The organism is Caldimonas tepidiphila, from assembly GCF_003569765.1.
GTDB lineage: Bacteria > Pseudomonadota > Gammaproteobacteria > Burkholderiales > Burkholderiaceae_C > Caldimonas > Caldimonas tepidiphila.
In genome coordinates this window covers 108671-158152 of sequence record NZ_QXMG01000005.1, presented here as the reverse complement: position 1 = coordinate 158152, position 49482 = coordinate 108671, and the positions used below count along the sequence as shown (strand labels likewise).

47 protein-coding genes and 1 tRNA gene (1 of these 48 running past the window's edge) are annotated in these 49482 nt (G+C 73.0%); 21 read left to right on the top strand and 27 right to left on the bottom strand.

Translation table 11 applies throughout. The features are described from left to right. From D3A59_RS09170 to D3A59_RS09160, 3 genes are all read left to right on the top strand, one after another. The coding region (locus D3A59_RS09170) for a NosD domain-containing protein (protein WP_272868063.1) at positions 1-1029 on the top strand (1029 nt) is incomplete at its 5' end. 278 nt (positions 1030-1307) lie between these two features. Further along, positions 1308-2234, top strand: coding sequence for a metallophosphoesterase (locus D3A59_RS09165; protein WP_119154601.1), 927 nt, complete (start codon positions 1308-1310; stop codon positions 2232-2234). 83 nt (positions 2235-2317) lie between these two features. After that, complete coding sequence (locus D3A59_RS09160) at positions 2318-2809, top strand: hypothetical protein (protein WP_157991461.1); 492 nt, start codon at positions 2318-2320, stop codon at positions 2807-2809. A gap of 73 nt (positions 2810-2882) precedes the next feature. Here D3A59_RS09160 and D3A59_RS25950 read toward each other — a convergent pair whose 3' ends face one another. The 6 genes from D3A59_RS25950 to D3A59_RS09135 all read right to left on the bottom strand — a co-directional run bounded on the left by D3A59_RS25950 (position 2883) and on the right by D3A59_RS09135 (position 8020). Further along, on the bottom strand, positions 2883-3614 hold the full coding sequence (locus D3A59_RS25950) for a phosphatidylserine decarboxylase (protein ID WP_205665148.1): 732 nt from the start codon (positions 3612-3614) through the stop codon (positions 2883-2885). Between the two features lie 24 nt (positions 3615-3638). After that, positions 3639-4148: a phophatidylserine decarboxylase associated domain-containing protein gene (locus D3A59_RS25945; RefSeq protein WP_205665147.1), complete on the bottom strand. Its 510-nt coding sequence runs from the start codon at positions 4146-4148 to the stop codon at positions 3639-3641. 37 nt (positions 4149-4185) lie between these two features. Next, positions 4186-5583 (bottom strand): agmatine deiminase family protein, encoded by a 1398-nt coding sequence (locus tag D3A59_RS09150; RefSeq protein ID WP_119154599.1) that lies wholly within the window; start codon positions 5581-5583, stop codon positions 4186-4188. Between the two features lie 326 nt (positions 5584-5909). Continuing rightward, positions 5910-6557 carry a LysE family translocator gene (locus tag D3A59_RS09145; RefSeq protein ID WP_119154598.1) on the bottom strand — a complete coding sequence of 216 codons (648 nt, stop codon included), beginning with the start codon at positions 6555-6557 and terminating at the stop codon, positions 5910-5912. 45 nt (positions 6558-6602) lie between these two features. Then, a complete protein-coding gene (locus D3A59_RS09140) occupies positions 6603-7373 on the bottom strand; it encodes a 2OG-Fe(II) oxygenase (protein WP_119154624.1) in 771 nt (256 codons plus the stop codon). A gap of 2 nt (positions 7374-7375) precedes the next feature. Continuing rightward, positions 7376-8020, bottom strand: coding sequence for an alanyl-tRNA editing protein (locus tag D3A59_RS09135; RefSeq protein WP_119154597.1), 645 nt, complete (start codon positions 8018-8020; stop codon positions 7376-7378). 152 nt (positions 8021-8172) lie between these two features. On the opposite strand from D3A59_RS09135, the gene D3A59_RS09130 reads away from it, so the two are divergent. The 3 genes from D3A59_RS09130 to D3A59_RS09120 all read left to right on the top strand — a co-directional run bounded on the left by D3A59_RS09130 (position 8173) and on the right by D3A59_RS09120 (position 10454). After that, on the top strand, positions 8173-9111 hold the full coding sequence (locus D3A59_RS09130; RefSeq protein ID WP_119154623.1) for a LysR family transcriptional regulator: 939 nt from the start codon (positions 8173-8175) through the stop codon (positions 9109-9111). 152 nt (positions 9112-9263) lie between these two features. Continuing rightward, positions 9264-9998: a GTP cyclohydrolase I gene (gene folE, locus D3A59_RS09125; protein WP_119154596.1), complete on the top strand. Its 735-nt coding sequence runs from the start codon at positions 9264-9266 to the stop codon at positions 9996-9998. Between the two features lie 30 nt (positions 9999-10028). Beyond that, complete coding sequence (locus D3A59_RS09120) at positions 10029-10454, top strand: BLUF domain-containing protein (protein WP_119154595.1); 426 nt, start codon at positions 10029-10031, stop codon at positions 10452-10454. Between the two features lie 4 nt (positions 10455-10458). On the opposite strand, the gene D3A59_RS09115 is transcribed toward D3A59_RS09120, so the two are convergent. From D3A59_RS09115 to D3A59_RS09100, 4 genes are all read right to left on the bottom strand, one after another. Next, complete coding sequence (locus tag D3A59_RS09115) at positions 10459-11598, bottom strand: ABC transporter permease (RefSeq protein WP_119154594.1); 1140 nt, start codon at positions 11596-11598, stop codon at positions 10459-10461. A gap of 4 nt (positions 11599-11602) precedes the next feature. After that, positions 11603-14458: a ribosome-associated ATPase/putative transporter RbbA gene (gene rbbA / locus D3A59_RS09110; RefSeq protein WP_119154593.1), complete on the bottom strand. Its 2856-nt coding sequence runs from the start codon at positions 14456-14458 to the stop codon at positions 11603-11605. Further along, the gene (locus D3A59_RS09105; RefSeq protein ID WP_119154592.1) at positions 14455-15585 is read right to left on the bottom strand and encodes an HlyD family secretion protein; all 1131 of its coding nucleotides are present in this window, start codon (positions 15583-15585) and stop codon (positions 14455-14457) included. Before D3A59_RS09105 ends, rbbA begins: the two co-directional genes overlap by 4 nt. A 121-nt stretch (positions 15586-15706) precedes the next feature. Next, positions 15707-16384 (bottom strand): alpha/beta hydrolase, encoded by a 678-nt coding sequence (locus tag D3A59_RS09100; RefSeq protein ID WP_119154591.1) that lies wholly within the window; start codon positions 16382-16384, stop codon positions 15707-15709. A 181-nt stretch (positions 16385-16565) separates the two neighbouring features. Here D3A59_RS09100 and D3A59_RS09095 point away from each other — a divergent pair, with 181 nt between their 5' ends. Next, entirely contained in the window at positions 16566-16910 is a 345-nt protein-coding gene (locus tag D3A59_RS09095; RefSeq protein ID WP_119154590.1) for a YkgJ family cysteine cluster protein, read from the top strand. A gap of 112 nt (positions 16911-17022) precedes the next feature. On the opposite strand, the gene D3A59_RS09090 is transcribed toward D3A59_RS09095, so the two are convergent. Continuing rightward, entirely contained in the window at positions 17023-17871 is an 849-nt protein-coding gene (locus D3A59_RS09090; RefSeq protein WP_170162328.1) for an isoaspartyl peptidase/L-asparaginase, read from the bottom strand. A gap of 179 nt (positions 17872-18050) precedes the next feature. Here D3A59_RS09090 and D3A59_RS09085 point away from each other — a divergent pair, with 179 nt between their 5' ends. The 3 genes from D3A59_RS09085 to D3A59_RS09075 all read left to right on the top strand — a co-directional run bounded on the left by D3A59_RS09085 (position 18051) and on the right by D3A59_RS09075 (position 21470). Continuing rightward, positions 18051-19010 carry an alpha/beta fold hydrolase gene (locus D3A59_RS09085; protein ID WP_157991460.1) on the top strand — a complete coding sequence of 320 codons (960 nt, stop codon included), beginning with the start codon at positions 18051-18053 and terminating at the stop codon, positions 19008-19010. Positions 19011-19078: 68 nt separating this feature from the next. Then, positions 19079-19915: a DUF429 domain-containing protein gene (locus tag D3A59_RS09080; protein WP_119154588.1), complete on the top strand. Its 837-nt coding sequence runs from the start codon at positions 19079-19081 to the stop codon at positions 19913-19915. Between the two features lie 52 nt (positions 19916-19967). Beyond that, positions 19968-21470: a potassium/proton antiporter gene (locus tag D3A59_RS09075; protein ID WP_119154587.1), complete on the top strand. Its 1503-nt coding sequence runs from the start codon at positions 19968-19970 to the stop codon at positions 21468-21470. A 45-nt stretch (positions 21471-21515) separates the two neighbouring features. Here D3A59_RS09075 and D3A59_RS09070 read toward each other — a convergent pair whose 3' ends face one another. Continuing rightward, the gene (locus D3A59_RS09070) at positions 21516-22157 is read right to left on the bottom strand and encodes an HAD hydrolase-like protein (RefSeq protein ID WP_119154586.1); all 642 of its coding nucleotides are present in this window, start codon (positions 22155-22157) and stop codon (positions 21516-21518) included. Positions 22158-22254: 97 nt separating this feature from the next. Between D3A59_RS09070 and D3A59_RS09065 the strand changes: the two genes are divergently transcribed. Both D3A59_RS09065 and D3A59_RS09060 read left to right on the top strand, forming a co-directional pair. Continuing rightward, positions 22255-22812 carry a dihydrofolate reductase family protein gene (locus D3A59_RS09065; protein WP_240636001.1) on the top strand — a complete coding sequence of 186 codons (558 nt, stop codon included), beginning with the start codon at positions 22255-22257 and terminating at the stop codon, positions 22810-22812. A 47-nt stretch (positions 22813-22859) separates the two neighbouring features. Next, entirely contained in the window at positions 22860-23867 is a 1008-nt protein-coding gene (locus tag D3A59_RS09060; protein ID WP_119154585.1) for a metal-dependent hydrolase, read from the top strand. A 60-nt stretch (positions 23868-23927) separates the two neighbouring features. Here D3A59_RS09060 and D3A59_RS09055 read toward each other — a convergent pair whose 3' ends face one another. Further along, positions 23928-24296, bottom strand: a complete 369-nt coding sequence (locus tag D3A59_RS09055) for a hypothetical protein (protein ID WP_119154584.1) — start codon at positions 24294-24296, stop codon at positions 23928-23930. 227 nt (positions 24297-24523) lie between these two features. Here D3A59_RS09055 and D3A59_RS09050 point away from each other — a divergent pair, with 227 nt between their 5' ends. Then, positions 24524-25093: a thermonuclease family protein gene (locus D3A59_RS09050; RefSeq protein WP_119154583.1), complete on the top strand. Its 570-nt coding sequence runs from the start codon at positions 24524-24526 to the stop codon at positions 25091-25093. A 25-nt stretch (positions 25094-25118) separates the two neighbouring features. Here D3A59_RS09050 and aroQ read toward each other — a convergent pair whose 3' ends face one another. The 3 genes from aroQ to D3A59_RS09035 all read right to left on the bottom strand — a co-directional run bounded on the left by aroQ (position 25119) and on the right by D3A59_RS09035 (position 27532). Continuing rightward, a complete protein-coding gene (gene aroQ, locus D3A59_RS09045; protein WP_119154582.1) occupies positions 25119-25559 on the bottom strand; it encodes a type II 3-dehydroquinate dehydratase in 441 nt (146 codons plus the stop codon). Positions 25560-25570: 11 nt separating this feature from the next. Next, positions 25571-26503 carry an arginase gene (gene rocF / locus D3A59_RS09040; RefSeq protein ID WP_119154581.1) on the bottom strand — a complete coding sequence of 311 codons (933 nt, stop codon included), beginning with the start codon at positions 26501-26503 and terminating at the stop codon, positions 25571-25573. A 117-nt stretch (positions 26504-26620) separates the two neighbouring features. After that, a complete protein-coding gene (locus D3A59_RS09035; protein ID WP_119154580.1) occupies positions 26621-27532 on the bottom strand; it encodes a TIGR00730 family Rossman fold protein in 912 nt (303 codons plus the stop codon). A 187-nt stretch (positions 27533-27719) separates the two neighbouring features. Here D3A59_RS09035 and D3A59_RS09030 point away from each other — a divergent pair, with 187 nt between their 5' ends. Continuing rightward, positions 27720-28664, top strand: a complete 945-nt coding sequence (locus D3A59_RS09030; RefSeq protein ID WP_419187241.1) for a hydroxyacid dehydrogenase — start codon at positions 27720-27722, stop codon at positions 28662-28664. A gap of 25 nt (positions 28665-28689) precedes the next feature. Here the strand turns inward: D3A59_RS09030 and D3A59_RS09025 are convergent, their stop codons facing one another. From D3A59_RS09025 to D3A59_RS09015, 3 genes are all read right to left on the bottom strand, one after another. Further along, on the bottom strand, positions 28690-29445 hold the full coding sequence (locus D3A59_RS09025; protein ID WP_119154579.1) for a HesA/MoeB/ThiF family protein: 756 nt from the start codon (positions 29443-29445) through the stop codon (positions 28690-28692). Between the two features lie 104 nt (positions 29446-29549). Then, positions 29550-30995: a S41 family peptidase gene (locus D3A59_RS09020; RefSeq protein ID WP_119154578.1), complete on the bottom strand. Its 1446-nt coding sequence runs from the start codon at positions 30993-30995 to the stop codon at positions 29550-29552. 151 nt (positions 30996-31146) lie between these two features. Further along, a complete protein-coding gene (locus D3A59_RS09015) occupies positions 31147-32241 on the bottom strand; it encodes an ABC transporter ATP-binding protein (RefSeq protein ID WP_119154577.1) in 1095 nt (364 codons plus the stop codon). 160 nt (positions 32242-32401) lie between these two features. Between D3A59_RS09015 and D3A59_RS09010 the strand changes: the two genes are divergently transcribed. From D3A59_RS09010 to D3A59_RS25310, 3 genes are all read left to right on the top strand, one after another. Beyond that, complete coding sequence (locus tag D3A59_RS09010; protein WP_119154576.1) at positions 32402-34003, top strand: ABC transporter permease; 1602 nt, start codon at positions 32402-32404, stop codon at positions 34001-34003. An 84-nt stretch (positions 34004-34087) separates the two neighbouring features. Further along, a complete protein-coding gene (locus D3A59_RS09005; RefSeq protein ID WP_119154575.1) occupies positions 34088-34459 on the top strand; it encodes a tlde1 domain-containing protein in 372 nt (123 codons plus the stop codon). Further along, positions 34456-34992, top strand: a complete 537-nt coding sequence (locus D3A59_RS25310) for a hypothetical protein (protein WP_157991459.1) — start codon at positions 34456-34458, stop codon at positions 34990-34992. The genes D3A59_RS09005 and D3A59_RS25310 overlap by 4 nt, the downstream gene beginning before the upstream one ends. Before the next feature lie 98 nt (positions 34993-35090). On the opposite strand, the gene D3A59_RS08995 is transcribed toward D3A59_RS25310, so the two are convergent. The 4 genes from D3A59_RS08995 to D3A59_RS08980 all read right to left on the bottom strand — a co-directional run bounded on the left by D3A59_RS08995 (position 35091) and on the right by D3A59_RS08980 (position 42679). Then, a tRNA-Arg gene (locus D3A59_RS08995) sits at positions 35091-35165 on the bottom strand. A 105-nt stretch (positions 35166-35270) separates the two neighbouring features. After that, positions 35271-39560: a translocation/assembly module TamB domain-containing protein gene (locus tag D3A59_RS08990; protein ID WP_119154573.1), complete on the bottom strand. Its 4290-nt coding sequence runs from the start codon at positions 39558-39560 to the stop codon at positions 35271-35273. A 9-nt stretch (positions 39561-39569) separates the two neighbouring features. After that, on the bottom strand, positions 39570-41498 hold the full coding sequence (locus D3A59_RS08985) for an autotransporter assembly complex protein TamA (RefSeq protein ID WP_119154572.1): 1929 nt from the start codon (positions 41496-41498) through the stop codon (positions 39570-39572). After that, a complete protein-coding gene (locus D3A59_RS08980; protein ID WP_119154571.1) occupies positions 41495-42679 on the bottom strand; it encodes a vWA domain-containing protein in 1185 nt (394 codons plus the stop codon). The genes D3A59_RS08985 and D3A59_RS08980 overlap by 4 nt, the downstream gene beginning before the upstream one ends. A gap of 244 nt (positions 42680-42923) precedes the next feature. Between D3A59_RS08980 and D3A59_RS08975 the strand changes: the two genes are divergently transcribed. After that, positions 42924-43427: a hypothetical protein gene (locus D3A59_RS08975; RefSeq protein WP_119154570.1), complete on the top strand. Its 504-nt coding sequence runs from the start codon at positions 42924-42926 to the stop codon at positions 43425-43427. 36 nt (positions 43428-43463) lie between these two features. Here D3A59_RS08975 and D3A59_RS08970 read toward each other — a convergent pair whose 3' ends face one another. After that, positions 43464-44306, bottom strand: coding sequence for an AAA family ATPase (locus D3A59_RS08970; RefSeq protein ID WP_119154569.1), 843 nt, complete (start codon positions 44304-44306; stop codon positions 43464-43466). A 105-nt stretch (positions 44307-44411) separates the two neighbouring features. Between D3A59_RS08970 and D3A59_RS08965 the strand changes: the two genes are divergently transcribed. After that, positions 44412-45098, top strand: coding sequence for a c-type cytochrome (locus D3A59_RS08965; protein WP_119154568.1), 687 nt, complete (start codon positions 44412-44414; stop codon positions 45096-45098). A 53-nt stretch (positions 45099-45151) separates the two neighbouring features. On the opposite strand, the gene cueR is transcribed toward D3A59_RS08965, so the two are convergent. Beyond that, a complete protein-coding gene (gene cueR, locus D3A59_RS08960; protein WP_119154619.1) occupies positions 45152-45589 on the bottom strand; it encodes a Cu(I)-responsive transcriptional regulator in 438 nt (145 codons plus the stop codon). Between the two features lie 8 nt (positions 45590-45597). Continuing rightward, complete coding sequence (locus D3A59_RS08955) at positions 45598-48033, bottom strand: heavy metal translocating P-type ATPase (RefSeq protein ID WP_119154567.1); 2436 nt, start codon at positions 48031-48033, stop codon at positions 45598-45600. A gap of 127 nt (positions 48034-48160) precedes the next feature. On the opposite strand from D3A59_RS08955, the gene D3A59_RS08950 reads away from it, so the two are divergent. Together D3A59_RS08950 and D3A59_RS08945 are read left to right on the top strand one after the other, a co-directional pair. Beyond that, positions 48161-48352, top strand: coding sequence for a heavy-metal-associated domain-containing protein (locus D3A59_RS08950; protein WP_119154566.1), 192 nt, complete (start codon positions 48161-48163; stop codon positions 48350-48352). Positions 48353-48425: 73 nt separating this feature from the next. Continuing rightward, positions 48426-49055, top strand: a complete 630-nt coding sequence (locus tag D3A59_RS08945) for a hypothetical protein (RefSeq protein ID WP_119154565.1) — start codon at positions 48426-48428, stop codon at positions 49053-49055. 30 nt (positions 49056-49085) lie between these two features. Here the strand turns inward: D3A59_RS08945 and D3A59_RS08940 are convergent, their stop codons facing one another. Further along, on the bottom strand, positions 49086-49482 hold the 3' portion of the coding sequence (locus D3A59_RS08940) for a DUF1841 family protein (protein WP_119154618.1). 35 nt of this gene lie beyond the right edge of the window; 397 of the gene's 432 nt are visible here — the last part of the coding sequence; its start codon lies beyond the right edge, outside the window; its stop codon occupies positions 49086-49088.

Sequence of the window (49482 nt, the reverse complement as noted above, 5' to 3'; positions counted from 1 at the left end):
AAGGGCGAGGTCAAGTTCAACGGCTCCAAGCACCTCTCGATCACGCGCAACACCATCCAGACCAGCCGCGACGGCATTCACTCGCGCCTGCGCTCGGAGAACGCCTACATCGCCGACAACACCATCACCGGCGCCACCGTCTGGGCGGCCTCCTCGCTCGGCGTGAGCGGCAACAACATCGGCGAGGGCATCCAGCTCACCGGCCCGGGCCACGTGGTGATGAACAACCGCGTCAAGGGCTTCCGCGACGCGATCTCGCTGATGGAGGGCAGCGAGGCGGTGGACCAGTTCAGCATCGACATCGTCAACAACGACGTGGAGATCGGGGCCGACGACGCGATCGAGGCCGACTACTGCTTCCACAACTGCCGCGTGATGCGCAACCGCATCGGCAACTCCTTCGTCGGGCTGTCCTCGCAGCCGAGCATGGGCGGGCCGACCTACTTCATCCGCAACACGCTCCACAACGTGCTGTACACGCCCTTCAAGCTGCACAACGGCAGCGTCGGCAACGTGATCCTGCACAACACGGTGGTGAAGAACGGCGACGCGCTGGGCATCTACTCCAGCGTGCCCTTCAGCCAGACGCTGATGCGCAACAACCTCTTCATCGGCGGTCCGGGCGCGGGCAGCTTCGGCGGCTACAGCACCGGCAGCGGCCGCGTGATCTCGGTCACCGCGCTCGAGGCGGCGAGCTTCAGCATGAACCACGACGCCTTCGGCTCGACCAGCGGCGGCTTCAGCGGCCGCCTCGGCGGCACCTCGTTCTCGAGCCTGTCCTCGATGCAGAGCACCACGACGGCGAAGAACTCGATCGCCGCCGGCCTCGACAGCTTCGCCGCCGCGGTTCCCTATCCCGACGCGCCGATGACGCAATACGCCCCGCAGGACCTGCGCCTGAAGCCGGGCTCGGCGCCGGAGAACAAGGCGGTGGGCATTCCCAACGTCAACGACGGCTTCACCGGCAGTGCGCCGGACATCGGCGCCCACGAGGTCGGCGCCGCGCTGCCGGTCTACGGTCCGCGCTGAGTCCCGCCCGCCGCCGCGCGCTGCGGCGGCACCGCGCGCATGTGCGGCACGCCCCGTTCCAAGCGCAGCGTTCGCGCCCGGGTCGGGGCGTGTTCCATTCCGCCCGGGAGGCCGGGCCCGGGCGGGCGTTTATCCTGCACGCCGGCAGCGCGCCGGCTTGGCAGGGCGCCTGCGGCCGGAGCAGGGCGTCGCGACGCCCCGTCCCGGCGACAGGGAGGCGGGTGCCGCGACGGGGCCGCCCGGGCTCCCGTGCCGCCACACGCCCCGCGAGGATCCCGATGCTGCTGCCCCACTACGACGCGCCCGATGCGATCTGGTTCGCGAAGCTCGCGATCTGGTGGGGCAGCTGGCTCGTGCCGCCGCTGCTCGCGCTGCTCGCGTGGCGCATCGCGACGCGCTGGCGGCGCTGGCGCCCGCTGCGCCGCGGCGGGGCGCTGCTGGGGCTGCTCGCCGGGCTGCTGTTCGTGCAGGCGCGCTTCGTCGAGCCGCACATGATCGTCGTGCGCGAGTCGGCGCTCGGCCTCGGCATCCCGGCGCGCATCGCACTGGTGGGCGACTTCCACCTCGGCCTCTACAAGGGGCCCGGCTTCCTCGATCGGGTGGTCGACCGGCTCAACGCGCTCGACGTGGACGCCGTGCTGATCGCCGGCGACTACACCGACGAGCCCGACCGCGCGCTGGCCGAGCTGATTGCGCCGCTGCGGCGGCTGAAGGCGCCGGCCTATTCGGTGCCCGGCAACCACGACACGCCGGGGCCGGGCAGGTCGCGCGGCACGCACTTCGCGCCGCTGCTGCGCGAGGAGCTGCTGCGGCTCGGCGTGCGCCCGGTCGAGGGCGAGGTGGTCGACGCCGGCGCCTTCCTGGTCGTCGGGCTCGGCGACCACTACGCGGGCAAGGACCAGCCCGTCGCGTCGCAGCAGCCGCAGCCCGGCCAGAAGCCGCGCCTCGTGCTCGTGCACAACCCGGATTCGGTGATGAAGCTGCCGAGCGGCTGGGCGCGCCTGGCACTGTCGGGCCACACGCACGGCGGGCAGCTGCGCGTGCCGGGCCTGTACCGGCGCCTCACGCCCACCAACCATGGCTTCGACCGCGGGCTGCACGACTTCGCGCCGCTGCCGACCTACGTCACCGCCGGGCTCGGCGAGACCGCGCTGCCGATGCGCTGGATGAATCCGCCGTCGATCGACGTGCTGGACCTGCACTGAGGCAGGGGCGATGCCGGCCGGCGCCCGGCCCGGGGCCGGGCTGCGGGACACTGGGGGCTCCCGCCCTGAGGGGAGAGCCGAGCATGAAAGCCTTTCTTGCCGCCAGTCGCCGACTCGTGCAGGCGCCCGGGCCCGGCGTGTGGGTCGGCGCGATCCGCGCCGCCTTCGACGCCGTCGCGGAGCCGGTGGCCGATGGCGTCGAGCGCCATCCGCCGCACTGGCTCGTCGCGCTGTGGGAGCCGCCGGAGGCCGGCGAGCTGCTGCTGCCGCGCTGGCCGGCGGTGGCCGCGATCGCGTCGCCGGACTCGCAGGCCGCGCTGCTGCAGCTCGTCTCGCACCTGCCCGCCGGCGCGCCGCTCTGGCTGTCGCTGCAGGAGCCGGACTGGGCGCTCATCGGCCGCATCGTGCTGCTGTCGGACCGCAACCTGCACCCGGTGCAGCGGCGCGAGCTGCAGCGCTTCGTCGACGGCCGCGAGGCCGCCGACCGCGAACGGATCCTGCGCGAGTACAGCGACCTCGATGCCGGCTTCGAGTTGCTGAAGCGGCGCCTGCTGCCTCCGCAGGCACCGGACTGAGACGCGCCTCCCGTTCCGCCGTTCTCGTGCTCGGCCTCGTCGTGCTCAGGCTGCTTTCCGGGGGCGCCACCCGCTACTTCTGGACCGTGGCGATACGGGCATTGACCGGGATGTTCCTGGCCTGCAGTCCCGGGGTCTGGCCGTGGAGGTCGAACTCCAGCCTCACACCCGGCCGGAACAGCAGGCAATGGGTCGAGCCGCCGAAGTGGAACATGCCCAGCTGCCCGCCCTTGGCGACGCGCTGCCCTTCCCGGACGGTGATCTCGCAGCTCGAGACCTCGGCCATGCCGACCGCCATGAAGCACATCAGGCCGATGGCCGGGTTGTCCGCCTCGATGAAGACGAGCGCCCGGGTGGCCACCTCCGTGATGTAGCCCTGCGAGTCGTTGGGACCCGCGGGGTCGAAGCCCTCCGCCAGCGTCTCGGAATAGTAGGTGCCGTCGAGCACGCGGGTCTTCACGACGCATCCGTCCACCGGGCTGTGCCAGCGGTGGTAGCTGAAGGCGCTGAGGAAGGCCTGATAGACCGTGCCCCCCACGAACAGCTCCGTCAGCGCGTCGTCGAGGAGCATGTGCGCCACCGAGTAGGGCTGGGCCTTGATCCAGAAGCGGTCTCGCCGCTGCACCGCGCTCGCGATCCTGTAGGGCGCCGACTCGCAGGCGTTGACGATGATCGCGTCGTCGCCGGGAGCCGCCACGGGGCGCCGTCCCTCGCGGAATCGGCGCGTGAAGAAGTCGTCCCAGGAGCGGAAGCCGTGATAGGGCTGGGTGGGGTCGCACTCGAAGTCGCGCTCGAAGTTCGGCATCGCCTCCAGCGCGTCCAGGCCGAACTAGCCCTGGTGAGGGTCGGCGTTGAGCACGTAGCGCGAGTCCGGCGAGGCGAGGAAGCGGCCCCATTCATTCAGGATCCTCTTCAGCGCCCGGTTGACCTCGGCATTCAGGAAGGCCGCGAAGCCGCTGGAGGTGCCCATCGCCCAGTCGAGGATGGCGTTGATCGGGAAGCCGACCAGGCCGGACTTGTTGAACTCGGGGGCCCGGTTCATCACGGCATTGACGAGCCGCAGCATCTGGCGAGGGTCGCGGACCTGCGGCTGCCCGGTCGGATCGCGATTGTAGGGAGGCTTGTGCGGGACCTGCGAGAACATCTGGTGGAAGAGCATGTGGATCTGCGGGTCCCGCTCGATGAGCTGCGCGAGCTCCTCGACGGCGGGATGGAGGGGCTCGGGCGCCTCGTCCAGTTCGTCGATGCGTGCCTGCAGCCAGCTCTGCAGGATGCGGTGGTCGGAGGGAAGCCAGTGGCCGACACGGAAGGGTGCGGCGGCTTCGATGGTCTGCGTCATTTCTCGTCTCCTCGGGTCATTCGGGAGGGGCGGCCGCTCAAGCCGCGGCGGCGCTGCCCGCCGCCGCGGGCTCGAGACTCGCGAGCCAGTTCTTCACGACCTCGCGCGGAATCTCGCGCGTGCGGCAGTGCATTGCATCGGTGCCCAGCCAGGGGAACTCCGGCTTGCCGGAGATGCCGACGATGAGGTGCTCCGGCAGCGCTTCCTGGTAGGCCCTGATCGCGGCCTGGTCGAATTGCTCGTAGCCCTTGCCGGCGAGCGGGACGTAGACGCGGTCGTTGAGCATCAGGCTGTTCGTGTAGGCGGCGCTCGTGGCCGGGTCGTCGGCGCCCGGGATGTAGACGTCCTGGCACAGCACGCGATACACCCTGAAGCCCTCTTCCCGGAAGGAACGGGCGATCGCGTCGAAGGCGGCGTTGATCTTCTCGTCCTGCGACGAGGCGATCAGCACCTTGTCCTCGGCGAGGAACTTCCCCCAGCAGTCGATGTGGCCGATGTAGGTGCCGGTCGGGTCCGCCAGGACGTGATAGCTGTGGATGCCCAGGAAGCGGTTCAGCTGGGCGAGGACGTACTCCATGCGCGCGTCGATGACGGCGCCGCTCGGGGTGCTCCCGCCGCAACCGTGCCCGAGCGGAATCTCGTTCTGGGTCGCCACGAGGTAGGAGGAGGCGATCGCGCCCTTGCCGTTCACCATGTAATTGCCCCCCACGTCGAGCAGGCCCAGGTAGTACCAGTCGTGGACCGCGATTTCCGGCAGCTTCCTGCCGCCCGGCCAGGCGGCACCGTTCCATTTCCTGATCGGGCCGTTCAGGAAGTCCGACAGCTTGACCGCAGCGTAGTCGTCGTTCGGCCGGAAGATGCCCAGCCCTTCGCGCGGATCGACGTTCTCCGCGCCCTCGACGAGCCCCACCGAGCCGCCACCGAGAGTGGTGTAGGTGTGCTTGGCGATTCCGAGACGGCCGGAGACGGTATTGCGGATCCACCAGGGGCCGTAGTCGCGCGTCCAGAAGGTGTCGGTGTCCCAGGGCACCAGGTGCAGCTTGGCGGGATCGAAATCGATGCGCAGCCGCTCGGCGCAGCGCTGCAGGTCCCGCACGATGGGTTCGCGCTGGTTGGGGTCCGCGCACAGCACGAAGACATGGACCGGGTCGGCGCTGTCGTTCTGCTGCATCCGCACGATCAGCTCGTCGGGAATGCCGAAGGCGCGCGGCCCGGTGGGGGCCTGCTGCGGCGTGCCCGTCCGGGCGGGGACCGTGCCCGGATAGGCGATCAGCACGCCCCCCATCGGCTCGAACTCGGCGATGGCGCGCACCGGGGACACCTGCCCGGTCCTGTAGATCCGGCTTTCCTGCGGCGGCTCGCAGCCGGTCCTGGCCCGGAAGTGCCGCGCCAGTTGCCGGGCGCTGGGACGACGTGACATCTTCTGCGCATTCATTCGGAGCTCTCCTCTCCATTGCTGGTCGCCGCGGATCGCGGCATCTCCTGTCCCGGGCCGGCACGCCGTGCGTCTGCGGGACCCGGCCCTCGTTGTCTGCGCCGCTGCACGGCGATCCGCCGCGGCGCAGCCCTGCACCGGGAAGGGACGGCTGGCGCGGGAGGGCGGCTTCGGGAGGCCGCCTCTGCGGGCGGCTTTTCCGGCTCCCTGCCTCCCTTCTTCTCTCTCCCTTCCTCCCCGGCTCTTCTTCTCTCCTTCTCCTCCCCGTCCTGTCACTTCCCGGTCTGCCGGGTTCGTCTCGTCGGCCGGGCCTGCCCGCGTGCCTGTCAATCGAGGATCGAAAGCAGCAGGCGGGCCGCGAACGCGAGCAGGATCAGCCCCATCGCGCGCTCGAACCAGTGCCCGAACTCGACGAAGCGCAGCCGGATCGCGCCGTGCGAGAAGAACAGCGCCACGAGGCAGAACCACAGCGCGTTCACGGTGCACATCCAGAAGCCGTAGAGGCTCTGCAGCGCCAGCGGCGTCTCCGGGTTCACCACCGCGGTGAAGATCGACAGGAAGAACAGCGTCGCCTTCGGGTTCGTGGCATTGGTCAGGAAACCGGTCAGGAAGGCCCTCGCGTTCGAGGGCGCTGCTGCCGCATCGCGCTGCAGCGTCTCCCCGGGCAGTGCGCTGTGACGCCGCGCGCGCAGCAGCTGCACAGCGAGATGGACCAGATAGGCGCCCCCCGCCAGGCGAGCCAGCGCCAGCAGCTGCTCGTTCGCATGCATCAGCGCGCCGATGCCGGCCAGCGTGTAGAGCACGTGGACCGAGATGCCGCTGCCGATGCCGAGCGCGGTGAAGATGCCGCTGCGCCGCCCGAAGCGCACGCTCTGCGACACCGTGACTGCGAAGTCGGGGCCCGGCGCCACCACGGCCAGGAAATGGATCGAGGCCAGCGCCAGGAATTCGCCGACATGACGCGACAGTTGCATGGGCGGTCCGGGTTCGGTGATCGGGTGGGGGCGGTGCGTGCGGCCTCAGCTCCAGCAGCTCAGCGGCATGTGGGGGCCGCGGTAGCCGACGAAGCACGACAGCGACACCCGCGGCCGGTCGCTGCCGGCGCGCACCGCGTGGATCTTGCGCGAGTTGAAGAGGATCAGATCGCCCGGCGCCGGCTCGATGACCAGGTCCGGCGCGCCGAGCGTGTCCGGCGCGATGCCGTAGCTGTCGCCGCGCAGGCGGTCGAAGTCGGCCGGCGGGATCTCCTCCATCCACAGCTCGATCTCGCCGCCGCGGCCCGGCATGTCGAGGTAGACGTTGCACGCCAGCTGCGCCCGCAGGCTGCGGGCCTCGAAGGAGCCGGGCGCGTCCTTCTCCAGGTAGTCGTGATGCGGCAGGAAGTAGACGCCGGGCTCGACCACGCGCGACAGGCCGACGAACATCTTCCTGCCGTGGAGCGAGGCCAGCAGCGCGCCGGCGGGCCAGGTCTCGTCGAGCTTGCAGCGCACGAGGTCGATCGGGCAGGGGTAGGGTAGGCAGGCGCGGCGGATGCGCTCGATGTTCGCGATCGCCTCCGCGAAGTAGCGCTCGAGCCGCTCGGGCCGGTTCTCGGCCTCGTAGAAGGCGTTGCCGATCCTGCCGATGCTCGGCGCGTTGATGTAGTGCGAGTAGCCGTCGGCGAGCAGCTTGCGGGCCAACTCCGTCGCGGTCTCGCGCGGGAGGAAGCCGCCGATCTGCAGCGCCTGGAGCCGTCCCTCGGCCAGCTGGCGCAGGTCCGCCTCGCAAAGGTGGTCGCTTCTCTTGTGCATGGTCAGGCCGCGGCGCACGCGGTGTAGCTGAGGGAGATCTCGCGTGCCTTGAGCCGGGCGGCGGTGATGCGGATGTCGGCGATGTCGGACAGCGCACGCACATGGGTGCCGCCGCAGGCGTAGCCGGGCAGGGCGCCGAACGAGACGATGCGCGCGCCGGCGGCATCGCGCGAGACGGTGCGGACCCCTCCTGCGGCCAGGTGCTCGCGCACGCGCTCCTGCAGCAGGCCCTGCCACTGCAGCGGCAGGCTGTCCGGAACCGAGAGGACGATGCGGCACTGCTGCGGCCAGTGCTGCGCCTTCAGCGCCTGCAGGCCGATTTCCTGCGCCGCATGGCCGATGAGGTGGCCGGCGGAGTGCAGCACGGAATGGAGCCGGCGGGTCGGTGCGTCGACGCGGATCGCGACGCGGCCCTCGGGCAGCGCGTGCTCCGCCACATGCAGCACCACGCCGCCGTCGAGGAGCACGTCGGCGACCTGCGCCGCGCCGATGCAGCCGGCGTCGGCGGGCTGGCCGCCGCCTTTCGGGTGGAACAGCGTGCGGTCCAGCACGATCTCGAACCGGTCCCCGCGCGGGCGGCAATGCAGCACCTCGGCCTCGCCCTGCAGCTCGTCGCTGTTCAAATACGTCAGTTCGGTCTGGAGCATCGAATCACCATCGGGCCTCGCCGGGTAATGCCTGCCGGCAAAGGAAAATCGCTGGCGTATTGTGGTGAGCGGGCCTGCGCGCAACAATGCGGCGCGGCGAAATTCACTTGTTCCCGATGAGAACGAAACCTCTGCATCTCTTGATGCCGGACATGGCCGTATTCGTGCGGGTGGTGGAACGCGGCAGCTTCTCGGGCGCCGCCCGCGACCTCGGCATGACGCCCTCGGCGGTGAGCCGGCAGGTGGCGCGGCTGGAGCGGGCGATGGGGGCGAGGCTGCTCGAGCGCACCACGCGGCAGCTGCGCCTGAGCGAATGCGGGGAGCAGGCCTTCTGCCGCTGTCGCGACATGGTGGCGGCCGCGCAGGCCGCCATGGACATGGCCCAGGTCTCGATGGAAAAACCCCAGGGGTTGATCCGCATCAGCATGCCGAAGGCTTTCGGCCGGCATATGGTGCAGCCGCTGGTGCCGTCTTTTCTGGCCCGGTATCCCGAAGTCCAGTTGCATGTATTGATCACCGATCAACAGGTGGATCCGGTCGGCGACAATTTCGATCTGGTGATCCGCATCACCGACAGCCCGGCGCAGACTCTCGCCGCGCGGCCGCTGATGCAGGTGCGGCAGATCCTGTGCGCGACGCCGGCCTATCTCGCCGAGCGCGGCACGCCGCGCGAGCCGATCGAGCTGGTGCAGCACGACTGCATCCACCTCGGCGAGCATCCCGGGGACAGCCTCTGGACCTTCCACCGCGGCGCGGAATCGGCGGAGGTGCCGATCCGCGGTCGCTACATCACCAACCACAGCGAGATGCGGCTCGACGGCGTGCTGCACCACCTCGGCATCGGCAGCGTGTCGCACTTCGTGGCGCGGCCCTTCCTGCAAAGCGGCCGCATCGTGCAGGTGCTGCCCGACTGGGAGCTGGAGGTGGCCTACCGCGGCATGGCCTGGGTGATGTACCCGCCGAAGCGGCAGCTGGCGCCGAAGTTCCGCGCCTTCATCGACCACCTCGTCGCTGGTCTGGCGCCGGAGCGCGGCGAGGGGAGCACGCCGCGGCCCGTCCTCGCGCAGCCCGGCGCGCCCGCACTGGCCTGAGGCGCGGCCGCAAGGCCTGCCATGAAACCTTTGCTCACGCCCGGGCGCCTGCAGGCGTCCCCGCGGCGGGACGGTCTCTCGGCACGGCGGGGCGCGGGCGCGGGCCGCCCTGCTAGCATCGGCCGCAAATTCTCCCCATTGAAGGTCGCCCGATGAGTCTTGTCCCCGTTCCCAAGGACACAGCGCCTGCGGCGAACACCGACGAAGGCGTGCCGGTGTCCGTCAAGATCCGCGAGCGCATCCAGGCCGCGCACAAGCGCTTCCACGCCAACGACAACATCGCCGACTTCATCGAGCCCGGCGAGCTCGAGCGGCTGCTCGACGAGGTCGAGGCGAAGATGAAGGGCGTGCTCGAGAGCCTGGTGATCGACACCGAGAGCGATCACAACACGCAGGACACGGCGCGCCGCGTCGCGAAGATGTACCTGATGGAGATCTTCCGCGGCCGCTACGTGCCGCAGCCGCCGGTCACCGAATTCCCGAACGCCGAGAACCTCAACGAGCTGATGATCGTCGGCCCGATCACGGTGCGCAGCGCCTGCTCGCACCACCTGTGCCCGATCATCGGCAAGCTCTGGGTCGGGCTGCTGCCCAACGAGCACTCGAACCTGATCGGCCTGTCGAAGTACGTGCGCCTCGCCGACTGGATCATGAGCCGCCCGCAGATCCAGGAGGAGGCGATCAGCCAGGTCGCCGACCTGCTGCAGGACAAGACGCGCCCCGACGGCCTTGCGCTCGTGATGGAGGCGGAGCACTTCTGCATGCACTGGCGCGGCGTGAAGGACATGGAGTCCAACATGATCAATTCCGTCATGCGCGGCTCCTTCCTGAAGGACCCGACGCTGCGGCGCGAATTCCTGTCGCTGATCGAGAAGCGCCGCGGCTGAACGGCGCCCCGCCCCGAAGGAGACTTCTCGATGATGATCCGCCTGCTCTACGCCAGCCGCGCCGCGCAGCCGCTGTCGCCCGAAGCGATCGACTCGATCCTCGCCCAGTCGCGCGCGCACAACCCGGCGCTCGGCATCACCGGCATCCTCTGCCACAGCGGCGACCTGTTCCTGCAGGTGCTCGAGGGCGGGCGCGAGGCGGTCAACGGGCTCTACAACGAGATCGTGCGCGACGAGCGCCACCTCGACGTGCAGTTGCTGCACTACGAGGAGATCACCGAGCGGCGCTTCGCCGGCTGGACCATGGGCCATGTCAACCTCGCCAAGGTCAACCCCTCGGTGCTGCTGAAGTACTCCGAGAAGCCGGTGCTCGACCCCTACTGCGTCTCGGGCCGGGTGTCGCTCGCGCTGCTCGAGGAGCTGATGGCGACGGCCCACATCATCGGGCGGGCGTGAGGCATCAGCCCTGCAGCGTGGCGACCGAGCGGCGGAAGCGCCGCAGCGCCGCGGCGAAGAAGACCGCGCCGATCACCGCGATCGCGAGCAGTTGCGGCCACACGATCGCCAGGCCCGCGCCGCGGTAGAGCACCGCCTGCGAGAAGGCGACGAAGTGCGTGGTCGGCGCCGCGAGCATCACGGTGCGCACGATCTCCGGCATGCTCTCGCGCGGCGTCGAGGCTCCGGACAGCATCTGCAGCGGCAGCAGCACGAGGATGATCAGCAGCCCGAGCTGCGGCATCGAGCGCGCGACGGTGCCCATGTAGATGCCCATCGAGGTGGTCGCGAACAGGTGCAGCGCGATGCCGAGCACGAAAAGCCACAGCGGCCCGGTGAGCGGCATCTCCAGCACCCCCTGCACGACGAAGCGCAGCGACAGCGTCGCCGCCACCAGCACCACCAGCCCCATCGACCAGATCTTGCCGAGCACGATCTCCACCGGCTGCACCGGCATCACCAGCAGGTGCTCGAGCGTGCCATGCTCGCGCTCGCGGATCAGCGCCGCGCCGGTGAGGATGATCGACAGCATCGTGATCTGGCCGACGAGCTCCATCAAGCCCATGAACCAGCGGTCGTTGAGCGTCGGATTGAAGCGCATGCGCAGCGACAACTCCACCGGCGGCGCCTCGGCGGCCCGCTCGCGCCGCGCGAACTCGGCGATCTCGCCCTGCACGATCGCCTGCACCGCGCCGGTGCCGGCGAAGGCCTGGCTCATCTGCTTCGCGTCGACGTTGAGCTGCAGCGCCGGCGCACGGCCCGCGAGCACGTCGCGCTGAAAGCCGGGCGGGATGTCGAGCACGAAGGTGTAGCGCCCGGCGTCCATGCCGGCGTCCATCTCGCCGAGCGTGATCAGTTCGGGCGGCTTGAAGGCCGGCGGGTAGAAGGCCGAGACGATACGCTGCGACAGCACCGACTGGTCCTCGTCGACCACCGCGACCGGCACGCGCTGCAGCCGCTCCGCATGCCCGCTCGCGGCGACGTAGACTGCACCGAAGAAGGCCCAGAGCACGAACACCAGCAGCAGCCGCTCGCGCCACAGGCTCGCCAGCTCCTTGAGGCCCAGGTGCCAGACGCGGCGCGTCGAGAACGGCGGCGTGCGCATCGCGTCAGCGGTCCTGCTTGCGCAGCAGCAGCGCGCTCGCGCCGATCAGCACCGGCGCGGCCAGCAGCAGCGGCACGAAGAAGTCCTGCAGCTCGGCGAAGCCGAGCGCTTTCGAGAAAGTGCCGCGGCTGATCGCGACGAAGGGCCCGGTCGGGTAGACCTGTCCCAACAGCGCGCCGAAGCCTTCGAGCGAGGACACCGGGTTGACGATGCCCGAGAACTGGATCGCCGGCAGCATCGTCGCCAGCGAGGTGCCGAAGATCGCCGCCATCTGGCTGCCGGTGAAGCTCGACATCAGCAGGCCGAGCGCGGTCGCGGCGTACACGTACAGCAGCGCGGCGAGCGCGAACGTCACGAGGCTGCCCTTGAAGGGCACGCCGAAGACGAACACCGCCATCAGCGTCATCAGCGCGAAGTTCACCATGCCGGCGACGACGTAGGGCAGCTGCTTGCCGAGCAGGAATTCGAGCCGCGTCACCGGTGTGACGTAGAGGTTGACGATCGAGCCGAGCTCCTTCTCGCGCACCACCGACAGCGCCGCGAGCATCGCCGGGATGAAGATCAGCAGGATCGGGATCACCGCCGGCACCATCGCGACGATGCTCCTCACCTCGGGGTTGTAGCGGTAGCGCAGCTCGACCTCGGCGAACGGCCGCGCCGCGCCGCCCGCCTCGGTGAGCCGCGCGGCGAGCCAGCCCGCGTGCAGCGCCTGCACGTAGCCGGCGATGCTCTCGGCGCGCTGCGGCATCGCGCCGTCGATCCACGCGCCGACCTCGACCGGACGCCCGCGCGCGAGCCCGGCGCCGAAGCCGGGCGGGATCTCGATCGCCACCGCGAGCTCGCCGCTGCGCAGCCGGCGGTCCATCTCGGCGTCGTCGCGCAGCGCCGGGCGCTCGACGAAGTAGGGCGAGCCCGCGATCTCGTCGGCGTAGCGGCGGCTCGCCGGCGTGCCGTCGTGGTCGAGCACCGCGAAGCGCAGGTCCTGCACGTCCATGCTGATGCCGTAGCCCATGATGACCATCAGCAGCACGGTGCCGACGAGCGACATCGTCAGCCGGACCGGGTCGCGCCGCAGCTCGAGCAGCTCGCGCCGCGCATAGCTCAGCAGGCGGCCGAGGCTCAGGCGCGGCGGCCGGGCCCGCGCGGCGGGTCGCTCGGGCGCCACCGCGTCACCCGCGGCGGTGGGCAGCGCCAGCGCGGCGGCAGCGGCAGCGGCCGGCAGCGCGAGGACCGGCTGGGGCAGCGCGGGCGCGGCCGCGGCCGGGGCGGAGGAGGACGCGTCGGCTTCCGCGGCTGCTTCCCGTGCCGGAGCCTCCGCCTCCTCCAGCCACGCGATGAAGGCCTCCTCGAGCGTCGCCGCGCCGCGCGCGCGCACCAGCGCCGCGGGCGCGTCGCTCACCAGCACGCGGCCGGCATGCATCAGCGAGATGCGGTCGCAACGCTCGGCCTCGTTCATGAAGTGCGTCGAGATGAAGATCGTCACGCCGTCGCGCCGCGACAGCTCGATCATCAGCGACCAGAAGCCGTCGCGCGCCACGGGATCGACCCCCGAGGTCGGCTCGTCGAGGATCAGCAGCTCCGGCCCGTGCACCACCGCGGCGGCGAGCTGCAGCCGCTGCCGCAGGCCCAGCGGCAGGCCCATCGGCAGCGCGCCGGCCGCCGTCTGCAGCCCGAAGCGCGCGAGCAGCTCGTCCACCCGCGTGGCGAGCGCCGCCGCCTCCATGCCGAACAGCCGCCCGTGCAGCTCGAGGTTCTGCCGCACCGTCAGCTCCGCGTAGAGCGAGAAGCCCTGGGACATGTAGCCGACGCGCCGCCGCACCGACAGGTCCTGCGCATCCACCGTCCGTCCGAACAGCCGCGCCTCGCCGCGGGTGGCCGGCAGCAGTCCGGTGAGCATCTTCATCGTCGTCGACTTGCCGCAGCCGTTGGAGCCGAGGAAGCCGAAGATCTCGCCGCGCGCGATACGGAAGCTCACGCCGTCCACGGCGGTGAAGTCGCCGAAGCGGCGCGTCAGCGCGCGCGCCTCGATCGCGAGCTCGCCGTCGTGCTCGGGCGGGCGCGGCGGCACGACGAGCGCGCGGTGGCCGTTGCGGCGCGCCTCGGGCAGCAGCGCGATGAAGGCCGCGTCGAGCGTGTCGCAGCCGGTGCGCTGCTTCAGCTCGTGCGGCGTGCCGGTGGCGAGCACGCGGCCCGCGTCCATCGCGACCAGCGTGTCGAAGCGCTCGGCCTCGTCCATGTAGGCGGTCGCCACCAGCACCGCCATGCCGGGGCGCCGCGCGCGGATGCGCCCGATCAGCTCCCAGAACTGGCGCCGCGACAGCGGGTCGACCCCGGTGATCGGCTCGTCGAGGATCAGCAGGTCCGGATCGTGGATCAGCGCGCAGCACAGCCCGAGCTTCTGCTTCATGCCGCCGGAGAGCTTGCCGGCCGGGCGGTCGGCGAAGGGCGCGAGGCCGGTCGCGGCGAGCAGCTCGTCGATGCGCGCCGCGCGCTCGGCCGCCGCGTGGCCGAACAGCCGCGCGAAGAAGTCAACGTTCTCGCGCACCGACAGCGTCGCGTAGAGGTTGCGGCCCAGCCCCTGCGGCATGTAGGCGATGCGCGGGCAGACCCGGGCGCGGTGGGCGGCGCGTGCCATGTCGCCGCCGAGCACCTCGACGCGGCCGGCCTGCACGCGCCGCGCGCCGGCGACGAGCGCGAGCAGCGTGGACTTGCCGACCCCGTCCGGCCCGACGAAGCCGGTGACGAGGCCGGCCTCGATGGCGAGGTCCACCGCGTCGAGCGCGAGCGTCTTCCCATAGCGGTGGCCGAGGCCCGACAGCCGCACCGCCGGGGCCCGTGGCGCCGGGGCGGCAGCGCTCACGGCTGTGCGGCCGACGCGCGTGGCGCGGGCGGGGAGGCGGGAGAGACGGTCCCGTCGGCGCGCGGCGCGGGCAGCGCGACCTGCAGATGCCGTGGCCACTCGACGTCGGCGATGCGCACGTAGGCCATGCCGGGCAGCCCGGTCTTGACCTGCTCGCGGTGGCGCGCGAGCAGCGCCGGGTCGATGCGCGCGCGCACCTTGAACACCATCTTCTGGCGCTCGGACTGCGTCTCGACGGTCTTCGGCGTGAACTGCGCGACGCTCGCGACGAAGTCGATGCGGGCCGGGATCACCAGCTCCGGCGCCGCGTCGAGCACCAGGCGCGCCTCCGAGCCGATCGCCACGCGCCCGGCCGCCGTCTCGGGCAGGTAGAAGCTCATCGTCACGTCGCTCAGGTCGACGAGCGACACGATGCGCGCGCCGCCGCCGACCACCTCGCCCTCGTTGACGAGCCGCAGCTGCACGCGCCCGGCGCGCGGCGCGACGAGCAGCGCGTCGGCGATCTCGGTCTGCAGCCGCTCGACGTTGGCGAGCGCCGCCTCGATCGCGGCGCCGCCCTCCTGCGCCTGCGCGCGCGCGGTGGCGATCGCGGCCTCGGCCTCCAGCACCTGCGAGCGCGCCGCGCTCAAGGCCGCCCGGGCGCCCTGCACGCGCGCCTGCGCCGCGTCGAGTTGCTGCGGTGCGATGAAGTTCCGCGCCACCAGGTCGGCCGTGCGCCGGAGCTCCTTCTCGGCCAGCGCCAGCTCGCTCTCGCGCTGTGCAGCGAGCGCGCGTGCGGTCTGCGCCGACTGCTCGCGCTGGCGCGCCAGCGCCGCGTCGGTGGCCTGCGCGCTGCGTGCCTGCCTCGCCTGCGCCTCGGCGCCGCGCAACTGCGCGGCCAGCGCGAGCGTGTCGATGCGCGCCACCTCCTCGCCCGCCTGCACGAAGTCGCCCTCGCGCACGCGCACCGCCTGCACCCGTCCGCCCGCCTTGGCCGCGATGTCGATCGTGGTCGCCTCCAGCCGCCCGTTGCCACCGGCGATGCCCGGCGGCAGCCCGTCCGGCGCCGCGCGCTGCCACGCCACGGCCAGCGCGGCGAGCCCCGCCGTCACTGCGGCCGCCGTCAGTGCCTTGCGCCAACTGATCATGGTTTTCCCTGATTCGTGTTCCACATGCAGTCTGCGGGGACGGGAAACCCTGGTTCTTGAGGCATATCAAGGCGATCGGGCGGACCGGCCGCGGCCGCGGCGTCTGTCCGAAGCCGCCGGCTCAGCCGTCCGCGGCGCCTCGCCCGGCAAGGTCGAGGATCCATTCCCCGAGGTCGCGGTCGATCTCGTCGCGGCACTGGTCCAGCCCGTGCCGGCAGCCCTCGTAGAGCAGCAGCCGGCGCGGCTCGCCGGCGCGCCGGTACAGGTCGCGCGAGCACAGGTCGGGCAGGATCTCGTCGTCGGTGCCGTGCATCAGCAGCAGCGGCCGCGGGCTGAGGTCCGCGACCGCATCGGCGCCGGCCGTCTGGCTGCTCAGCGCCGCCACGCCGATCACCGCCTCGCTGAGCGCCCCGGAGGCGATCACCACCGCGCCGCCGAAGGAGTGGCCGACCAGCACGACGCGCGACCTGCCGCGGGTGCCGAGGTAGCCGATGCCCATCAGCACGTCGAGCACGCAGGGCACCAGCTCGGCCGGGCGGCGGTAGTCCAGCCGCAGCGACGCGATGCCCTCGGGCGCGAGCCGCTTCGCCAGCCGCGTGTACAGCCCGCCGGCCGGCCCGCCCAGGCCGCCGCCGGCGCCGAACACCCACAGCACCGCGGCCTCGCCGGGCCCGCCCGCGTGGTAGCGGCAGTCGATCGTGCCGGCGTCGGTGTGCAGCCGCACCGCCTCGACGCCGTCCTCGTCGGGCGCGCTGCCGATCGAGCGCAGTTCCAGCGTGAAGTTGCCGTCCGCTGCCATCGCCGCCTCCCGTGCCGGATGAACCGCAGCACATGGGCGCGGCAAGCGCCGTGCCTCGTTCGGCTGTGCTGGCGTTCGCGCCCTGCTGCCGTGTCCGGCCCGGCGGCGGGCCGCCGCGGTCAGCCTCGCATCAGCCCGATCCGCTGAAATCCCGTTTCCCCGTCGTGATCTTCCCTCTGCGATGAGCGAGCGTCGTCCTGCCGTCCCCGCCAATCCCTGCCTAGACTGCGGCGCCTGCTGCGCCAGCTACCGCGTCTCCTTCTACTGGGCCGAGGCCGATGCCGCCGGCCTGCCCGAGCACCTGACCGAGCAGGTCAACCCCTGGTTCGGCTGCATGGCCGGCACGCAGCAGCCTTCGCCCCGCTGCGCGGCGCTGCGGGGCGCGATCGGCGGCGAGGTCGCCTGCAGCGTCTACGCGATGCGTCCCTCGCCGTGCCGCGAGCTCGAGGCGGGCGACGAGAAGTGCCGCAGGGCCCGCGCCCGCCACGGCCTCGCGCCGCTCGCCGCCCTTCCGGCCGCGGCCTGAGCGCGGGCCGGGCGCGGGCCGGGCGCGGGGCCGCGTCGCGCTCCCCCGGGCCCGAGCAGCGGCTTCTCGCCGCCGCCGAGGATCGGGAGAGGGCTGGCGCATGGGCGGGGGCTCAGTCTCCAGCGCCCTCGTCGTCGCACAGGACATGGAAGGGCATCTCGCGGTTGCTCGCCGCCGCGGCCTCGTGGCGCGTCACGCCGATCAGGCCGACGGCGCACGACGCGGGAAAGAGCGCGACGCCGCGCTCGAGCGCCTGCTGCAGCGGCATGCCGCGCTCGATCCATTCGTAGACGACGCGCGCGAGCAGCCGCGCGACGATCTGCTCTCCGACGCCGGTGGCCGCCACCGCGCCGTGCGGGCCGGCCCAGTAGCCGCAGCCGGGGATCGGCGTGTCGCCGACGCGGCCGACCATCGCCGGCGCCGAGCCGCCGGTGGAGGAGGCCACCGCGAACAGCCCGCGGCCGTCGAGCACGACCGCGCCGACGGTGTCGGTCTCGTGGCGCCCGGCCGGGGCCGGCTCGCCCGCAGCCCCGGGCGGGAGCGCGTCCGCCGCCGGCTCCAGGCGGTGCGGTCCGAAGCCCTGCGCGCGCGCGAAGTCGACCGCGCCGGGGCCGGCGAGCATCCAGTGCGGCGTCTCGACCACCTGCCGTGCCACGAGCACCGGGTTCCTCACGTCGCGCAGGCAGCAGACCGCGCCGAGGCGGCCCGACGAGTCCATCACCGAGGCGTCGGTCTCGATCGTCGCGCCGTCGCTGCGCAGCATGGCGCCGGTGCCGGCGTTGAAGCGCGGGTCGTCCTCCATCGCGACGACGGCGGCGACGGCCGCGGCGAGCGCGTCCTCGCCGGCCCGCAGCCGCTCGAGGCCGCGGCGCGCCGCGGCGCTGCAGCCGTCCTCGTTGTAGCGGTGGTTGCCGGCGCCGCCGTGGACCACGAGCACCGGTCGAATCCTTGCCATCCTCATGAAGTCCCCCCTCCTGCGGGTGAGGGTGGGACAGCAAGCGGGAGGCCGCAAGAGGGGGCGAACCCTGCCTGCCCGTGCCCGGGAACGCACCTTGCACCGCCACGCCTCACGGGGCGGCGGGCCGGGGAGGGCCGGCCCCCGGGGCGCCCCGTCGCGCGTCGACCACAGGAGAGATGTCCATGCACGCACCCCTTGCGCCGCAGCGCAGCGGCGGGCAGCCGCCCCGCATCGCGCGCGGCCGGCTGCTGCGCAACGCGCTGCTCGCCGCCGGCGCGATCCAGCTGATCCGCACCGCGCGGCGCGAACTTGCCGACTTCCGTGCCTGCGATGCGCAATTGCGCACCGAGTGGACCACCATCCCGAGCCCGGCCGGCTCCGGCGCGCTGCGGCTGCACGCGCGGCTGCGCGAGGACGCGCACGACGGCCTCAGGCCGGTGCTGCTGCTGCACGGCTGGGGCATCGGCAGCAGCTACCTGGTGCCGCTCGCGGCGCGCCTGGGCCGGCACGTGCGGGTCTACCTGCCCGACCAGCCGGGCCACGGATCGAGCGACCACGACCTGCGCCCGCTCGCCTTCCCGGAGCTCGCCGATGCGCTCGCCGCGTGGATGGACGCGCGCGGCCTGCGTGGCGCGATCCTCGTCGGCCACTCCACCGGCTGCCAGGTCGCCGCCGAGCTCGCGCTGCGCCGGCCCGAGCTCGCCGCGGGCCTGGTGCTGATCGGGCCGGCCGGCGACCCGGCGGCGCGCAGCGTGCCGAAGTGGCTGGCGCGCGCGCTCGCGGCCGTGGTGTTCGAGCGGCCCACCTGCGCCCTGTGGGCCGCGGTCGACTACCGGCGCGCCGGCGCACGCTTGCTCGCCGAGGAGATGCGGCAGATGGTCTCGCACCGCATCGAGGACCTGCTGCCGCGGCTGGGGCGGCCGGTGCGCGTGGTGCGCGGCTCCCGCGACCTGATCGTGCCGCAGCGCTGGGCGGCGCGCGTCGCGCGGCTCGCGGGCGCGCCGGCACCCACCGAGGTGCCGGGCTGGGGCCACGCGGTGCACTACGACGACCCCGACGCGGTCGCGCAGATCGTGTTCGAGCTCGCGCTGGAGATGGACGGCGCAGCGGCCGCGGGCGGGTCCGCGCGGGCGGGCGGCTGAGGGACCGCGCGCGGGCGGGGAGGGCGGCGCGCGCCACAATGCCGCTCCCCCCGCTGCAAGCCCTGCCGATGGACGCCGCCTCTCCGACCCCGCCCGAGCCGCTGCTGCTCGGCGTCGACTTCACCAGCCGGCCGACGCGCGCCAAGCCGGTCACGGTCGCGCTCGGCCGCCGCCACGGCGACGCGGTGCGCCTGGCCGAGCTGCGCGCGCTGCCGGCCGAGGCCGACTTCGCCGCGCTGCTGGCCACGCCCGGCCCCTGGGTCGGCGCCTTCGACTTCCCGTTCGGGCTGCCGCGCGAGCTGGTCGAGACGCTCGGCTGGCCGACCGAGTGGCCGGCGCTGATGCGGCACTACGCCGCGCTCGATCGCGCGCGGATCCGCGCGACCTTCGCCGCCTTCTGCGACGCGCGGCCGGCGGGCTCGAAGTTCGCGCACCGCGCCTGCGACGCGCCGGCGGGCTCCTCGCCGTCGATGAAGTGGGTCAACCCGCCGGTGGCCTTCATGCTGCACGCGGGCGTGCCGCCGCTGATCGAGGCCGGGGTCTGGATGCCGGCGGTGCGCTCCGGCGCGGATCGCTCGCGCGTCGCGCTCGAGGGCTACCCGGGCCTGCTCGCACGCGAGCTGATCGGGCGGCGCTCCTACAAGAGCGACGAGCGCGCGAAGCAGACGGGCGAGCGCCTGATCGCGCGCAAGGACCTGCTCGGCGCGCTGGAGGCCGGCCGCACGCGGCTCGGGCTGCGGCTCAAGGCGAGCAACGCGCAGCGCGACGCGCTGATCGACGACGCCTCGGGCGACCGGCTCGACGCGGTGCTGTGCCTGGTGCTGGCGGCCTGGGCGAGCGGGCAGCCGGACTGGGGCCTGCCCGCGGAACTCGATCCGCTCGAGGGCTGGATCGTCGGCGCCTGACGTGGGTGCCGGCCGGGGCGGGGCGGCACCGGGGCTCTGCTAAGGTCGCCGCATGGATGTGCTGAACCTCACGCTGCTGGCTGCCGCGACGCTGGTCTTCCTCAGCGTGCTGGCCGGCGTCTACTCGACCCGGGTGGGCTTCTCCTTCCTGCTCGTCTTCCTCGTCGCCGGCATGCTCGCGGGCGAGGACGGCCCCGGCGGCGTGCATTTCGACGACTTCCGCATGAGCTTCTGGGTCGGCAACGTCGCTCTCGCGGTGATCCTGCTCGACGGCGGCCTGCGCACCGAGTTCTCCACCTTCCGCACCGGGCTGCGGCCCGCGCTGCTGCTCGCCACCGGCGGCGTGGTGCTGAGCGCGGCGATCACCGGCGCCGCGGCGGTGCTGCTGCTCGGGCTGGACTGGCGGCTCGGGCTGCTGCTGGGCGCGATCGTCGGCTCCACCGATGCCGCGGCGGTGTTCTCGCTGCTCAAGTCCTCGGGCGTGCGGCTCAACGAGCGGGTGGCCGCGACGCTGGAGATCGAGTCCGGCCTCAACGACCCGATGGCGGTCTACCTGACGCTGGCGCTGATCGGCATGGTCGCGACCGGCGCGTCGTTCTCGGCGCCGGACTTCCTCGTCGCGCTGCTGCAGCAGTTCGGCCTCGGCGCGCTGGTCGGGCTCGCGGCCGGCTGGGCGCTCGCGCTCGTGGTGAGCCGCCCGCCCTTCGAGCGGGCGGCGTCCGACGAGGCCGGCGAGCACCCGCACGACGCGGCCGGCGGTGTCGCCGCGCTGCTGCTGGTCTCGGGCGGGCTCGCGGTGTTCGGGGCGGCCGGCTGGCTCGGCGGCTCGGGCTTCCTGGCGGTCTACCTCTTCGGCCTCGTGCTCGGCAACCGCGCCAAGCCGGTGGTGCAGCGCGCGCTCGCGGCGATGGACGGCTACGCCTGGCTGGCGCAGGCGGGCATGTTCCTGCTGCTGGGCCTGCTCGTGACGCCGAGCGAGCTGCTGGGCACGCTGTGGCCGGCGCTCGGCGTCGCGGCGGTGCTGATGCTCGTCGCGCGCCCGGCCGCGGTGTGGCTGTGCCTCGCGCCCTACCGCTTCCGCGCCCGCGAGGTGTGGTTCATCTCCTGGGTGGGCCTGCGCGGCGCGGTGCCGGTGGTGCTGGCGGTGTTCCCGGTGATGGCCGGCGTCGAGGGCGCGCGGCTGTTCTTCCACGTCGCCTTCGTCGTCGTGCTCAGCTCGCTGCTGCTGCAGGGCGGCACGATCCCGTTCGCGGCGCGGCGCCTCGGCGTGCACCTGCCGGAGGCCGACGACGAGGCGGCGGCGCGGCGCGCCTTCGGCGACTTCGTGCTCGACGCCGGCATGCCGCTGGCGGCGATCGCCGACTTCTACGGCCTGGCGCTGCGCCCGCCGCCCGGCGCGCCGCCCGGGCAGACGCTGGGCGAGTGGCTCGCCCGCTCGCTCGGGCGCGCGCCGGTGGTGGGCGACCAGCTGCGCGCCGGCCCCGCCTGCTTCAGCGTGCGCGTGATGCAGGGCGCGCGCATCACGGTGGTGGGCCTGCGCATCGACGCGGACTGAAGGCGCATCGCTGCCGCCTCGAGCGGCCTCGTGGCGGGCGCGGGTTCAGCGCAGCGCGGCGATGCGCCGCAGCTCGCCGACGGTCTGGAACACCTCTTCCGGCGCGTGGCGGCGCAGCGCGTCGAGCTCGGCGTAGCCCCAGGCGACCGCACCGAACGCGACGCCGGCCTCGCGCGCGGCCTGCAGGTCCGAGATCTGGTCGCCGACGTAGATCGCCTCGGCGGGCGCGATGCCGCTGCGCGCGAGGATGCGGAGGATCTTCGCGCGCTTGCCGAAGATCGACATGCTGCCCTCGCGGTGCGCGAACAGCCCCGCGTTGGCGGGGCCGAGGATGCGCACCGCGTTGTCCACCGAGTTCGAGGTCACGAGCGCGAGCGTCACGCCGCGCTCGGACAGGTGCGCGAGCGTCTCCTCGATGCCCTCGAACAGCGGGATCTCGCCGCCCTGGCCCTTCATCAGCCGGATGAAGCTCGCCGCCACCAGCGGCAGCTTCCAGCGCGGCATGCCGACGAGCTCCATGTTGCGGCGCGCATCGAGCCGCCGCATCAGCGGCAGCTGCTCGGGCCGCAGCTGGCGGAAGCCGTGCTTGACGGCCAGTTCGTTGAACACGCCGACGAAGAAGGGGAAGGAGTCGGCGAGCGTGCCGTCGAAGTCGAACAGCGCGAGTCGGTATTTCTTCTTGTCCATCGAGGCGACAGTGTTGCCGCTCCAGCGTCTGCCGCGATGATGTCCCCCCCGCATGAGCGGCATGATGACGACCCAGGACAAGCCAGGAGCCCGTGCCGTGAAGATCCCCCGCCCCCGCATCGCGGTGTTCGCCGCCACCAGCCTCGACGGCCACATCGCCCGGCCCGACGGCGGCCTCGACTGGCTGGAGGCGGCCAACGCCCGCCTGCCGCCCGGCGAGGACTGCGGCTTCCGCGCCTTCCTCGACGGCGCGGACCTGCTCGCGATGGGGCGCGCGAGCTTCGAGGCGGTGCTCGGCCTCGGGCGCTGGCCCTACGAGGGCAAGCCGGTGGAGGTGCTGAGCCGCCAGGCGCTGGTGCTGCCGCGCGCGCTGCGCGAGAGCGTCAGCGTGGTGGCGGGCGAGCCCGCGGAGCTGGCGGCGCGCTGGGCGGCACAGGGCCTGCGGCGCGTCTACCTCGACGGCGGGCAGACGGTCCAGCGCTTTCTCGCCGCCGGCCTCGTCGACGAGATCACGCTGACGATCGTGCCGGTGCTGCTCGGCGCGGGCCGGCCGCTGTTCGGCGCGCTGCCGCGCGAGCTCGCGCTCGTGCCGCTCGAGACCCGCAGCTACGGCTTCGGCTTCGTGCAGCTGCGCTACGCCGTGCAGCCGGGCTGAAGCACGCCTGCCCGCAGCTGCGGGCGCCTGCACCGAGAATCGCGCCCATGGACTCGCTTTCTCAACTCGCCCTCGGCGCCTCGGTCGGCGTCGCCGTGATGGGACGCCGCACCGCGCCCTGGAAGGCGGCGCTGTGGGGCGCGGCATGCGGCACGCTGCCGGACCTCGACGCCTTCATCGACCACGGCGACCCGGTGCGCAACATGGTGCTGCACCGCGCCGACAGCCATTCGCTGCTCTACCTGAGCCTGCTCGCGCCGCTGCTCGGCGGGCTTGCCGCGCGGCTGCACGGCGAGACGGACCGCTGGCGGCGCTGGGTGCTGGCGCTGTGGCTGGCGCTCGTGACGCACCCGCTGCTGGACCTGATGACGGTCTACGGCACGCAGCTGCTGCGGCCCTTCACCGACCACCCCTACGGCGTCGGCAGCATCTTCATCATCGACCCGCTCTACACGCTGCCGCTGCTCGTCGGCCTCGGCGTGGCGCTGCGCTCGCACGGCGCGCGCGGCCTGCGCTGGAACGCCGCCGGCCTTGCGTTCAGCACGCTCTACCTCGCATGGGGCTTCGGCGCGCAGCAGCAGGTCGAGGCGGTGGCGCGCGCCTCGCTCGAGGCCGAGGGCGCGCAGGTGCAGCGCCTGCTCGTGACGCCGACCGCATTCAACACCGTGCTGTGGCGCGTCGTCGCGATCACGCCGGACGGCTTCCTGGAGGGCTTCCACTCGCTGCTGGACGAGGCGCCGCGCATCGCCTTCGAGCGTTTCCCGCGCGGCGAGGCGCTCCACGAGCAGTGGCGCGATCTGCCGGCGGTGGCGCGCTTGGCGCGCTTCAGCCACGGCTTCTTCAAGATGGACGTCGAGGACGGGCAGCTGCGCATCGCCGACCTGCGCATGGGGCAGGAGCCCTTCTACGTCTTCACCTTCGTCGTCGCGCGCGAACGGGAGGGACGCATGGCGCCGCTGCCCCCCGAGCAGTTGTCGCTGCGACCCGACTTCTCGCGCGGCCTGCCCTGGATGTGGCGGCGGCTGCTGGGCGAGCCGGTGCCGACCCCGCGCTGAGCGGCGCCGGAGTGCGGCGCGCGGGCCGGCGGCCTGCTGCCTGCGGCAGGCAGGGAGGCGTCAGCCCCCGTCCTCGGGTGTCTGGTGGGACAGCAGCGCGGTGGAGCCGAGCGCGAGTCCGACGACCAGCACGTACCAGAGCGAGCCGGTGTCGGCGTTGGCGAGCGCGGTGGCCTCGAGCACCAGACCGGCGGCCGACATCAGCGCGAGCGTCACGAGGCTCGTGCCCGCGGCGCGCGAGACGGCGCGGATGCGGCTCGCGCTCGCCAGCACCACGAACATCATGTAGCCCGCGATCACGAACAGCGGGAACAGCACCCACAGCGTCGCGCCCGCTGCGGCGGCGTTCAGCCCGAAGGGCGCCACCACGAGCACGGCGCCGCACACCAGGCCGAGGACGAGCAGGGCGAGACCGGCAGCAAGAATCATTGTCTGTCTCCCTGGAAACGAAGCGACGGGGACGGGCCGGCCGGGCCGCAACGGCACCCCCGAAAGTCCGCACGGTAAGTCTCCGGGTTGACAGGGGGCTTGCAGTGGGGTGCCCGGGCACGCACAGTCGTTTCGGTGTGTGTCGCCGCGGGTCTCCCGGCGATCGCGTCCGCGGGCACGCAGCGGTGCCCGGCCGGGCCGGGCAGAACCGGGGGGAAGGAGCGCGGATGGCATCGGTGGCGGCAGGCATCGCGGGGAGGGCACGGCGCGCGGCAGCGCCGGTCCTGCTGCTGCTCTGCGCCGTCGGAGGGGCAACTCCGGCGCAGCCGCCGCAGCTGCCGTCGCGCTGGGCCGGCACCGTGACGGGGGTGAGCGACGGCGACACGCTCTGGGTGCGCCCGGATCCGCCGAGCGGGCAGGCGCCGGTCAAGCTGCGGCTGATCGGCATCGATGCGCCGGAGCGCTGCCAGGACGGCGGCAGGGAGGCCGGCGAGGCGCTCGCCGCGCGGGTGCTGCGGGCGCGGGTGCAGGTCGAGGCGCTCGGCCTCGACGGCTGGGGCCGCGTGCTCGCGCGCGTGCTGCACGGCGAGGAGAGGGGGCCGCCAGGGCCTGCCGCCGACGTCGGCGCCTGGCTGGTGTCCGAGGGGCACGCTTGGAACGACCGCCTGCACGGTGGCGACGGCGGCCTCTACGCCGCGCAGGAGCAGGCGGCGCGCTCGGCCGGCCGCGGCCTGTTCGCCGACGCGGCGGCCGTGCCGCCGTGGCGCTTCCGCCGCGCGCACGGGCCCTGCGACTGAGGCCGCAAGGGGCGGCCGGGGAGCCTCAGGCGACCGGGCCGCGCTTGCCGGCGGCGAACTGCAGCGCGAGGCGGTAGCCCTGCACGCCGAGGCCGACGATCACGCCCTCGGCGATGTCCGACAGGTAGGAGTGGTGGCGGAAGGGCTCGCGCTTGTGCACGTTGCTGATGTGCACCTCGACGAAGGGGATCGCGACGCCGGCGAGCGCGTCGCGGATCGCGACGCTGGTGTGCGTGAAGGCGCCCGGGTTGATGACGATCCAGTCCGCGTCGCCGCGCGCGGCGTGGATGCGGTCGATCAGCGCGCCCTCGTGGTTGCTCTGGAAGCAGTCGAGCGCGACGCCGAGCGCGAGCGCGTCCTGCCTGAGCAGGTTCTCGACGTCGGCGAGCGTCGTCGCACCGTACACCGCGGGTTCGCGGGTGCCGAGCAGGTTCAGGTTCGGGCCGTTGAGGACGAGGATCTTCATGGCCCGCGAGTCTAATCGTGCCCGCGCCGGTTGCGGTGCACCAGCGTGCTGCGGCCGAACAGGCTCGCCACCATGTCCACCGCGATCTCGGCGGTGCGGTTGCGCACGTCGAGCGCCGGGTTGAGCTCCATGATGTCGAGCGAGGCGAGCCGGCCGGTGTCGGCGATCATCTCCATGCACAGCTGCGCCTCGCGGTAGGTCGGCCCGCCCATCACGGTGGTGCCGACGCCGGGCGCGAAGTCCGGGTCGAGGAAGTCGACGTCGAAGCTCACGTGCAGGTGCGTGCCGGCGTCCATCGTCGCCAGCGCCAGCTCCATCGTGTGGCGCATGCCCATCTCGTCGATGTAGCGCATGTCGAACACCTCGAGCCCCATCTCGTGCACGAACTTCTTCTCGCCGGCGTCGACGCTGCGGATGCCCACCTGCTTGACCCACTTCGGGTTGAGTGCCGGCACCTGGCCGCCGATCTCGGTCAGCTCGCGCGGCCCGCGCCCGCACAGGCAGGCCACCGGCATGCCGTGGATGTTGCCGCTCGGCGTGATGAGGCTGGTGTTGAAGTCGGCGTGCGCGTCGAGCCACAGCACGCGCAGCTTCCTGCCGGTCTCGCGGCAGTGGCGCGCCGCGGCGCTGATCGAGCCGATCGCGAGGCAGTGGTCGCCGCCGAGCAGGATCGGCATGCGGCCCTGCATCAGCTCGGCGTGCACCGCGTCGTGCACCGCCTGGTTCCAGCCGGCGACCTCGCTGAGGTGGCGGTAGCCCTCGTTGGGCGGCAGCCACGGATTGTGCGGCCCGCTGAGGTTGCCGCGGTCGACCACCTCCAGGCCCTGGCTCTCGAGCACCGGGCCGAGGTTGGCGACGCGCAGCGCCTCCGGCCCCATCGACGCGCCGCGCGCGCCCGCGCCCACGTCGGTGGGCGCGCCGATCAGCGTGATCTTGTCCTGCATGGCGGCTCTCCTTGCGGCGGCCCCGCGGCCGCCTCCTGGCCCCGAGGAAGGCAAGCGCCGTGCTCGGGACCCGGCCCGCGGCACGCCGGCCGTCCCTCGGCCTCGGGGCGGGACGGCTCAGATCATGTCGTTCGGCACGGGCGGGTGGCCGTCCGCGGTGCCGAGCCCGTACTCGCTCTGCAGCAGCGCCCAGGCCTCCTCCGCGCTCTCGACGAAGTGGAACAGGTTCAGGTCCTGCGGGCTGATCATGCCCTGCTCGACCAGCAGGTCGAAGTTCACGAGGCGCGTCCAGAACTCGCGGCCGAACAGCAGGATCGGGCGGCGCCGGCACTTGCCGGTCTGGATCAGCGTGAGCATCTCGAACAGCTCGTCGAGCGTGCCGAAGCCGCCGGGGAAGCACACCAGCGCGATCGAGCGCATCAGGAAGTGCATCTTGCGCAGCGCGAAGTAGTGGAACTGGAAGCACAGCTCCGGCGTGATGTAGGGGTTGGGCTCCTGCTCGTGCGGCAGCACGATGTTCAGCCCGATGCTCTGGCCCTGCACCTCGAAGGCGCCGCGGTTGCCGGCCTCCATGATGCCGGGGCCGCCGCCGGTGACGACGACGATCGGCTGCTGCAGCGAGCGCGAGGCCTCGGTGACGATGCGCGCGAAGGCGCGCGCCTCCTCGTAGTAGCGCGACATCGCGACGCCGGTCTCGAGCCGCTTGATCTCGGCCGGGTTGGCGGCGCGCGCTTGCGCCTCGGCGAGCAGCTGCTGCGCCACGTCGGCGGGCGGGATGCGCGCGCTGCCGAAGATCACGATGGTCGACTCGATGCCGCGCTCGCGCTGGATCAGCTCGGGCTTGAGCAGCTCGAGCTGCATGCGCACCGGCCGCAGGTCGTCGCGCAGCAGGAAATCGGTGTCGGTGAAGGCCAGCCGGTAGGCGCTGCCAGGCCCTTCGTACGGGGACACGGGCCGCGCGGTGACGGCCTCCTCCTGAGCGCTCGGGAAGTTGCGGGCGGTGAGTTCGTGTTTGTCCAAGGCTTTCATCCGCGGAACCTGCCTGTTTCTGATGCGTGGACTGCACAGGGTAACGCGGCTCGCGGGCCGGCCGGCAGCGCAGGCACCGCAATTCGGCCCCTGCTCAGGGGTGTTGGCGCGGGCACGGCTTTCGCAGGCACCATGGCGGTCTGTCCGGCGTGCCGGACGCGACGAGCAAAGGAAGGAGATCCCCGGCGTGGCGCGCATCCTGATCACCGAATTCATGGACGAGGACGCCGTCGCGCGGCTGGCGGCGGACCACGACGTGCTCCACGACCCGCGGCTGGTCGACGAGCCGGGGCGGCTCGCCGCGGAGGCGGCCCGCGCCGACGCGCTGGTGGTGCGCAACCGCACCCAGGTGCGCGGCGCGCTGCTCGACGCGCTCGCGCGCTGCCGCGTCGTCGGGCGGCTCGGCGTCGGGCTCGACAACATCGACGTGGCCGGCTGCCGCGCGCGCGGCATCGAGGTGATCCCCGCCACCGGCGCGAACGCGCAGGCGGTGGCGGAGTACGTGATCGCGAGCGCGCTGTGGCTGCGCCGGCTGGCGTGGAGCGGCAGCGCCGAGGTGGCTGCCGGCCGCTGGCCGCGCGAGGCGCTGTCGCGCGGGCGCGAGCTCGCCGGCGCGACGCTCGGCCTGATCGGCTTCGGCTCGATCGGTCAGCTCACCGGGCGGCTCGCGCGCACGCTCGGCATGCAGGTGCTCGCCTTCGACGCGGCGCTCGACGCCGAGCACCCGGCCTACGCGGAGAGCGGCACGCGCTGGGCGGGGCTCGACGAGGTGGTCGCGTCGGCGGACGTGCTGAGCCTGCACGTGCCGCTCGTCGAGTCGACGCGCGGCCTGATCGGCGCGGCGCGCCTCGCGGCGATGAAGCCGGGCGCGGTGCTCGTCAACACCGCGCGCGGCGGCATCGTCGACGAGATCGCGCTCGCGCAGGCGCTGCGCTCGGGGGCGCTCGGCGGCGCGGCGCTCGACGTCTTCGCCGAGGAGCCGCTGCCCGCGGCGCCGCATTTCCAGGGCTGCCCGAACCTGCTGCTGACGCCGCATGTCGCCGGCGTCACGCAGGAGTCGAACGCGCGCGTCTCGGCGCTGATCGCCGATCGCGTGCTCGCGCACCTTGCGGCGGGCGCGGGACGCGGCTGAAGGCGGGCCGCCCGGGCGAGGGGCGTCAGCGCGCCGCCGCGGCGCAGACCGGGCAGCCGGGGTTGCGCGGCAGGCGGATCTCGGTCCACTCCATCGAGCGCGCGTCGAGCATCTGCAGCCGCCCGGCGAGCGAGGTGCCGATGCCGGCGAGCAGCTTGAGCGCCTCGGCCGCCTGCATCGTGCCGATGATGCCGACGAGCGGCGCGAACACGCCCATCGTCGCGCAGCGCGTTTCCTCGAACCCCTGGTCGGGCGCGAACACGCAGGCGTAGCAGGGCGCATCGGCGGCGCGCGGGTCGTAGACCGAGATCTGGCCGTCGAAGCGGATCGCGGCGCCGGCGACGAGCGGCTTGCGCTGCGCGACGCAGGCATGGTTGACGGCGTGGCGGGTCGCGAAGTTGTCCGAGCAGTCGAGCACCACGTCGGCCTCGGCGACCAGCTCGGCCAGCAGCGCCGCGTCCGCGCGCCGGTTGACGCAGCGCACCTGCACCTCCGGGTTGATCGCGGCGATCGTCTCGCGCGCCGACTCGGCCTTCGGGTGGCCGACGCGCGACAGGTTGTGGATCACCTGGCGCTGCAGGTTGGTCAGGTCCACCGTGTCGTGGTCGACGAGGGTGAGCGTGCCGACGCCGGCGGTGGCGAGGTAGAGCGCCGCCGGCGAGCCCAGGCCGCCGGCGCCGATCACGAGCGCATGGCCCGCGAGCAGCCGCTGCTGGCCCTCGACGCCGAGTTCATCGAGCAGCACGTGGCGCGAGTAGCGCAGCAGCTGGTCGTCGTTCATGTCCGATGCCTCCTCCGGGCGTGAAAACGCCCGCCGAGGGGCGGGCGTGTCGGTGGCGGCGCGCGGCCCTGCAGGGCCGGCGGCGCCTACTCCGCGTTGCGCGTTCAGTTCGTCTTGGTCTCGTCCGGCTTGCGCTCGGTCTGCGTCTTCGAGGCGAGCACCGGCTGGCCCTTGAGGCGGTTGAGCGCCTGCTTGAGCTGGAAGTCCTCGGCCGAGCCGAACTCGGGCAGTGCCGGCTGCTTGGTCGCCGCCTGCTTGGCCGCCTCGTCCTCGAGGCGCTTCATGGCCTCCTCGCGCGCCTTCTCGCGCGCCGGGTCCTTGACCTCGCTGCCCTGGCCGCTCTGCAGGTGCTTCTCCAGGTCGGCCTCGCGCATGCGCAGCACCGCGAAGACGTTGCCATCGGCGGTCTCGTCGAGCATCACGTCCGGCACGATGCCGCGCGCCTGGATCGAGCGGCCCTGCGGCGTGTAGTAGCGCGCCGTGGTGAGCTTGAGCGCGGTGTCCGGGGTGAGCTGGCGCACCGTCTGCACCGAGCCCTTGCCGAAGGTCTGCGAGCCCATGATGACGGCGCGCTTGTGGTCCTGCAGCGCACCGGCGACGATCTCGCTCGCCGAGGCCGAGCCCTCGTTGACCAGCACCACCAGCGGCACGTTCTTGATCCCCTCGGGCAGGCGCTTGAGCGGGTCGGCGCCGCCGCGGCGCACGTAGTCGCTCGGGCTGGCCTTGAACACCGCCTTCGACTCGGGCACCTGGCCATTGGTCGAGACCACCGTCACGTCCTTGGGCAGGAAGGCCGCCGACACCGCGACCGCGCCCTCGAGCAGGCCGCCCGGGTCGTTGCGCAGGTCGAGCACCAGGCCCTTGAGGTTGGGGTCCTGCTTGTAGATCTCCTCGATCTTGCGCACGAAGTCCTCGACCGTGCGGTCCTGGAACTGCGTCACGCGCAGCCACGCGTAGCCGGGCTCGACCATCTTCGCGCGCACGCTCTGCACGCGGATCTCCTCGCGCATGATCGTCACGGGGAAGGTGCGGCTCTCGGCCTTGCGGAAGATCGTCAGCGAGACCTTGGTGTTGGGCTCGCCGCGCATGCGCTTGACGGCCTGGTCGATCGACAGGCCCTTGACCGCGGTGTCGTCGATCTTCGTGATCAGGTCGCCGCTCTTGAGGCCCGCGCGGAAGGCGGGCGAGCCCTCGATCGGCGAGACGACCTTGACCAGGCCGTCCTCCATGCCGATCTCGATGCCGACGCCCACGAAGCGGCCCGAGGTGCCCTCGCGGAATTCCTTGAAGGTCTTCTTGTCGAAGTACTGCGAATGCGGGTCCAGGCCCGCGACCATGCCGCTGATCGCGTCGGTCAGCAGCTTCTTCTCGTCCACCGGCTCGACGTAGTCGCTCTTGACCATGCCGAACACGGCGGCCAGCTGCTGCAGCTCCTCCAGCGGCAGCGGTGCGAGCGAGCTGCGCGCGGTCGCCTGCAGCTGCATCGTCGTCAGTGCGCCGGCCACGGCACCCACCGCGACCCAGCCAGCAATCTTCAATTTGGCACCCATGACACGCGCTGTCCTTTATGCATCAAAGCGGAGTTTCCTCGAACCAGTATAGAACCTGGCCTCCCGCCTGGGAGCCCGCAATGCGGGGAAAGTTGCATGGCGCAGGCAAGGCCGGGGCCGAGCGGGGCCTTGCAAAGCGCTCGCGGGGGATTCAGGCGGACTGCGGCTCGCCGCGCTCGAAGGTCACGACATGGTCGACGACCGGCCGGATGCCGATCCATTCCCCGACCGAGTGGTCGTGGTGCGAGGGCACGTGCGCCAGCAGCAACTCGCCAGTTTGCAGGCGCAGCGTGTAGAGGAATTCCGAGCCGCGGAAGGCCTTTCGCTCGATGCAGGCTTTGACCGGGCTGTCGTCGTCGTGGACGATGTCGTCGGCGCGCAGCAGCACCTCGCATTCGCCGTTCGGGTAGGCCGCCGGCAGCGGGCACTCCTTGAGATCGAGCAGGTCGCCGAGCGGCGTGCGCACCACCGGGCCGCGGCCATAGTCGACGATGCGTGCCGGCGCGAACACGCCGTGGCCGATGAAGTCGGCGACGAAGCGCGAGGCCGGGCGGTGGTAGAGGCTGTAGGGGTCCTCCCACTGCTCGAGCCGGCCTCCGTTCATCACGCCGATCACGTCGCCGACCGCGAAGGCCTCGAGCTGGTCGTGCGTCACCAGCAGCGCCGTGATGCCGGCGCGCTTGAGGATCGCGCGCACCTCCTGCGCGAGGCGCTCGCGCAGGTCCACGTCGAGGTTCGAGAAGGGCTCGTCGAGCAGCAGCAGGCGCGGCTGCGGCGCCAGGGCCCGCGCCAGCGCGATGCGCTGCTGCTGGCCGCCGGAGAGCTGGTGCGGGTAGCGCCCGGCCGCGTGGCCGAGGCCGACGAGCTCCAGCATCTCCGCGACCCGCCCGGCGCGCGCGTCGCGCGACAGCGAGGGCAGGCCGAAGCCGACGTTCTCGCCCACCGTCAGGTGGGGGAAGAGGGCGTAGTCCTGGAACACCATGCCGATGCGGCGCCGCTCCGGCGCCACCTGCACGCGCCGCCCGCCCCCCGCGTCGCTGAGCGTCTCGCCGCCGAGCGCGACGCGCCCCGCGGCGATGCGCTCGAGCCCCGCGACCGCGCGCAGCAGCGAGGTCTTGCCGCAGCCCGAGGGGCCGAGCAGCACGCCGATCTCGCCCTGCTTGAGCGTCAGCGACGCGCCGTCCACCGCCGCACGCGCGGCCGCGCCGCCGTAGCGGATGGTCACATGGTCGAGTTCCAGAAACATAAGGACCTATGATAGGAGGCAAGAGAGAATGCGTACAGTTCTCATTCATATTGCCAGCGACTTTTTCAACCACTTGCGCTGAATCAAGGGCGGGGAGGGCGCGCCGCCGATGATGCGGCGGGTCCTTCCCGCCCGCGGCGCGATCCGAGCTGTTCCCCCCATGCGCTTCCTGACCGCCCTGACCCTGCTGCTTGCCGTGCCGGTGCTCGGCATCATCGGATCGTGGGCCCTGCTCGACGCGCAAAGCGGCGCGGTGCTGGTGCACCAGCTGCAGACGGTGCTGCCCGAGTACGCCTGGACCTCGCTGCTGCTGTCGGTCTCGGTGGCCGTCGGCGTCGCGGTGGTGGGCGGCGCGACCGCCGCGACGGTGACGCTGTTCGAGTTCCCGGGGCGGCGCTTCTTCGAGTGGGCGCTGCTGCTGCCGCTGGCGATGCCGGCCTACGTGCTCGCCTATGCCTACACCGACTTCCTGCAGTACAGCGGCCCGCTGCAGACCGCGCTGCGCGCGCTGACCGGTGCGCAGGGGGCGATGCTGCCCGACGTGCGCAGCCTGTGGGGCGCGGTGATGCTCTTCGTCGCCTGCCTCTACCCCTACGCCTACCTGCTCACGCGCGCGGCGCTCAACGAGCGCGGCGTGCAGCTGCTGGAGGCGGCGCGGCTGCTCGGCGCAGGCACCGGGCGGCGGGTGCGGCAGGTGGCGCTGCCGCTGGCGCGCCCGGCGCTCGCCGCGGGCGTCGCGCTCGCGCTGATGGAGACGCTCGCCGACTACGGCGTCGGCTCCTATTTCGGCCTCTCGACGCTCACCACCGGCGTCTACCGCGCCTGGCTGGTGATGGACGACCGCATCGCCGCGGCGCAGCTCGCCACCGTGCTGCTCGCCGTCGTCGCGCTGCTGCTGTGGCTGGAGCACCGCGCGCAGCGCGCGCTGCGCTTCGCGACGACGCGGCCGGGCAACCTGCAGAGCCAGGAGGCCCGGCCGGTGCCGCTCACCGGCGGGCGCCGCCTGGTCGCCTGGGCGGTGTGCGGGCTGCCGGTGCTCATCGGCTTCGCGCTGCCGGTGGCGATCCTGCTCGGGCTGCTGTGGCAGGAGGCGCGGCACGCCGAGCTCGGCCTGCCGTGGGCGCGCTTCGGCCAGTGGGCCTGGACCAGCTTCAAGCTCGCGGGGCTGGGGGCGCTGCTCGCGTCGGCGCTGGCGCTGGCGCTGGCCTACGCGCTGCGCGTGCGGCCGCGCCCGGGGCTGCGTCTGGCCGCGCGCGTCGCCTCGCTCGGCTACGCGGTGCCGGGCGCGGTGATCGCGGTCGGCATCCTGATCCCGGCCGGCGGCCTGCAGAGCCTGTGGCCGGCCAGCGGCGCCTCGGTGCTCGTCACCGGCACGATCTTCGGCCTGCTCTACGCCTACCTGGTGCGCTTCACCGCCGTGGCGCTGCAGTCGGTCGAGTCGGGCTACGCCCGCATTCCCACCAGCCTCGACGAGACCGCGCGCATGCTCGGCACGCCGCGCTGGCGGCTGTTCCTGCGCGTGCACCTGCCGCTGCTGCAGCGCTCGGCGCTCGCCGCCGGGCTGCTGGTGTTCGTCGACGTGATGAAGGAGCTGCCCGCGACGCTGGTGCTGCGGCCCTTCAACAGCGACACGCTGGCCGTGATCGCCTACCAGCTCGCGCGCGACGAGCGCCTGAGCGAGGCGGCGCTGCCCTCGCTCGCGATCGTGGCCGTGGGCCTGCTGCCGGTGCTGCTGCTGTCGCGCGCGATGCGCCAGCGCTGAGCCGGCGCCGCGAAAGGCGCCCGCCCTCCTGAACAATCTGTTACTTTCTCCGTCTTCACGGGATGGACAGGAGGGGTGCGGGCGATGACCTGGTACTTCGACAACGCGAGCGGCAAGATCTTTCACGAACGCCACTTCGTCGGCGTCGGCTATTCCGGTGCCGGGAACGGCGAGGGGCCGGGGGCGGGCCGCAACAACCCGGCGCTGCAGCACCTGCGCGGCATCGGGCCGATCCCGGCCGGCAACTACCGCATCGGTGCGGCCTACCACCACCCGAGCAAGGGGCGGTTGTGCATGGCGCTGACGCCCGACGGCCACGACGCGCTCGGCCGCAGCGGCTTCCTGATCCACGGCGACAACGCGCAGGGCGACGCCTCGCAGGGCTGCATCATCGCGGACTCGACGATCCGCACGATGATCGCGACCAGCAGCGACCGGCGCCTGACGGTGCTGTGACGCGCGGTGGGCGCGCCGTCCTCGTCGCGGTGCTGCTGGCGGGCCTGTTCGCGGGTTTGCACGGCACGGTGCAGGCCGACGCGGGCCCGCCCCGCGCGGCCGACGTCGAGGCCGAGCTGCGCGTGCTGACGGTCCGGCAGGTGCTTGAGCGCCACTTCGGCTGCGGCCCGGTGCCCGGCGCGGGCTACCGGCAGGTCGCCGCCGGCGGCGCGGCCTGGGTCGCGCTCGCGGCGCGGCTGCTCGCGTCCTCCGACGCCTGCCACCGCGAGGGCCTGCAGTCCGCGCTCGGCGAGGCGATGCGCCGTGCGCCGCAGCGCGTGCTGCCGCTGCTCGGGCGCGCGCCGGAACTCGCCGTCGAGCGCATCTGCCTGTCCTTCATCCCGCAGGAACTGCCGGCTGCGCAGCGGTTGCGGCAGCTGGCGCTGTCGCGGCGCGCGCTGGAGCGGGTCGACGACCCGGCGCTGGCCGGCGCACGCGGCGCCTGCCTGGACTTCATCGGGCAGGTCGAGGCGGGCGCGGAGGCGCGGCGCTGAAGCGCGCGGCGGGGGCGAGGTCAGGCGGGGGAGAGGGAGGCGGGCCGCCTCGCGACGGGAGCGCGAAGGCCGGCAGGATGCCCGGGAGGGCGGGAAGGTGGCGGCCCCGACAGGAATCGAACCTGTATCTGCCCCTTAGGAGGGGGCTGTGCTATCCATTGAACCACAGGGCCGGCACGGGCCGCATTGTGCCTCAGATCGCGGCCGCCCGCGCCTGGGGCCGTGCTCGATCGCGGGTGCAGCGGTCCCACCGGAACCGGCGGGGGCCCCCGCAAGTGTCACCAGCGCCAGCTCCAGATCAGGTCCAGCGCGTTGGCCTCCACGCCGGTCTGCGCGCGCAGCGTGAAGCGCTCGGCGATGCGGTAGATCAGCTGCCAGGTGCCGGCAGTGGCGTTGAGCGAATGCGCGTAGCCGAGGTACCAGCGGTCCGACAGCTGCTTGCCGAGCGTGATCACGGAGCTGCGCAGGTTGCCGCCCTCGGTGGGGCCGCCGAAGGACAGGGTGTCGAGCCCGAGCGCCTGCGTGAGCCGCGAGGTCGCCGACGGGCCGCCTCCGCCCTCGCCGACGAGCAGCGCCATCGCCGCGGTCTGCATCAGCTGCGTCTCGGCCTGGCCGAGGTCGCTGTAGCTGCGGCCGAGCACCAGCAGCGACAGCTTCTCGGTCTCGGGCAGCTCGGGCTCCGAGTACAGCCGCACGCGCGGGTTCTGCGCGGTGCCCAGGACCTGCACGCCGACGCGCACGTCCTCCAGCTTCGGGCGGATCGCCAGCACGTCCAGGCGCGGGTTCTCGATCGCGCCGGTGAAGCTGATCACGCCGCGCTCGACGACCAGGTTCTGGCCGTAGGCGGCGTAGGTGCCGTCGACCACGCGGATGTCGCCGTTGAGCGCGATCTGGTTGCGCGGCGCGCTCACGCGCAGCTCGCCGGCGAGCCGCGCCTCGAGGCCGCGGCCGCGCAGCCGGAAGTCGTCGCCGAGGTCGACGCGCACGTTCATCGCGATCTTGCGCTGCGGCGGCGGCGGGGGCGGTGCCGAAGCGGCGTCACGGTCCATGCCGCGGCGGTAGACCACCACGTCCTCCGACAGCGCCGGCGCCTCGCTGCGGCTGATGTCGATCAGCGCCCGGTCGACGCGGAAGCCCCCGTCGAGCTGGATGCTCTCGGCCTCGAGCAGCAGGCGCGCCTGGCCGCTCGCGACGACGCGGCGGTCGACGCGCTGCAGCACCGCGAAGCGCTCGGCGATCACGCGCAGCTCGGCGCGCGGGTCCTCGCCGAAGCGCGCCCCGCCCTCGACGCGCACCAGGCCCTCGCCGGCGCGGGCCTGCGCCGTCAGGATCTGGGCGGTCGGCCCCTGCAGCGCGACGACGAGCTCGCCCTCGCGCACGTCGATGCCCTCGATGACGTTGCGCGCGGTGATCGCCTGGCCGGTGACGACGCCGGTGTACTCGGGCGCGCCGAAGCGGCCGCCGATGTTGGTGTCGATGTTGAGCCGTCCGCCGAGCCGCCAGCCGGCGGGCAGCCAGGCGCCCCAGGCGCCGAGGTCGGCCACGCGCACCGTCAGCGTGCCCTCCAGCGGCGCCTCGGGCGCCGGCCATGGGTCCTGCGGCGCGCTGCGCGCGGTCTGCTCGCCGCGCAGCAGGCCGAGGCGGCTGCCGCTGACCTGCTGGGTGAAGCGCCACAGGCCGTCGCGCGCGGTCGCCGCCAGGCGCAGCTCGTCCAGGCCGAGCGCCTGTCGGGTGGTGCCCTCCTCGACGACGAGGTCGCCGCCGGTGCGCACCAGCTCGATGTCGGCCTCGGTGCTCGCGCCGCTGCGCAGGACCAGCCGGCCACCGACGCGCAGGTCGCCGGCCCAGCCGAAGCCGGGCTGGAACTGCCGCAGCAGCGGCGCGACGAGCAGCGGCTCGAGCTCGGCCTGCGCATCGAGCACGGCGGGTCGCCCCGCGGCGGCGGCCTGCCAGCGCACGCGGTCCCAGCGCACCGCGGCGCCGAGGATCTCGGCGCGGCCGGGCGACAGCGTCAGCGCCTGCGGGCGGCCCTGCGCGCCCTCGGCGCCGCGCTGCCACTGCGCCTGCACCTCGCCGACGCGCAGCCAGGGCTCGGCGGGCGTCGCGAGCGGCGCGAGCTGGAGCTGGCGCAGCGTGCCGCTCCAGCCGCGCAGCTCGGTCCACGGCGTCGCGGCGCCGGGCACGTCGAGCCGGCCCTCGAGCCGCGCCTGCAGGCGCACCGGTTGCGGCTGCGGCTGCGCCGGCGCAGCGCCGGCCTTGGTCGCGGCCCAGGGCGGCGTCACCGGCGCGTCGGCCGTGAGCGTCAGCTCGTGCTGCAGCCCGCTGCCCTGCAGCTGCAGCCGCGCGACGCTGACCGGGCCGCCGAGCATCAGCTCGCGGCCCTCGAGCTGCAGCTCCAGCGGATCGCCGGCCTGCAGGCCCATGCGGAAGCGCCCGGACAGCTTCGCGGCGCGCAGCCCCGCGAGGCGCAGCCCGCTGCCCTGCAGCTCGCCCTGCGCCACCAGCGCCGGCCAGCGGCCCTCGGCCCGGCCGCGCAGGCTCAGCGAGCCGGCCGGCGGCGGGTCCGCCGGCTGCCCGAGCGCGCGCAGCAGCGGCGCAAGGCGCGCGAGCGCCGGCGCCTCGAGCTCGAACGCGAGCGGGGTGCCCGGTGCGATGGCGAGCGTGCGCGGGTCGCCCCGGCCCTCCCAGCCGAGCCGGTTGCCGGCGAGCTCGATGCGGCCGGTGCTGCGCAGCGTCCGGTCCGCGGGCGCGCTGCTCGCCTGCACGTCGGCCGCAAGCGGCAGCCCGGCGAACTGGCTGTCCTTCAGCGTCAGCGCGGCGCGCCCCTGCAGCGCGGCCAGCCAGTCGCCGAGCGGCTGCTTCTCGCGGCGCGGCGGCACCAGGAGGTCCACGTCGGCGCCGCCGTTCAGGCGGTGCGGCCCGGCGCTCAGCGACGCGTCCAGCGCGCCCGGCCACCACAGCAGCGGGTCGAAGCGGGCCAGCTCCGCCTGCAGCCGCACGCGCATCGGCTGCTGCGGGTCCGGCGGCGTCACCGAGCCCTGCAGGCTCAGACGCGCCTCGCCGGAGTGGGCGACGAAGCGGCGCAGCAGCAGCTCCTGCGGGCCGTAGCGGCCATCGAGCGCCAGCGTCACGTCGCGCTGCGGCCCGGCCTGCAGCAGCCGGCCCTCGAGCCGGGCCTGCACGTCGATCGGCCACTGCGACAGCGGCGGCTCGGCCGGCGGCTGCGCGGCGCCGGGGCGGGGCAGCGCCGGGGTGGGCTGAGCGGGGGCGGCCGAGCGCAGGCTCAGCGGGCCCGACAGGCGCATCGCCGGCGCGCGCGCATCGAGCGCCGAGGGCTCGAGCTGCTCGATGCGCAGCTCGGCGTTCCACTGTCTCGGCGTCCAGCGGCCGCTGCCGCGCACGCGCCCGCCCGGCCGCTCGGCGTTGCCGAGCAGCGCGTCGAAGCTGCGCAGCGTCACGCCGGAGGCGGGGTCGCGCGCCTGACCGGCGGCGTCGAGCCGCAGCTCGCGCAGCGGCAGGCGCTGCGCGTCCCAGCGCCCGGGCGCGGCGTTGCGCAGCTGCAGCGCGAGCTCGAGCGGCAGCGTATCGGCGGCGCCCTCGGGCAGGCGCAGCCGCGCGCTGCCGGTCAGCGCGGTGGCGGGCGCGGCCGAGTGCAGCGCGGCGAGGTCGAGCGCGGCGAAGCTCGCGTCCAGCGCCTGCAGCGGCTGCTCGGCGAAGGGCGTGAGCACCGCCTTTGCGTCGAGCGACTGGCCGGCGGCCGCGAGCCTCGCCTCGGCCGGCAGCCGCGCCAGCGGTCCGTCGAGCCGCAGCGTGGCGTTCCAGTCGGCGGGCAGCGCGGCGGTGCTGCCGGGCGTCGGCGGCGCCGATCCGCTCTGCTGCAGCGCCAGCCGCGCCTGCACCGGCAGCGGTGCCGCGGTGCCGATGCGGGCCTCGCCCTGCAGGCGCAGCCGGTCCCAGCCGAGCGCGAGCTCGTCGACGCGGTGCACCGAGCCGTCCTCGCCGCCGAGGTCGACCCGCGCCCGCACGTCGCGCACCGGCGGCTCGAGCCCCGGCGCCTGCACCTCGCCGATGCGCAGCGCGTCGATCTGCAGCCGCAGCGGCAGCGCGAGGCTCTCGGGCGGCGGCGACTTCGGCGCGTCGTCCTTCTGCGGGGCGAGTTGCAGGCGCAGCACGTCGATGTCGAGCGAGCGCAGGTGCAGGTGCGGCCAGCGCCAGCCGCGGGAGGCCGAGGCCTGCAGCGTCGCGTCCTTCCAGCGCAGTCCCTCGAGGACGACGCGGCTGTCCGGCCCCAGCTCGAACTCCAGGCGCTTGGCGCTGAAGTCGCCGAGCAGCGAGCCGCGCGGCGCCTCGATCGTCAGGCCGGGCACCCGCTCCAGCACCCAGCCGGTGCCGCGCTCGGTGCGCAGCGAGGCGAACAGCGCGGCGGCGACGAGCGCCACGAGCAGCAGCAGCGCGAGCAGCGTCCAGCCGAGCCGGCGCGGCCAGCGGCGGCGCGCGGGCGCCGCGGCGGCCGGGGCCTGGCTTGGGGTCGGTTCATCGGGCGTGGGCGGCGGAGGAGGGGTGGCCATGCGGAGCGATCAGAAGGCGATGCCGACGCTGATGTGCAGGCGCAGGCTGCGTTCCTGCTGCCCGTAGGCGAGGTCGACCCGCAGCGGCCCGACCGGGCTGCGGTAGCGCGCGCCGATGCCGTAGCCGAGCACCGGGTCGAGGGCGCCCCAGGTGTCGGCGGCGGCGCCGGCGTCGATGAAGAAGGCGCCCCACAGCTGCGGGAAGCGCTCGAGGAAGGGTCGCGCGATCTCGGCGCTCGCGGTGGCGAGCACCCGGCCGCCGACCACGGTGCCGGCGACCCTCGGCCCGATCGAGCGGTGCTCGTAGCCGCGCACCGAGTCGTCGCCGCCGGCGCGGAACAGCAGCGGCTCGGGCACGCCGATCTCGTCCTGCGCGAACACCTGGCCTGCCTCGACGCGCGTCTGCGCATACCAGCCGCCGAGCGGCCGGTACCAGGTGAGGCGGCCGAGCAGCCGCGTGAACGGGCCGCTGCCGCGGTCGCTGCCGTGCGCGTAGCCGGCGCCCGCCTGCGCGGAGAGCGTGTAGCCCTCGGTCGGCAGGATGATGCTGTCGAGGCGGCGCCAGATCCACTGGTAGTTGCCGAGCAGGGCCTGCGCGGTGCTGTCGCCGAGCGGCGTGGTCACGACCGAGCCGGTGTACTCGGCGTAGTAGAGCCGCTCGAGCCGCTCGCCCTCCTGGCGGCGGCCGGCTCGCACGCGCCACTCGCGCGTGGGGGCACGGGTGCTGTCGCCCTCGAAGCGGTCGAAGCCGATCGCGCCGATGTTGCGGTAGAGGCGCGGCTTCGGATGCGAGATCAGCTCGCTTTCGACGGTGGTCTGGTTCTGGCCGAGCTGCACGCGGCTGCGCGCGATCCAGTGCCAGCCGAACACGCGCCGGTGCGTGTGCTCGACGCCGACGCGCGGCCCGGTCGCGTCGCTGTAGCCGAGGTTCAGCGTCGCGTTGCGCAGCGGATGCTCGCGCACGCGCACCAGCACCGGCGCCGCCTCGGGCGTCTCGGTGGTGGTGTCGAGCACCACGGTGGCGGCCTGGAACAGGTCGGAGCGCTGCAGCCGTTCCTGGTAGTCGAGCAGCAGGCGCTCGCGGTAGATGTCGCCCTCGGAGAAGCCGCGCAGGTTCACCACCGCCTCCTCGCGGTAGAGCTTCAGCCCCTCGGTGCGTACCGGCCCGAAGCGGTAGAGCGGGCCGCTGTCGGCGACGACGAACAGCCGTGCGGTGCTCGCCGGCGCGTCGATCTCGGCCGCGGTGCCGCTCCAGCTCGCGCCCGGGTAGCCCTCGGCGCGCAGCCGCGACAGCACCAGGCCCTTCGAGCGGGTCCATTCGGACTGCAGGAAGGGCTCGCCCTCCTGCATCGGCCAGTCCTCGCGGATCGACTCGATCAGCCCGGCGGCGCGCGCGTCGCCCTCGGCGGCCTGCTCCTGCGCCGGGCCCTGCACCTCCAGCGTGAGGCGGTTGATGGTGGTGCGGGGCCCGGGACGCACGACGATGCGCACGCGAGGCGGCGTGCCGGGCTGGCGCGTCACCTCGACCTCGGGCGTGAAGTAGCCCTCGGTCTCCAGCAGCGAGCGCGCCTGCGCGGGCGTCGCGCTCATCAGCCGCGACAGCTCGCCCTCGGTGATGTCGGCGAGGCCCGGGTCGTCGCGAAAGCGCGGCAGGTCGAGGTACTTCTCGAGCAGATCCTCCAGCGCGTCGGGCGCGACGATCTCGACGGTGTAGGGCGGCGGCGTGTCGCGGCCGCGGCGCCCGGCGCGCTCGCCGTCGGGCGCGGTGCCGGATCCGTCGGGTGCGGCCTCGGGCCGGGGCGCGGCCTCCGGAACAGGCGCCGCCGGCGGGGCCCCGTCCTGCGCGCGAGCGGGGGAGGCCAGCAGCAGCGGGCACAGCGCCGCGAGCAGCAGCAGCGCGGCGGGCGGGCGGCGGGCGGCGCCGCGCGGCTTCCTCATTTGCTCAGCAGCCGCATCGCCGACTCCAGCCCGGCCAGCGTCAGCGGGAACATGCGCTGGCCCGTGAGCTGCTGGATGATCGAGATCGACTGGCGGTACTGCCACAGGCCCTGGGGCTCCGGGTTGATCCAGACGAACCTCGGATAGGCGTGCGTGAAGCGCTGCAACCATTCGGCGCCCGGCTCCTCGTTGTTGTACTCGACGCTGCCGCCGGGCTGCAGGATCTCGTAGGGGCTCATCGTCGCGTCGCCGACGAAGATCACGCGCCAGTCCTTGTTGTACTTGCGCAGCACCTCCCAGGTCGGCGTCTTCTCGCTGTAGCGGCGGCGGTTGTTCGTCCACAGGAAGTCGTAGACGCAGTTGTGGAAGTAGTAGAACTCGAGGTGCTTGAACTCGCCGCGCGCCGCCGAGAACAGCTCCTCGACGCGGTGCACGTGCTCGTCCATCGTGCCGCCGACGTCCATCAGCAGCAGCACCTTCACGTTGTTGTGGCGCTCGGGGACCATCTTCAGGTCGAGCCAGCCGGCGTTCGCGGCGGTGGCGCGGATCGTGTCGTCGAGGTCGAGCTCCTCGGCGGCGCCCTCGCGCGCGAAGCGGCGCAGCCGCCGCAGCGCGACCTTGATGTTGCGCGTGCCGAGCTCGACCGAGTCGTCGTAGTCGCGGAACTGGCGCTGGTCCCAGACCTTGATCGCGCTGCGGTTGCGGCCCTTGTCCTGGCCGATGCGGATGCCCTGCGGGTTGTAGCCGTGCGCGCCGAAGGGCGAGGTGCCGCCGGTGCCGATGTACTTGCTGCCGCCCTCGTGGCGCTCCTTCTGCTCGTCGAACAGGTCCTTGAGCCGCTTCATCAGCTCGTCCCAGCCGAGCTTCTCGACCTGGGCCTTCTCCTCGGGGCTCAGCTCGAGCTCCAGGCGCTTTCTCAGCCACTCGAGCGGGATCTCCCGCGTGAAGTCGGCGAGCTGCTCGACGCCCTGGAAGTAGGCCGAGAAGGCGCGGTCGAACTTGTCGAAGTTCGCCTCGTCCTTCACGAGCGTGAGGCGCGACAGGTGGTAGAAGCGCTCGACGCTCGGGCCGCCCTCGTCGTCGATCACGCCGCACTTGAGCGCCTCGAGCAGCGTCAGGTATTCCTTGATCGAGACCGGGAGCCGGGCGGAGCGCAACGTGAAGAAGAAGTCGATCAGCATGGTGGCGGGTCGTGCGGCAGCGGGGACGTCGGGTCGGTGGGTCTCGCTCGATTGTGGCGCCGGCGCCGCAGGGCTGCAGCGACGCTTTCCGGCAGCTTCGTGCGGCAAGCCTTACCTGCACGCCGGGGCGCGCGGGGCCGCATGTACTGCCGAGTCACCGGGAGCAAGCGGCGCGCCACCGGCAGGGGGCCGGGGCATGGGGATTGCACCGAGGCGGCTCATCGACTGAACGAGGCCCTCGCCCATGAACGCATCCCCCTCCCGTGCCGGCAGCTTCCTGCTCACCCGCGAGATCGCGCAGCGCGCGATCGACCGCGTCGCCGCGGTGCTCGACGACGCGACGCGCGACCCGCATGTCAACCAGGGCGGCTTCTGCCACGTGGTGGTGATGGACCCGGCGCGCGTGCCCGGCGAGGCGAGCTTCGAGGAGGCGATCCTGCTGGAGCACTCCTGCGGCGGTCCGCGCGACACCTGGGACGCCGACTACGCGGGCTTCGCGCGCGCGAAGGCGCGGCTGAGCTGGGAGCACCGCTGCGACAGCTCGGTGCTGCAGCAGCAGCGGCCCTGGCTGCTGCGCGAGGGCGACACGACGCTGTGGGGCAGCGTCTGGCTCGACGGGCTGGTGGTGTCGGTCAGCGGCGGCGAGGCCGAGTTCGACGAGGCCTTCGCCGGCATGGTGGCGATGCTGATGCGCGCCGAGACCAGGCTCGAGGCGCGCACGCGCGAGCGCCAGCTGTTCCTGAAGTGAGGGTGAAACCCGCCCCCCGCAACCGGGGGGCGGGTTTCACCGGTTGTGCCGCTGCATGAAGACGAGCTTCTCGAACAGCGACAGGTCCTGCTCGTTCTTCAGCAGCGCGCCGACCAGCGGCGGCACGGCCACCTTGTCGTCCTGGCTGTGCAGCGCCTCGGGCGGCAGGTCCTCGGCCACCAGCAGCTTGAGCCAGTCGAGCAGCTCCGAGGTGCTCGGCTTCTTCTTCAGCCCCGGCAGCTTGCGCACCTCGTAGAAGCTCCGGAGCGCCGCGGCGAGCAGCTCCTTCTTCAGGCCGGGGTAGTGCACCTCGACGATGTCCTGCATCGTCCCGGCGTCGGGGAACTGGATGTAGTGGAAGAAGCAGCGGCGCAGGAAGGCGTCGGGCAGCTCCTTCTCGTTGTTCGAGGTGATGAATACCAGCGGGCGGTGACGGGCACGCACCATCTGTCGCGTCTCGTAGACGTAAAACTCCATGCGGTCGAGTTCGCGCAGCAGGTCGTTCGGGAATTCGATGTCGGCCTTGTCGATCTCGTCGATCAGCAGCGCCACCGGCTGCTCGGACTCGAAGGCCTGCCACAGCACGCCCTTGACGATGTAGTTGTGGATGTCCTTGACGCGCTCTTCGCCCAGCTGGCTGTCGCGCAGGCGGCTGACCGCGTCGTACTCGTAGAGCCCCTGCTGCGCCTTGGTGGTGGACTTGATGTGCCATTGCAGCAAGGGCATGCCCAGCGAGCGCGCCACTTCCTCGGCCAGCATCGTCTTGCCGGTGCCGGGCTCGCCCTTCACCAGCAGCGGGCGCTTGAGCGTCAGCGCGGCGTTGACCGCCAGCTTCAGGTCCTGCGTGGCGACATACTGGTCTGAACCTTCAAATTTCATAGGAATGTGATGCGTGTCAAAGGGTTAGAAGGTAAATTTAGGTATGCCGCGCCGGCGTGCGTTGCGTCCGGCCCGACTCCTCCAACCAGGATCATCGCGCGAACCATGAAGAGACATCTCACCCCCTTGCTGGCGTTGGCATTTCTCGCGGGCCTCAGCGGCGCCGCGCAGGCACAGGGGGGCGGGGCCCCGGCGGTCGGCAATCCCCAGGAGGGCGAGCGCAAGATCGCGATGTGCGCCGGCTGCCACGGCATCCCCGGCTACCGCGCCGGCTTCCCCGAGCAGCACCGCGTGCCGATGATCTCGGGGCAGAGCGGGCGCTACATCGTCGCGTCGCTGGTGGCCTACCGCAAGGGCGAGCGCAAGCACCCGACCATGCGCGCGATCTCCGGCTCGCTGAGCGACCAGGACATGGCCGACATCGCCGCGTTCTACGAGACCCAGGGCAAGGAGCAGTCCCGCCCGGTGCCCGACACGCCGAGCCGCCAGCCCTCGGCGCAGGTGAACCAGTTGTTGCAGAAGGGCGCCTGCGCGTCCTGCCACGGCGCGAACTTCAACAAGCCGATCGACGGCAGCTACCCGAAGATCGCCGGCCAGCACGCCGACTACCTGTACGTGGCGCTGAAGTCCTACAAGATCGAGAACAACCCCAACATCGGCCGCGGCAACGCGATCATGGGCGCGCAGGTCAAGCAGTTCTCGTTCGACGAGCTGCGCGCGATGGCCGACTACCTCGGCTCGCTCGAGGGCGACCTGAAGACGGTGGCGCAGTCGCGCTTCCACAACCACTGACGCAGCGCGACCCGCATGAGGGCCGGGCCGGTCCCGGCGGTCGTCCCGGTGTTTCAGCGGAAGCGGGTCGCTCCGGCGTGAGAGGCGCCGCAGCCGTCCGGCGCCGCATGCGCGAGATCCTCGAGGATCGGGCAGTCGGGCCGCCCGTCGCCGTGGCATTCCCGCGCCAGGTGCTCGAGCGTGCGCTTCATCGCCTGCATCTCGTCGATGCGCCGCTGCAGGTCCGCGGCATGCTCGAGCGCGATGCGCTTGACCTCGCTGCTGGCGCGCTCGCGATTGCGCCACAGCTGCAGCAGCGTGCGGATCTCGGCGATGCCGAAGCCGAGCTCGCGCGCGCGGCGGATGAAGCGCAGCGTGTGCACCGCCGCTGCATCGTACTGCCGGTAGCCCGACTCGCTGCGCGCCACCTCCGGCAGCAGCTCCAGCGCCTCGTAGTGGCGGATCATCTTGGCCGACACGCCCGAGGCGCCGGCGGCCTCGCCGATGTTCATGCGCTCCTTCATGCCGTCCTCCCCTCGTCGTCCCGCCGCGGCTTCCAGCGCCGCAGCAGCAGCGCGTTGGTGACGACGCTCACGCTGCTGAGCGCCATCGCGGCGCCCGCCACCACGGGGCTCAGCAGCCCGAGCGCGGCCAGCGGCAGCCCGATCACGTTGTAGACGAAGGCCCAGAACAGGTTCTGGCGGATCTTCGCCGTGGTGCGGCGCGAGATGTCGATCGCATCGGCGACTAGCGCCGGGTTGCCGCGCATCAGCGTGATGCCGGCGGCGTGCATCGCGACGTCGGTGCCGGTGCTCATCGCGATGCCGACGTCGGCGGCAGCGAGCGCCGGCGCGTCGTTGATGCCGTCGCCGACCATGCCGACGCGCTGCCCGCCCGCCTTCAGCCCGGCGACGATGCCCGCCTTGTCGGCCGGCAGCACCTCGGCGCGCACCTCGTCGATGCCGAGCCGGCGTCCCACCGCCTCGGCGCTGCCGCGGTTGTCGCCCGAGATCAGCAGCGTGCGCAGGCCGAGCGCGCGCAGCCGCGCGACCGCCCCCGGCGCCTCGCGCTTGAGCGTGTCGCCGAAGGCGAGCAGGCCGACGAGCCGCGGCGGGGTGCCGGCCTGCGCGAGCCACGACACCGTGCGGCCCTCGGCGGCCAGCGCCGCGGCGCGCTCGCGTAGCGCCGACATGTCGACGCCGAGCTCCTCCATCAGCCGGCTGCTGCCGAGCTGCAGCTCGACGCCGCCGACGCGACCGGCGACGCCGCGCCCGGCGATCGCGCGCAGGGCCTCGGCGGCCGGCACCGCGACGCGGCGGGCATCGGCCTCGGCAAGCACCGCGCGCGCGAGCGGGTGTTCGCTGCCGGCCTGCAGCGCCGCGGCGCGCGCGAGCAGCGCCGCGTCGTCGCCGTCCGTGGCGCGCGTCTCGACCAGCGTCGGCTTGCCCTCGGTGAGCGTGCCGGTCTTGTCGAAGGCGACCACGCGCAGCCCGTGCGCCACCTCGAGCGCCTGCGCGTCCTTGATCAGCACGCCGTGGCGCGCCGCGACCCCGGTGCCGACCATGATCGCCGCCGGCGTCGCGAGCCCGAGTGCGCAGGGGCAGGCGATCACCAGCACCGACACCGCGTTGAGCAGCGCCCGCGGCCAGTCGCCCGTCGCCAGCCCCCAGCCGAGCAGCGTGAGCACCGCGATCGCCACCACCACCGGCACGAACACCGCGCTGACCCGGTCGACGACGCGCTGGATCGGCGCCTTCTGCGCCTGCGCCGACTCGACGAGCCGCACGATGCGCGCCAGCGCCGTCTCGGCGCCGACCGCGGTGGTGCGCAGCCGCACCAGGCCCTCGCCGTTGATCGCGCCGCCGATCACCGCGTCGCCCGGTGCGCGCGCCACCGGCAGGCTCTCGCCGGTCAGCAGCGACTCGTCGAAATGGCTCTCGCCCTCGGCCACGAGGCCGTCGACCGGCGCGCGCTCGCCCGGGCGCACCACGACGAGATCGCCGACGCGCACCTGCGCAAGCGGCAGCTCGCGCTCGACGCCGTCGCGCAGCACGCGCGCGCCGTCGGGCCGCAGCGCCTGCAGCGCGCGGATCGCCTCGGTGGTCTGGCGCTTGGCACGCGTCTCGAGCCACTTGCCCAGCAGCACCAGCGCGATCACGACCGCGGCCGCCTCGAAGTACAGCGGCGGCATGCCGGTCTCGTCGGTCAGCAGCAGCCACACGCTCAGGCCGTAGGCGGCGCTGGTGCCGAGCGCGACGAGCAGGTCCATGTTGCCGCTGCCGGCGCGCAGCGCGGCCCAGCCGGCGCGGTAGAAGCGCGCGCCGAGCCAGAACTGCACGGGCGTGGCCAGCAGCCACTGCAGCCAGCCCGGCAGCATCCAGTGTCGCCCGAACAGCTCGCCGGCCATCGGCACGACCAGCGGCAGCGACAGCAGCATGGCGATGACGACGGCGCGCGCCTCGCGGCTGTGGCGCGGCTCGGCCGCCGCCTGTTCCGCCGCGAGCGCGTCGCCCGGCGCAGCCAGCGGCCGCGCCTCGTAGCCGGCGCGCTCGACCGCGTCGAGCAGCGCCTGGGCCGGCACCGCGCCGCGCGGAGTGTCCACCGTGGCAGTCTCGGTGGCGAGGTTGACGGTGGCCGAGAGCACCCCGGGCACCTTCTTCAGTGCCCGCTCCACCCGGCCGACGCAGGACGCGCAGGTCATGCCCTGGATCGCGAGTTGCTGCTCCTCGTGCGCGACGTGGTAGCCCGCCTTCTCGATCGCCGCGACCACCTCCCCGGCGGCAGCGCCGGGCGGTGCCGCCGGCTCCAGCTCGACGCTGGCCGACTCGGTGGCGAGGTTGACGGTGGCCTGCTGCACGCCGGGCACTTTCCTGAGCGCGCGCTCGACGCGGCCGACGCAGGAGGCACAGGTCATGCCCTCGATCGGCAGGGTGAGGGTGGGGCTGGAGGTGGTCATGGACAGGAGGTTAATCCTTCCCATGATGTCAAGGTCAAGCGTCTTCGAAGTGCTTGACCTTGCCACGATGGCACGGTCGAGAATGAGCCCCTCGCAACCCACCGAACCTCTCGAAAGGAGTCCCGCGATGATCGAACTGACGCTGAACGACATGACCTGCGGCCACTGCGTGAAGACCGTGACGAACACGGTGCAGCAGGTGGATCCGCAAGCAAAGGTCGAGATCGACCTGCCGGCGCACAAGGTGCGCATCGAGTCGGGCCAGCCGGCCGAGAATTTCCGGCGCGCGCTCGAGGAGGAGGGCTACCCGGCGAGCTGAGCCGGCGTCGCGCCCTGTCGGCATCTGCGCACAGTGTCTAAACTGTGCGAATGTTGCAAGATGTTGTCAGACCATGAGCCGCTGCCGCCTTCCGAAGCCGGCGCTGCTCGCCGCCTCGGCAGCGGCGCTGCTGGCTGCCGCCGGCCCTGCCGCCGCGCTGGACGACGCGGCGCCGCGGCTGATCCACGGGCCGCGGCAGGCGGTGAGCTGGGACCCGGCGCTGCAGCCGTCGGCGGAGCTGCGGTTCGCGTCGCGCATCGGCCGCACGCCGCTGGCGGTGCGGATGCGGGCGGCGCAGCCGGCCGGCATCGACTACCGCCTGCGCCACGGGCGCCAGACGCTGGCGCTGCCGGTGCTGCTCGACGACTGCTCGGAGCTGTTCGGCTGCAGCGTGCAGCACGCGATCGACAGCCAGGGACTGCGCATCGAGGCGGCGAGCCACGACTTCGAGCGCGACGGCCGGCCCGAGCTCGTGTTCGCGCTCGGCCATCCCGAGCTCGGCGTGGTGGTCAACGTGCTGAAGTACGTCCCGGCGCCGCGCCGCGGACGGGGTGCGGGCCAGTGGCGGCTCGTCGGCCGCATGGAGGGGGCGGGCGGCCGCGTCGAGATCGACGGCGACTCGCTGCTGCTGCCCTACACCTCGCTCGGGCTGACCGAGCACTGGAAGCTGGCGAAGGGGCGCTTCGTGCGCCTGCCGCCCTGAGCGGGGCGCACGGGGCGCTCGCCGGGGGCCTCAGCGCGTCGCGCGTCGCCGCACGCAGTCGATGTAGGCCTGGCCGTCGGGCGGCAGGCCGCTTCGCTGCGAGGCCCAGATCATCTCGCCGAGGCATTCCATCATCTCGTGGTGCGCGTCGTGCGCCGAGCCGCGCTTGGCCGCGAGCAGCTCGAAGGCCTGCTTGATGCCGCGCGGCTGGTCGATGCTGACCTGCTCGCTGATCGACAGGTGCATCGACAGGTGCAGGAAGGGATTGGTGCGCCCCTCCTCGACGGTGTAGCTGGCGGCGACCGCCGCCTCGGCGTCGGCGAGGTCCTCGCGGTATTCGGGGTGCTGGTCGATCCACTGCGCGGCCAGCGCCTCGAGCGGCGTCAGCGGCTCGCGGGCGGAGATCTTGCGCGAGGCCTCGCAGAAG

Excerpts from the sequence above, each read along its gene's own strand:
- D3A59_RS09165 (WP_119154601.1), top strand. The coding sequence starts at position 1,308 with ATGCTGCTGCCCCACTACGACGCGCCCGATGCGATCTGGTTCGCGAAG.
- D3A59_RS09160 (WP_157991461.1), top strand. The coding sequence starts at position 2,318 with ATGAAAGCCTTTCTTGCCGCCAGTCGCCGACTCGTGCAGGCGCCCGGG.
- D3A59_RS25950 (WP_205665148.1), bottom strand. The coding sequence starts at position 3,614 with ATGCCGAACTTCGAGCGCGACTTCGAGTGCGACCCCACCCAGCCCTAT.
- D3A59_RS25945 (WP_205665147.1), bottom strand. The coding sequence starts at position 4,148 with ATGACGCAGACCATCGAAGCCGCCGCACCCTTCCGTGTCGGCCACTGG.
- D3A59_RS09150 (WP_119154599.1), bottom strand. The coding sequence starts at position 5,583 with ATGAATGCGCAGAAGATGTCACGTCGTCCCAGCGCCCGGCAACTGGCG.
- D3A59_RS09145 (WP_119154598.1), bottom strand. The coding sequence starts at position 6,557 with ATGCAACTGTCGCGTCATGTCGGCGAATTCCTGGCGCTGGCCTCGATC.
- D3A59_RS09140 (WP_119154624.1), bottom strand. The coding sequence starts at position 7,373 with ATGCACAAGAGAAGCGACCACCTTTGCGAGGCGGACCTGCGCCAGCTG.
- D3A59_RS09135 (WP_119154597.1), bottom strand. The coding sequence starts at position 8,020 with ATGCTCCAGACCGAACTGACGTATTTGAACAGCGACGAGCTGCAGGGC.
- D3A59_RS09130 (WP_119154623.1), top strand. The coding sequence starts at position 8,173 with ATGGCCGTATTCGTGCGGGTGGTGGAACGCGGCAGCTTCTCGGGCGCC.
- folE (WP_119154596.1), top strand. The coding sequence starts at position 9,264 with ATGAGTCTTGTCCCCGTTCCCAAGGACACAGCGCCTGCGGCGAACACC.
- D3A59_RS09120 (WP_119154595.1), top strand. The coding sequence starts at position 10,029 with ATGATGATCCGCCTGCTCTACGCCAGCCGCGCCGCGCAGCCGCTGTCG.
- D3A59_RS09115 (WP_119154594.1), bottom strand. The coding sequence starts at position 11,598 with ATGCGCACGCCGCCGTTCTCGACGCGCCGCGTCTGGCACCTGGGCCTC.
- D3A59_RS09105 (WP_119154592.1), bottom strand. The coding sequence starts at position 15,585 with ATGATCAGTTGGCGCAAGGCACTGACGGCGGCCGCAGTGACGGCGGGG.
- D3A59_RS09100 (WP_119154591.1), bottom strand. The coding sequence starts at position 16,384 with ATGGCAGCGGACGGCAACTTCACGCTGGAACTGCGCTCGATCGGCAGC.
- D3A59_RS09095 (WP_119154590.1), top strand. The coding sequence starts at position 16,566 with ATGAGCGAGCGTCGTCCTGCCGTCCCCGCCAATCCCTGCCTAGACTGC.
- D3A59_RS09090 (WP_170162328.1), bottom strand. The coding sequence starts at position 17,871 with ATGAGGATGGCAAGGATTCGACCGGTGCTCGTGGTCCACGGCGGCGCC.
- D3A59_RS09085 (WP_157991460.1), top strand. The coding sequence starts at position 18,051 with ATGCACGCACCCCTTGCGCCGCAGCGCAGCGGCGGGCAGCCGCCCCGC.
- D3A59_RS09080 (WP_119154588.1), top strand. The coding sequence starts at position 19,079 with ATGGACGCCGCCTCTCCGACCCCGCCCGAGCCGCTGCTGCTCGGCGTC.
- D3A59_RS09075 (WP_119154587.1), top strand. The coding sequence starts at position 19,968 with ATGGATGTGCTGAACCTCACGCTGCTGGCTGCCGCGACGCTGGTCTTC.
- D3A59_RS09070 (WP_119154586.1), bottom strand. The coding sequence starts at position 22,157 with ATGGACAAGAAGAAATACCGACTCGCGCTGTTCGACTTCGACGGCACG.
- D3A59_RS09060 (WP_119154585.1), top strand. The coding sequence starts at position 22,860 with ATGGACTCGCTTTCTCAACTCGCCCTCGGCGCCTCGGTCGGCGTCGCC.
- D3A59_RS09055 (WP_119154584.1), bottom strand. The coding sequence starts at position 24,296 with ATGATTCTTGCTGCCGGTCTCGCCCTGCTCGTCCTCGGCCTGGTGTGC.
- D3A59_RS09050 (WP_119154583.1), top strand. The coding sequence starts at position 24,524 with ATGGCATCGGTGGCGGCAGGCATCGCGGGGAGGGCACGGCGCGCGGCA.
- aroQ (WP_119154582.1), bottom strand. The coding sequence starts at position 25,559 with ATGAAGATCCTCGTCCTCAACGGCCCGAACCTGAACCTGCTCGGCACC.
- rocF (WP_119154581.1), bottom strand. The coding sequence starts at position 26,503 with ATGCAGGACAAGATCACGCTGATCGGCGCGCCCACCGACGTGGGCGCG.
- D3A59_RS09035 (WP_119154580.1), bottom strand. The coding sequence starts at position 27,532 with ATGAAAGCCTTGGACAAACACGAACTCACCGCCCGCAACTTCCCGAGC.
- D3A59_RS09025 (WP_119154579.1), bottom strand. The coding sequence starts at position 29,445 with ATGAACGACGACCAGCTGCTGCGCTACTCGCGCCACGTGCTGCTCGAT.
- D3A59_RS09020 (WP_119154578.1), bottom strand. The coding sequence starts at position 30,995 with ATGGGTGCCAAATTGAAGATTGCTGGCTGGGTCGCGGTGGGTGCCGTG.
- D3A59_RS09015 (WP_119154577.1), bottom strand. The coding sequence starts at position 32,241 with ATGTTTCTGGAACTCGACCATGTGACCATCCGCTACGGCGGCGCGGCC.
- D3A59_RS09010 (WP_119154576.1), top strand. The coding sequence starts at position 32,402 with ATGCGCTTCCTGACCGCCCTGACCCTGCTGCTTGCCGTGCCGGTGCTC.
- D3A59_RS09005 (WP_119154575.1), top strand. The coding sequence starts at position 34,088 with ATGACCTGGTACTTCGACAACGCGAGCGGCAAGATCTTTCACGAACGC.
- D3A59_RS08990 (WP_119154573.1), bottom strand. The coding sequence starts at position 39,560 with ATGGCCACCCCTCCTCCGCCGCCCACGCCCGATGAACCGACCCCAAGC.
- D3A59_RS08985 (WP_119154572.1), bottom strand. The coding sequence starts at position 41,498 with ATGAGGAAGCCGCGCGGCGCCGCCCGCCGCCCGCCCGCCGCGCTGCTG.
- D3A59_RS08980 (WP_119154571.1), bottom strand. The coding sequence starts at position 42,679 with ATGCTGATCGACTTCTTCTTCACGTTGCGCTCCGCCCGGCTCCCGGTC.
- D3A59_RS08975 (WP_119154570.1), top strand. The coding sequence starts at position 42,924 with ATGAACGCATCCCCCTCCCGTGCCGGCAGCTTCCTGCTCACCCGCGAG.
- D3A59_RS08970 (WP_119154569.1), bottom strand. The coding sequence starts at position 44,306 with ATGAAATTTGAAGGTTCAGACCAGTATGTCGCCACGCAGGACCTGAAG.
- D3A59_RS08965 (WP_119154568.1), top strand. The coding sequence starts at position 44,412 with ATGAAGAGACATCTCACCCCCTTGCTGGCGTTGGCATTTCTCGCGGGC.
- cueR (WP_119154619.1), bottom strand. The coding sequence starts at position 45,589 with ATGAACATCGGCGAGGCCGCCGGCGCCTCGGGCGTGTCGGCCAAGATG.
- D3A59_RS08955 (WP_119154567.1), bottom strand. The coding sequence starts at position 48,033 with ATGACCACCTCCAGCCCCACCCTCACCCTGCCGATCGAGGGCATGACC.
- D3A59_RS08950 (WP_119154566.1), top strand. The coding sequence starts at position 48,161 with ATGATCGAACTGACGCTGAACGACATGACCTGCGGCCACTGCGTGAAG.
- D3A59_RS08945 (WP_119154565.1), top strand. The coding sequence starts at position 48,426 with ATGAGCCGCTGCCGCCTTCCGAAGCCGGCGCTGCTCGCCGCCTCGGCA.